46 protein-coding genes, 1 other RNA gene, 2 pseudogenes and 1 riboswitch are annotated in these 55,846 nt (G+C 68.2%); of the genes and pseudogenes, 38 read left to right on the top strand and 11 right to left on the bottom strand.

Annotated elements, in window-relative coordinates; translation table 11 throughout:
- Window positions 1-328, top strand: a 328-nt coding sequence (locus IQ458_RS16285; protein ID WP_235996902.1) for an alanine acetyltransferase, incomplete at its 5' end; no start/stop codon positions are given.
- A gap of 50 nt (window positions 329-378) precedes the next feature.
- Entirely contained in the window at window positions 379-834 is a 456-nt protein-coding gene (gene rimI / locus IQ458_RS16280; RefSeq protein ID WP_183641208.1) for a ribosomal protein S18-alanine N-acetyltransferase, read from the top strand.
- A gap of 26 nt (window positions 835-860) precedes the next feature.
- Here rimI and IQ458_RS16275 read toward each other — a convergent pair whose 3' ends face one another.
- From IQ458_RS16275 to IQ458_RS16265, 3 genes are all read right to left on the bottom strand, one after another.
- Window positions 861-3,776, bottom strand: a complete 2,916-nt coding sequence (locus IQ458_RS16275) for a valine--tRNA ligase (RefSeq protein ID WP_203323477.1) — start codon at window positions 3,774-3,776, stop codon at window positions 861-863.
- 93 nt (window positions 3,777-3,869) lie between these two features.
- Complete coding sequence (locus tag IQ458_RS16270; RefSeq protein ID WP_183639097.1) at window positions 3,870-4,292, bottom strand: DNA polymerase III subunit chi; 423 nt, start codon at window positions 4,290-4,292, stop codon at window positions 3,870-3,872.
- Window positions 4,293-4,382: 90 nt separating this feature from the next.
- On the bottom strand, window positions 4,383-5,855 hold the full coding sequence (locus tag IQ458_RS16265; RefSeq protein ID WP_203323476.1) for a leucyl aminopeptidase: 1,473 nt from the start codon (window positions 5,853-5,855) through the stop codon (window positions 4,383-4,385).
- 127 nt (window positions 5,856-5,982) lie between these two features.
- Between IQ458_RS16265 and lptF the strand changes: the two genes are divergently transcribed.
- On the top strand, window positions 5,983-7,062 hold the full coding sequence (gene lptF, locus IQ458_RS16260) for an LPS export ABC transporter permease LptF (RefSeq protein ID WP_203323475.1): 1,080 nt from the start codon (window positions 5,983-5,985) through the stop codon (window positions 7,060-7,062).
- Entirely contained in the window at window positions 7,059-8,159 is a 1,101-nt protein-coding gene (lptG, locus tag IQ458_RS16255) for an LPS export ABC transporter permease LptG (RefSeq protein WP_183639094.1), read from the top strand. Before lptF ends, lptG begins: the two co-directional genes overlap by 4 nt.
- An 800-nt stretch (window positions 8,160-8,959) precedes the next feature.
- Here lptG and IQ458_RS16250 read toward each other — a convergent pair.
- Complete coding sequence (locus IQ458_RS16250) at window positions 8,960-9,436, bottom strand: RDD family protein (RefSeq protein ID WP_203323474.1); 477 nt, start codon at window positions 9,434-9,436, stop codon at window positions 8,960-8,962.
- Between the two features lie 88 nt (window positions 9,437-9,524).
- Here IQ458_RS16250 and xerD point away from each other — a divergent pair, with 88 nt between their 5' ends.
- From xerD to def, 21 genes and pseudogenes are all read left to right on the top strand, one after another.
- The gene (gene xerD, locus IQ458_RS16245) at window positions 9,525-10,478 is read left to right on the top strand and encodes a site-specific tyrosine recombinase XerD (RefSeq protein ID WP_203323473.1); all 954 of its coding nucleotides are present in this window, start codon (window positions 9,525-9,527) and stop codon (window positions 10,476-10,478) included.
- Window positions 10,479-10,566: 88 nt separating this feature from the next.
- Window positions 10,567-11,385: a thioredoxin fold domain-containing protein gene (locus IQ458_RS16240; RefSeq protein ID WP_141455615.1), complete on the top strand. Its 819-nt coding sequence runs from the start codon at window positions 10,567-10,569 to the stop codon at window positions 11,383-11,385.
- Between the two features lie 194 nt (window positions 11,386-11,579).
- Window positions 11,580-15,491: a phosphoribosylformylglycinamidine synthase gene (gene purL / locus IQ458_RS16235; protein WP_203323472.1), complete on the top strand. Its 3,912-nt coding sequence runs from the start codon at window positions 11,580-11,582 to the stop codon at window positions 15,489-15,491.
- A 318-nt stretch (window positions 15,492-15,809) separates the two neighbouring features.
- Entirely contained in the window at window positions 15,810-17,312 is a 1,503-nt protein-coding gene (locus tag IQ458_RS16230) for a YadA-like family protein (RefSeq protein ID WP_203323471.1), read from the top strand.
- 56 nt (window positions 17,313-17,368) lie between these two features.
- Window positions 17,369-19,205 (top strand): annotated as a pseudogene (locus IQ458_RS19990) (S8 family peptidase).
- A gap of 150 nt (window positions 19,206-19,355) precedes the next feature.
- Window positions 19,356-21,023 carry a type II secretion system ATPase GspE gene (gene gspE / locus IQ458_RS16220; protein WP_203323480.1) on the top strand — a complete coding sequence of 556 codons (1,668 nt, stop codon included), beginning with the start codon at window positions 19,356-19,358 and terminating at the stop codon, window positions 21,021-21,023.
- Window positions 21,024-21,239: 216 nt separating this feature from the next.
- A complete protein-coding gene (locus IQ458_RS16215; RefSeq protein ID WP_203323470.1) occupies window positions 21,240-23,084 on the top strand; it encodes a family 43 glycosylhydrolase in 1,845 nt (614 codons plus the stop codon).
- 57 nt (window positions 23,085-23,141) lie between these two features.
- Complete coding sequence (gene xpsF / locus IQ458_RS16210; RefSeq protein WP_203323469.1) at window positions 23,142-24,359, top strand: type II secretion system protein XpsF; 1,218 nt, start codon at window positions 23,142-23,144, stop codon at window positions 24,357-24,359.
- Window positions 24,360-24,445: 86 nt separating this feature from the next.
- Window positions 24,446-24,889, top strand: a complete 444-nt coding sequence (gspG, locus tag IQ458_RS16205) for a type II secretion system major pseudopilin GspG (RefSeq protein WP_203323468.1) — start codon at window positions 24,446-24,448, stop codon at window positions 24,887-24,889.
- A 15-nt stretch (window positions 24,890-24,904) separates the two neighbouring features.
- A complete protein-coding gene (xpsH, locus tag IQ458_RS16200; protein ID WP_225562311.1) occupies window positions 24,905-25,387 on the top strand; it encodes a type II secretion system protein XpsH in 483 nt (160 codons plus the stop codon).
- Entirely contained in the window at window positions 25,384-25,806 is a 423-nt protein-coding gene (gene xpsI / locus IQ458_RS16195; RefSeq protein ID WP_183639086.1) for a type II secretion system protein XpsI, read from the top strand. Before xpsH ends, xpsI begins: the two co-directional genes overlap by 4 nt.
- Complete coding sequence (locus IQ458_RS16190; protein ID WP_328805209.1) at window positions 25,803-26,447, top strand: prepilin-type N-terminal cleavage/methylation domain-containing protein; 645 nt, start codon at window positions 25,803-25,805, stop codon at window positions 26,445-26,447. The genes xpsI and IQ458_RS16190 overlap by 4 nt, the downstream gene beginning before the upstream one ends.
- On the top strand, window positions 26,447-27,295 hold the full coding sequence (locus IQ458_RS16185; RefSeq protein WP_235996901.1) for a type II secretion system minor pseudopilin: 849 nt from the start codon (window positions 26,447-26,449) through the stop codon (window positions 27,293-27,295). The genes IQ458_RS16190 and IQ458_RS16185 overlap by 1 nt, the downstream gene beginning before the upstream one ends.
- Window positions 27,292-28,431, top strand: coding sequence for a PilN domain-containing protein (locus tag IQ458_RS16180; protein ID WP_203323465.1), 1,140 nt, complete (start codon window positions 27,292-27,294; stop codon window positions 28,429-28,431). The genes IQ458_RS16185 and IQ458_RS16180 overlap by 4 nt, the downstream gene beginning before the upstream one ends.
- A complete protein-coding gene (gene gspM / locus IQ458_RS16175) occupies window positions 28,412-29,065 on the top strand; it encodes a type II secretion system protein GspM (RefSeq protein WP_203323464.1) in 654 nt (217 codons plus the stop codon). The genes IQ458_RS16180 and gspM overlap by 20 nt, the downstream gene beginning before the upstream one ends.
- On the top strand, window positions 29,055-29,846 hold the full coding sequence (locus IQ458_RS16170) for a general secretion pathway protein GspN (protein WP_203323463.1): 792 nt from the start codon (window positions 29,055-29,057) through the stop codon (window positions 29,844-29,846). The genes gspM and IQ458_RS16170 overlap by 11 nt, the downstream gene beginning before the upstream one ends.
- Window positions 29,847-29,855: 9 nt before the next feature.
- Window positions 29,856-32,069: a type II secretion system secretin GspD gene (gspD, locus tag IQ458_RS16165; protein ID WP_203323462.1), complete on the top strand. Its 2,214-nt coding sequence runs from the start codon at window positions 29,856-29,858 to the stop codon at window positions 32,067-32,069.
- Window positions 32,066-32,914: a glycosyltransferase family 2 protein gene (locus tag IQ458_RS16160; RefSeq protein WP_203323461.1), complete on the top strand. Its 849-nt coding sequence runs from the start codon at window positions 32,066-32,068 to the stop codon at window positions 32,912-32,914. The genes gspD and IQ458_RS16160 overlap by 4 nt, the downstream gene beginning before the upstream one ends.
- Window positions 32,915-33,440: 526 nt before the next feature.
- Window positions 33,441-34,298, top strand: a complete 858-nt coding sequence (locus IQ458_RS16155; protein ID WP_203323460.1) for a glycosyltransferase family 2 protein — start codon at window positions 33,441-33,443, stop codon at window positions 34,296-34,298.
- A gap of 93 nt (window positions 34,299-34,391) precedes the next feature.
- A complete protein-coding gene (pncB, locus tag IQ458_RS16150; RefSeq protein WP_203323479.1) occupies window positions 34,392-35,573 on the top strand; it encodes a nicotinate phosphoribosyltransferase in 1,182 nt (393 codons plus the stop codon).
- A complete protein-coding gene (gene def / locus IQ458_RS16145) occupies window positions 35,570-36,097 on the top strand; it encodes a peptide deformylase (protein ID WP_203323459.1) in 528 nt (175 codons plus the stop codon). Before pncB ends, def begins: the two co-directional genes overlap by 4 nt.
- A gap of 134 nt (window positions 36,098-36,231) precedes the next feature.
- Here def and IQ458_RS16140 read toward each other — a convergent pair whose 3' ends face one another.
- The 3 genes from IQ458_RS16140 to lpxO all read right to left on the bottom strand — a co-directional run bounded on the left by IQ458_RS16140 (window position 36,232) and on the right by lpxO (window position 40,511).
- Window positions 36,232-37,545 (bottom strand): NCS2 family permease, encoded by a 1,314-nt coding sequence (locus IQ458_RS16140; RefSeq protein ID WP_203323458.1) that lies wholly within the window; start codon window positions 37,543-37,545, stop codon window positions 36,232-36,234.
- A gap of 201 nt (window positions 37,546-37,746) precedes the next feature.
- Window positions 37,747-39,411, bottom strand: a complete 1,665-nt coding sequence (gene ettA, locus IQ458_RS16135) for an energy-dependent translational throttle protein EttA (protein ID WP_183639071.1) — start codon at window positions 39,409-39,411, stop codon at window positions 37,747-37,749.
- A 185-nt stretch (window positions 39,412-39,596) separates the two neighbouring features.
- Window positions 39,597-40,511, bottom strand: a complete 915-nt coding sequence (lpxO, locus tag IQ458_RS16130) for a lipid A hydroxylase LpxO (RefSeq protein ID WP_203323457.1) — start codon at window positions 40,509-40,511, stop codon at window positions 39,597-39,599.
- 231 nt (window positions 40,512-40,742) lie between these two features.
- Here lpxO and glyA point away from each other — a divergent pair, with 231 nt between their 5' ends.
- From glyA to thiL, 10 genes are all read left to right on the top strand, one after another.
- Complete coding sequence (glyA, locus tag IQ458_RS16125) at window positions 40,743-41,996, top strand: serine hydroxymethyltransferase (protein ID WP_183639067.1); 1,254 nt, start codon at window positions 40,743-40,745, stop codon at window positions 41,994-41,996.
- A 210-nt stretch (window positions 41,997-42,206) separates the two neighbouring features.
- A complete protein-coding gene (nrdR, locus tag IQ458_RS16120; protein ID WP_183639066.1) occupies window positions 42,207-42,743 on the top strand; it encodes a transcriptional regulator NrdR in 537 nt (178 codons plus the stop codon).
- 3 nt (window positions 42,744-42,746) lie between these two features.
- A complete protein-coding gene (locus IQ458_RS16115; protein ID WP_203323456.1) occupies window positions 42,747-43,277 on the top strand; it encodes a GNAT family N-acetyltransferase in 531 nt (176 codons plus the stop codon).
- Window positions 43,274-44,380: a bifunctional diaminohydroxyphosphoribosylaminopyrimidine deaminase/5-amino-6-(5-phosphoribosylamino)uracil reductase RibD gene (gene ribD / locus IQ458_RS16110; RefSeq protein WP_183639061.1), complete on the top strand. Its 1,107-nt coding sequence runs from the start codon at window positions 43,274-43,276 to the stop codon at window positions 44,378-44,380. The genes IQ458_RS16115 and ribD overlap by 4 nt, the downstream gene beginning before the upstream one ends.
- A gap of 14 nt (window positions 44,381-44,394) precedes the next feature.
- Window positions 44,395-45,159 (top strand): class I SAM-dependent methyltransferase, encoded by a 765-nt coding sequence (locus tag IQ458_RS16105; RefSeq protein ID WP_183639059.1) that lies wholly within the window; start codon window positions 44,395-44,397, stop codon window positions 45,157-45,159.
- A 97-nt stretch (window positions 45,160-45,256) separates the two neighbouring features.
- A riboswitch (FMN riboswitch) is annotated at window positions 45,257-45,402 on the top strand.
- A 148-nt stretch (window positions 45,403-45,550) separates the two neighbouring features.
- The gene (locus IQ458_RS16100; protein WP_183639057.1) at window positions 45,551-46,162 is read left to right on the top strand and encodes a riboflavin synthase; all 612 of its coding nucleotides are present in this window, start codon (window positions 45,551-45,553) and stop codon (window positions 46,160-46,162) included.
- Complete coding sequence (gene ribB, locus IQ458_RS16095; protein WP_203323455.1) at window positions 46,159-47,256, top strand: 3,4-dihydroxy-2-butanone-4-phosphate synthase; 1,098 nt, start codon at window positions 46,159-46,161, stop codon at window positions 47,254-47,256. Before IQ458_RS16100 ends, ribB begins: the two co-directional genes overlap by 4 nt.
- Window positions 47,257-47,332: 76 nt before the next feature.
- Window positions 47,333-47,800: a 6,7-dimethyl-8-ribityllumazine synthase gene (ribH, locus tag IQ458_RS16090; RefSeq protein ID WP_183639053.1), complete on the top strand. Its 468-nt coding sequence runs from the start codon at window positions 47,333-47,335 to the stop codon at window positions 47,798-47,800.
- 22 nt (window positions 47,801-47,822) lie between these two features.
- The gene (gene nusB / locus IQ458_RS16085) at window positions 47,823-48,284 is read left to right on the top strand and encodes a transcription antitermination factor NusB (RefSeq protein ID WP_425504710.1); all 462 of its coding nucleotides are present in this window, start codon (window positions 47,823-47,825) and stop codon (window positions 48,282-48,284) included.
- A 46-nt stretch (window positions 48,285-48,330) separates the two neighbouring features.
- Window positions 48,331-49,269 (top strand): thiamine-phosphate kinase, encoded by a 939-nt coding sequence (thiL, locus tag IQ458_RS16080; protein WP_328805206.1) that lies wholly within the window; start codon window positions 48,331-48,333, stop codon window positions 49,267-49,269.
- A 328-nt stretch (window positions 49,270-49,597) separates the two neighbouring features.
- Here thiL and IQ458_RS16075 read toward each other — a convergent pair whose 3' ends face one another.
- The 4 genes and pseudogenes from IQ458_RS16075 to IQ458_RS16060 form a co-directional block, all read right to left on the bottom strand.
- Complete coding sequence (locus IQ458_RS16075) at window positions 49,598-50,428, bottom strand: SGNH/GDSL hydrolase family protein (RefSeq protein ID WP_203323452.1); 831 nt, start codon at window positions 50,426-50,428, stop codon at window positions 49,598-49,600.
- Window positions 50,425-51,807: an FAD-linked oxidase C-terminal domain-containing protein gene (locus IQ458_RS16070; protein ID WP_203323451.1), complete on the bottom strand. Its 1,383-nt coding sequence runs from the start codon at window positions 51,805-51,807 to the stop codon at window positions 50,425-50,427. Before IQ458_RS16070 ends, IQ458_RS16075 begins: the two co-directional genes overlap by 4 nt.
- A 34-nt stretch (window positions 51,808-51,841) precedes the next feature.
- A complete protein-coding gene (locus IQ458_RS16065; RefSeq protein ID WP_183639044.1) occupies window positions 51,842-52,228 on the bottom strand; it encodes a YraN family protein in 387 nt (128 codons plus the stop codon).
- Window positions 52,218-53,465: pseudogene (locus tag IQ458_RS16060) on the bottom strand (penicillin-binding protein activator); the annotation flags it as partial. The pseudogene IQ458_RS16060 and the gene IQ458_RS16065, both read right to left, overlap by 11 nt.
- 193 nt (window positions 53,466-53,658) lie before the next feature.
- Here IQ458_RS16060 and rsmI point away from each other — a divergent pair.
- The 3 genes from rsmI (at window position 53,659) to rnpB (ending at window position 55,799) form a co-directional block, all read left to right on the top strand.
- Window positions 53,659-54,483: a 16S rRNA (cytidine(1402)-2'-O)-methyltransferase gene (gene rsmI, locus IQ458_RS16055; protein WP_203323449.1), complete on the top strand. Its 825-nt coding sequence runs from the start codon at window positions 53,659-53,661 to the stop codon at window positions 54,481-54,483.
- A 77-nt stretch (window positions 54,484-54,560) separates the two neighbouring features.
- Window positions 54,561-55,433, top strand: coding sequence for an alpha/beta hydrolase (locus tag IQ458_RS16050; RefSeq protein ID WP_203323448.1), 873 nt, complete (start codon window positions 54,561-54,563; stop codon window positions 55,431-55,433).
- A 15-nt stretch (window positions 55,434-55,448) separates the two neighbouring features.
- Window positions 55,449-55,799, top strand: an RNA gene (gene rnpB / locus IQ458_RS16045) — RNase P RNA component class A.
- Window positions 55,800-55,846: the final 47 nt, after the last annotated feature.

The following is a 55,846-nucleotide window of genomic DNA, read 5'->3' as shown; positions in this document are numbered from 1 at the left end:
GCCGGCCTCGCCGCCGCGTGCGGAACCGCCGAAACCTCCCGTGGCCCGTGAACCGGCGGCGGCGCGGGTTGCGCCGACCCTCGATCCCGAATCCTCGCCCGCCCCGGAGCGCGTACGCGCCGCGACGCCGCGCTCCCGTCCGGCCTCGCGGTTGCCGGATCGCCTGCATTTCGCCCTGATCCGCGCGTCGGGCTGCAATCCGAACGCGGAAGGCGCCGCGGAGATCTTCGCGCAGTGGCCGGCCTCTTCGGAACTGCGCGGCAATCCGGCCGCCAAGCGTGCCCTGTGGCCGCGGCTGCGGGCATTGCGCAGGCCATCGGCACCGTGAGCGCGGTCAGCGTCGAGCCGGGCATCGTCCCGTCGGCCTCGTTGCGGCCGATGCGCGATGGCGATCTCGACGCGGTGATGGCGATTGAACAGCGCGCCTATCCGTTTCCCTGGACCCGCGGCATTTTCCGCGACTGCCTCAAGGCCGGTTATCCGGCCTGGGTGATGGTCGAGCATGGCCTGGTGATCGGCTATGGCCTGATCAGCATCGCCGCCGACGAAGCCCACATCCTCAATGTCTGCGTGACGCCCGAACGGCAGGGACGCGGCCTGGGCCGGTACTTGCTGCGCGCGCTGGTGAAGCAGGCGGGTGATCTGCGCGCGGGCCGCGTGTTCCTGGAGGTCCGCCCGTCCAACCTGGGCGCGATCCGGCTGTACCACAGCGAAGGCTTCAACGAGATCGGCCGGCGGCCGCGCTACTACCCGGCCCGCGACGGGCGCGAGGACGCGCTGGTGATGGCGATCGAACTGGTCGCCGGCGACATCGAGAAGATGCCGCCGCTGTAGGGCGGGCCTTGGCCCACTCCGTCGGATTACAGCTTGGCGCGCTGTTCGCGCAGGCCGTTGAGCTGGGTGGTCCATTCGGCCAGGCGCTGGCGCTCCTGCTCGACCACCGCCGCCGGCGCGTTCTGCACGAAGGTGGCGTTGCCCAGCTTGCCGTTGCACTTGCCGATCTCGGTTTCCACGCGCTTGATTTCCTTGTCCAGGCGGGTGCGCTCGGCATCCAGGTCGACCAGGCCCTCCAGCGGCACCAGCAGCTTCAGCTCACCGACCATCGCCGCGGCGGAGGCGGGAGCCGCGGCGTCCACCGCCAGCCATTCGATGGCTTCGAGCTTGAGCAGGAACGACAGCGAAGCGGCATGTCGCTCGATCCGCTGGCGATCCTGCGCGGTGCCGGCTTGCAGGAGCAGGCGGACGCTGCGCGAGGGCGCGACGTTCAGTTCGCTGCGCACGCGGCGCAACGCGGTGACCATGGTCTTGAGCCACTCGACGTCCGCCTCGGCGTGGCCGAAATCCTGGCCGGCGAAGTCCCCGCTCGCGGGATACGGGCGCAGCGAAATGGTCTCGCCGGCGATGCCCAGTCGCGGTGCCACCTGCTGCCACAGTTCCTCGGTGACGAAGGGAATCAGCGGGTGCAGCAGGCGCAGCAGCGCTTCCAGCACGTGCAGCAGGGTGTGGCGGGTGCTGTCGGCGGCCGCCGCGTCGCTGCCGTTGAGCGCCGGCTTGGCCAGTTCGACGAACCAGTCGCAGAACTCGTTCCAGGCGAATTCGTACAGGGATTGCGCCAGCAGATCGAAGCGGTAGTTGGCGAAGTGGGTTTCGGCTTCGGCGGTGGCCTTGGCCAGGCGGGCGAGGATCCACTTTTCGGCGTCGGTGACGGGATTGGGGATTGCGGTGCGTCCATCGGCACCGTTGCCTCCACCTGCCGGGCGGCCCCCATCTGCCCTTCGGGCATCTTCCCTCGCTTGCTGGGGAAGAGTAAGGGGAACGGTCCCCGCTTGCGGGGGAAGAGTAGGGGGCACGGTCCCCACTTGCGGGGGAAGGGTGAAGGTGGCGGTGTTCATCAGCACGAAGCGGCTGGCGTTCCACAGCTTGTTGCAGAAGTTCTTGTAGCCTTCGGCGCGGCCGAGATCGAACTTGATGTCGCGGCCATGGGTGGCCAGCGCGGCGATGGTGAAGCGCAGCGCGTCGGCGCCGTGCTGGGCGATGCCGTCCGGGAATTCCTTGCGGGTGGCCTTCTCGATCTTCTCGGCCATCTTCGGCTGCATCAGCCCACGGGTGCGCTTGGCGACCAGATCCTCCAGCGAGATGCCGTCGATGATGTCGAGCGGATCCAGCACGTTGCCCTTGGACTTGGACATCTTCTGGCCGTCCTTGTCGCGGATCAGGCCGGTCATGTAGACGTCCCTGAAGGGCACCTTGCCGGTGAAATGGTCGGTCGCCATGACCATGCGCGCGACCCAGAAGAAGATGATGTCGAAGCCGGTGACCAGCACCGAGGACGGCAGGTAGCGGTCATAGCCGCGTGCCGCCATCGCCTGCGGGTCCGGCCAGCCCAGGGTGCTGAACGGCCACAGCTGCGAGGAGAACCAGGTTTCCAGCACGTCGCTGTCCTGGGTCAGCGCCACGTCGGCGGATAGTCCGGCCCTGGCGCGCGCTTCGGCCTCGTCGCGGCCGACGTAGCAGCGACCCTCGGCGTCGAACCAGGCCGGAATCCGGTGGCCCCACCAGAGCTGGCGGCTGATGCACCAGTCCTGGATGTTCTCCATCCAGTGGCGGTAGGTGTTGATCCAGTTCGGCGGCACGAACTTCACCTCGCCGTTCTCGACCAGTTCCAGGCCGCGACGGGCCAGGCGGTCCATCTTCACGAACCACTGGTCGGTCAGGTACGGCTCGATCACCTGGCCGGTGCGATCGCCGCGCGGCACCTGCAGCTTGTGCGGCTTGGTTTCCACCAGCAGTCCGGCTTCCTCCAGGTCCGCCAGCACCGCCTTGCGCGCGTCGTAGCGATCCAGGCCGCGATATTTCTCCGGCGCGTTGTCATTGATGGTGGCGGTGGGAGTGAACAGGTTGATCAGCGGCAGTTCGTGGCGCACGCCCACCTGGTAGTCGTTGAAATCGTGCGCGGGGGTCACCTTGACCACGCCGGTGCCGAACTCGCGGTCCACGTAGTCGTCGGCGATCACCGGGATCTCGCGATCGGTCAGCGGCAGCTTCACCGCCTTGCCGATCAGGTGCGCATAGCGCTCGTCTTCCGGATGCACCATCACCGCGACGTCGCCGAGCATGGTTTCCGGACGGGTGGTGGCCACGGTCACGCTGCCGCTGCCATCGGCCAGCGGATAGGCGATCGACCACAGGAAGCCGTCTTCCTCGACGTTCTCCACTTCCAGATCGGAAATCGCCGTCTTCAGCACCGGATCCCAGTTGACCAGCCGCTGGCCGCGATAGATCAGGCCTTCCTCGTGCCAGCGCACGAACGCTTCGATCACCGCGCGCGAGGGTTCCGGATCCATGGTGAAAGTGCTGCGCGACCAGTCGCCGGAGGTGCCCAGGCGGCGCATCTGCCGCTCGATGATGTCGCCGGATTCGGCCTTCCACTCCCAGACCTTGCCGATGAAGCCTTCGCGGCCCAGACCGTCGCGGGTCAGGTTTTCCTGGCTCAGGTTGCGCGCCACGACCATCTCGGTGGCGATGCCCGCGTGATCGGTGCCGACTTGCCACAACGTGTCGAAACCGCGCATGCGGTGGTAGCGGATCAGCGCATCCATGATGGTCTGCTGGAACGCATGGCCCATGTGCAGGGTGCCGGTGACGTTCGGCGGCGGCAGCAGGATCGTGTACGGCTCGCCTTCGCCGCGCGGCTTGAAATGGCCGGCGCTTTCCCACTCGGCGTACAGGCGGGATTCGAAGGTTTTCGGGTCGTAGCTGGAGGCGAGATCGGTCATTGGGGACGGGATTCGGGATTGGGGATTTGGGATTCGTGATGGAGCGGGATGCGGCGAGCGACATCTCCAATCCCCAATCCCGAATCCCGGGCATCACATGTCGTACTTGTTCACGTCGAAGCCGCGCGCCTTGTACTGCTTCCAGCGTTCGCGCAGCGGGTCGCGCGCGGCCGGATCGGCGGGCACCACTTCCAGCACCCGCTCGCAGGTGCCGGCATAGGCATCGTCGCGCAGGTTGATCACCAGCGTGCGCGAGGGCGCGTCGAAGTCGGGCGTGGCGATCAGGACCGGGGTCAGATCGTCTTCCTCGTCGGTGCCGGCAATCTGGTGCGGGATGTAGGCATCGTCGTCGAACGACCACAACAGCTCGTCCAACGCTTCGGCCTGCTCGGCGTCACGCGCCAGGATCAGCGTCCAGTGGTTGCCGTCATAGGCCTTGCGCGCAAGCTCACACACCAGCCGCAGCGGCTCCTCGAGGAACCGGGGCTTGGCGATGAGGTAGAAATCGGCGCGCATGTGGGGGCTGGGATTCGTGATTGGGGATTGGGGATTTGCGGAAGCGTCTTCAGTGGATTCGGGATTCATGCCTGGCACGAATCCCGAATCTCAAATCCCGGCCCTGTCGAGCAACCACTGCGCCAGCAGGCCGACCGGGCGGCCGGTGGCCATGCCGCGCTTGCCTTCGTCGTTGGCGACGCCGGCGATGTCCAGGTGGGCCCAGCGCTGGCCTTCGGTGAAGCGGGCCAGGAAGCAGCCGGCGGTGATCGCGCCGGCCCAGCGGCCGCCGATGTTGTAGACGTCGGCGAAGGTGGAATCGAGCTGGGTCTGGTACTCGTCCCACAGCGGCAGGCGCCAGGCGCGGTCGAAGACGTGTTCGCCGGCGGCCAGCAGTTCGTTGGACAGATCGTCGTGCTTGCTCATAAGACCGGTGGCGTAGCGGCCGAGGGCGACGATGCACGCGCCGGTCAGGGTGGCGGCGTCGACCAGCGCCTGCGGTTCGAAACGCTGCGCGTAGGTCAGCGCGTCGCACAGGATCAGGCGGCCCTCGGCGTCGGTGTTGCCGACTTCGATGGTCTTGCCCGACATGCTGGTGATGACGTCGGACGGGCGGTAGGCGTTGCCGTCGATGGCGTTCTCGACCGCCGGCACGATCACCACCAGGTTCAGCGGCAGCTGCATCTTCACCGCCGCCACGAAGGCGCCGAGGACGCTGCCGGCGCCCAGCATGTCGTACTTCATCTCCTCGATGCCGCCCTGGGTCTTCAGGTTGACGCCGCCGGTGTCGAAGGTGATGCCCTTGCCGACCAGCACGAAGGGCTTGGCGTCGCCGCCGTTGTTCCACTTCAGCACGATCAGGCGCGGCCGGTTGGCCGAGCCGCGGGCCACCGCCAGCAGCGAACCCATGCCGAGGGTTTCCATCTGCGCCTCGTCCAGCACCTCGCATTCGGCGCCGTTGTCGGCGGCGAACTTCTGCGACTGCTCGGCCAGGTAGGCGGGATTGCAGATGTTCGGCGGCAGGTTGCCCAGCTCGCGGGTGAACTGCACGCCGGCCGCGATCGCCGCGCCCTGCGCCAGCGCCTGCGCGTCTTCGCCGGAAATGGCGAAACGGGCCAGGCCGGGTTCGTCGTTCTTCTTCTTGCCCAGGGTGGCGGTGTAGCGGTAGCAGGCGTGGTCGGCGGCGATCACCGCCTGGCGGATCTTCCAGGCCGCGTCGCGGTCCTTGACCTCGACTTCGGCCAGGGTGAACAGCGCGCTGGCCGAGGGGCCGGCCTTCAGCGTGCGGGCGGCGTCGCCGACCGCCTTCAGGTACTGCGGCACCCCGAACTTCGCCGCCTCGCCCAGTCCCACCACCAGCACGCGCGGCGCGGCCACGCCCGGCAGGTCGTGCAGGAGCGCGGTCTTGCCGGTCTTGCCGCTGATGTCGCCGCGCGCGACCAGGGCCGCCAGACGGCCGCCGCTGGCGGCGTCGATGGCCTGGGCGGCCGGGGTCAGGGTCTTGTCGCCATAGGCGCCAACCACCACGCAATCGACGCCGGCGCTGGCCGGGGCGTCATGGTTCAGGGTGAATTCCAGGGTCATTGAGCAGATTCCATGGCCAGTTCCGTACAATCGCGGGTCCTGTCGAAGGGCGGGCTTCCCGTGCGGAAGCGCAAGACCGCCGTCTGCCGACGCCAGCGAACGAACCCCGGATTGTAAAACAAGCACGATGCCGAAGCTGGACCGCTACCTGTTCCGAGAATTCACCCAGAGCTTCCTGGCCACCCTGATCATCCTGCTGATGGTCAGCGTGGGCGGGGTGATGGCCGACATCCTGGGCAAGGTGGCCGACGGCAAGGTGCCGGCCCGGCTGCTGCTGTCCCAGCTGGGGCTGCAGTTCCTGGGCTATCTGCCCTACATCCTGCCGCTGGCGCTGATGCTGGGGCTGCTGCTGGCCTTTTCCCGCCTTTATCGCGACTCGGAGATGGCCGTGTTCACCGGTACCGGGGTGGGCCCGCGCCGCCTGCTGAGGCCGCTGTTGCTGCTGGTCGTGCCGGTGGTGGCCGCGGTGGCGTTGTGCTCGCTGTGGCTCGGCCCCTGGGCCAAGCGGACCGCCGAGAACATGCTGGACCAGGCCAATCGCAGCCTGGTCGTGTCCGGGCTGGAGGCGGGCAAGTTCACCGTGCTGTCGAACGGCACCGTGGTCTACGTCAGCGGCATCTCCGCCGACGGCACCACCCTGAACCGCGTGTTCATGCACCGGCAGAAGGAGGATCGCCTGGACGTGGTCACCGCCCAGCACGGGCAGATGTTCTTCGAGGGCCTGCGCAAGCGCTATCTGCGCCTGACCGACGGATTCCGGGTCGAGGGCCCGGCCGGGGAGGGCCTGGACTACCGGCTGATGCGCTATGCCAGCAACGAATCGGCGCTGCCGGATCGCACCGACACCCTGGACCAGAACGATCCCGAGGTGCTGTCCACGCCGGCCCTGCTGGGTGACGACCGGCCGGGCGCCAATGCCCAGCTGCACGCCCGCCTGACCCCGCCGCTGCTGGCGCTGGCGTTCGCGCTGCTGACCCTGCCGCTGTCGCGCAGTTCGCCGAGGCAGGCGCGCTATGGGCGGGTCATGCTGGGGTTCCTGGCCTACCTGGTCGGCGTCAGCCTGATGTTCAACGGCACCCAGTTGCTCACCGACGGCAAGCTGCCGGGCTTCGTCGGCCTGTGGTGGCTGACCCTGCCGCTGCTGGCCGCGGCCATCTGGTTCTATCTGCGTGACGGCAAGCTGGGCCGTCCGAGGGCGCGCGCATGAGGCTGCGTCCGAATCTGCACGATCTGTATGTCGGCCGGGTGGTGCTGGCCACGGTGTTGCTGACCTGGGCGGTGCTGGTCGGCCTGGACCTGGTGATGGCGCTGTCCAACGAGGTCAGCGACATCGGCAAGGGCAACTACACCTTCGGCCACGCGGTGGCCTGGCTGGCCTACACGGTGCCGCGCCGCGCCTACACGATGTTCCCGACCGCGGCGGTGATCGGTTCGCTGATGGGCCTGGGCCAGTTGGCGGCCAGCTCCGAGCTGACCGCGCTGCGCGCGCTGGGCCTGTCGCGGCGACGCCTGAGCATCTCGGTGGCGGCCGCGCTCGGCATCCTGACCGCGCTGATGGTGTTCAGCGGCGAGACCCTGGGCCCGTGGGGCCAGCGCCAGGCCGACGTGCTGAAGAACAGCGCCCGCAGCGGCGACGTGGCGGTGGATCGCTTCTCCGGCCTGTGGGCGCGCGAGGGCAATACCTTCATGTACGCGCAGAGCGGCGAGGAGCGCAAGGAAGACGGCCGCAACTGGCTGCAGCTGCGCGATGTTCGCCTGTACGAACTGGCTCCCGACGGCCGCCTGGCCTCGATCGCCCACGCGGCGACCGCCGAGCATCTGGAAGGCCACTGGCTGTTGAAGAACGTGCGCCGGACCACCTTCCACGCGCGTTCGGTGACCCAGCAGCAGGTGCTGGGCGAGCGCTGGGAATCCAAGCTCGACGCGGCGGTGCTGTCGTCTGGCCTGACCAAGGCGCGCAACCTGCCGACCCGCGAGCTCGGCCAGAACATCGACTACCGCAAGCGCAACGGGCTGGATGCGCGCGAGTACGAGGATCTGTACTGGAGCCGCTGGTTCTATCCGCTCAACGTGCTGGCGCTGTGCCTGGCCGCGATCCCGTTCGCGTTCGGAAGCCTGCGCAGCGGCGGCATGGGCAAGCGCCTGTTCCTGGGCATCATCTTCGCGGTCAGTTTCTGGGCGCTGCAATTGCAGTTCGTGCGCCTGGCCAGCGCGTTCCACATGGACTTCCGCATCGCCTACGCGATGCCACCGATCCTGCTGCTGGCGGTGTCGGCCTGGATGTTCCGACGGCGCAGCGCATAGCGTCGCGCCGCGCCGCGACCCACTTCCGGTGACGGGGTATCGAACGCGCCGCAGCGCGCCGGGAAAACAATGCGTCAGCGCTTCTGCTTCGGCAATCGGATCATCCGCGTGCCGCTGAAGCGGTCATGCCGCGCCCCGACCCACTTCCGGTGACGGGGTATCGAACGCGCCGCAGCGCGCCGGGAAAACAATGCGTCAGCGCTTCTGCTTCGGCAATCGGATCATCCGCGTGCCGCTGAAGCGGTCATGCCGCGCCCCGACCCACTTCCGGTGACGGGGTATCGAACGCGCCGCAGCGCGCCGGGAAAACAATGCGTCAGCGCTTCTGCTTCGGCAATCGGATCATCCGCGTGCCGCTGAAGCGGTCATGCCGCGCCCCGACCCACTTCCGGTGACGGGGTATCGAACGCGCCGCAGCGCGCCGGGAAAACAATGCGTCAGCGCTTCTGCTTCGGCAATCGGATCATCCGCGTGCCGCTGAAGCGGTCATGCCGCGCCCCGACCCACTTCCGGTGACGGGGTATCGAACGCGCCGCAGCGCGCCGGGAAAACAATGCGTCAGCGCTTCTGCTTCGGCAATCGGATCATCCGCGTGCCGCTGAAGCGGTCATGCCGCGCCCCGACCCACTTCCGGTGACGGGGTATCGAACGCGCCGCAGCGCGCCGGGAAAACAATGCGTCAGCGCTTCTGCTTCGGCAATCGGATCATCCGCGTGCCGCTGAAGCGGTCATGCCGCGCCCCGACCCACTTTCGGTGGCGGGGTATCGAACGCGCCGCAGCGCGCCGGGAAAACAATGCGTCAGCGCTTCTGCCTGGGCAGCCGGATCAGCCGCGTGCCGCTGATGCGGTCATGCCACGTCAACCGTTCCCGGTCCACCCACGCCCACCAGAACCCCAGTCCCGCCAACCCCAGCGACAGCGTGGCGACACCAAACCGCACCCACAGGGCGCGCTTCGAGGGCGCGCCGTCCCGCGCGTCCACCACCTTCAGTCGCCACGGACGCATGCCCAGGGTCTGCCCGCCACGGGCCCAGCTGAGCGTCGCGTACAGTCCGGCCACGCTCCAGCAGCACAGCCAGAGCAGGATCTGCAGCGGACTGTAGGGAGCGATGTTCTCGCGCGCGGCGTGGTGGCCCAGGAAGGTGTAGCCCACGGTGAAGGCCAGTGAAATCAGCATCCACAGCGCCAGCACCGGCCACACGTCATAAAGCAGTGCCAGCAGGCGCCAGCCGATCAGGGCACGGGGTTTTTCGACGGATGCGGCGGTCGCGGTCATCGTGAAAGGATAGCGTGCCGCGGGTGGGCGCGTATCCGCATGCAGGCACGGAGTCGGCGTTTCCGCCGAACTGGCCTAAGCTTGCGCGATGACTTCCCGCACGCCCGCCGAGCGCCGCCAGCAAGTACAGGCGCTGCCCCCCGTTCCCGACGCCGACGCCGCGGTCATCGCGGCGTTCCTGGATGCCACCTGGGCCGAGAGCGGCCTGGCGCGCCCTTCGCTGGACAGCTACCGGCGGGATCTGGAGGGCTTCGCGCGCTGGCGCAATGGCGCGCACGGCGGCTTGGCGCAGGCCGATCGCGCCGCCCTGTTCGACTACTTCGCCTGGCGTACCCGCGAAGGCTACTCGCCGCGCAGCAACGCGCGGCTGCTGTCGTCGCTGCGGGCCTTCTTCGCCCATCGTCTGCGTCGCGGCGATCGCGGCGACGACCCGACCGCCTTGCTGGATCCGCCGAAGCTGCCGCGCTCGCTGCCCAAGGCGCTGGCCGAGTCGGAGATCGACGCGCTGCTGGCGGCGCCGCTGACCGATACGCCCGAGGGCCTGCGCGATCGCGCGATGCTGGAGCTGATGTACGCGGCGGGACTGCGCGTCAGCGAACTGGTCAATCTGCCGGCGACCGCGGTCAATCTGCGGCAGGGCGTGATCCGGGTGACCGGAAAGGGCAGCAAGGAGCGGCTGGTGCCGCTGGGCGAGGAATCGCAGCACTGGCTGGAAACCTATCTGGCGCAGGCGCGGCCGGCGCTCGCCAACAAGCGCAGCCTGGCGGCGCTGTTCCTCACGCCGCGAGGCGAAGCGCCAAGCCGGCAGCAATTCTGGACCCTGGTCAAACGTTACGCCGCCGTGGCCGGCATCGATCCGGTACGGATCAGCCCGCACGGTCTGCGCCACAGTTTCGCCACCCATCTGCTCAACCGCGGCGCGGATCTGCGCGCGCTGCAACTGCTGCTGGGCCACAGTTCGCTGTCCACCACCCAGATCTACACCCTGGTCGCGCGCGAGCATCTGAAGCAACTGCACGGCAAGCACCATCCGCGCGCCTGAGACCCGGTTAATCGAACTGACTCGGGGCTGTGCGAGAATTGCCCGCATCCTGACTGGCCGCCCCCGGCGGAATTGAAACGAGATGCCGATGACCCGCCTTCTTTCCATCGCGCTGCTGGGCGCTTTCAGCCTCACCGCATGCGCGCAGGCACCGCAGGCGCCGGGCGCCGACAACAAGTCCGCGCCGGCTTCCGCCAATGCGGCTTCCAGCGGCGGTCCTGCCGATGCCAAGGTGCGCGAGGCGATCAAGCGACTCAATCCGCAGATCAGCGTCGAATATGTCGGCGTGGCGCCGCTGCCCGGCTTCCGCGAAGTGATCGCCGGCGGCCAGCTGGTCTACATCAGCGACGATGGCCGCTACCTGGTGCAGGGCGCGGTGGTCGACCTGCAGGGTGGCAACCGCGAACTGATGAAGGGCAGCCCGGCGATGGCGCGCTATCGCGCCGATCTGCTCAAGTCGGTGCCGCACGCCGATCGCATCGTGTTCTCGCCGCCGAACGCCAAGTACACGGTCAGCGTGTTCACCGACATCGAATGCGGCTACTGCCGCAAGCTGCACAGCGAGATCGCCGAGATCAACCGGCAGGGCATCGCGGTGGAGTACCTGGCGTTCCCGCGCATGGGCCTGGGCAGCCAGGACCACAAGGACATGATCTCGGTCTGGTGCTCGACCGATCGCAAGAAGGCGCTGACGGAAGCCAAGTCCGGCCGCCCGGTGCAGTCGCGCGACTGCACCAACCCGGTCACCATGGAATACAACATCGGCCAGCGGGTCGGCGTGGACGGCACCCCGGCGATCTTCGCCGCCGACGGCACCCAGCTGGGCGGCTACCTGCCGCCGGCCGCCCTGCGCAAGGCGCTGGACGACCTGGCCGCCGAGCAAGCCAAGGCCGGCGGCGCGCCCTGACCGAAGCTCCCGTCTTTTGGGATGCCCGAAGGCCGGTCCCCTTGCAGGGGCCGGCCTTTTTCATGCCCGGGCGCCGGCCCGCGGGCGCCAGAGGTCCGGCCAGGAGCCGGATCCGGGCTGGGTCGGGTCCGGGAACCCGGCCTCCGTTACAATAGCGGGCCCCGTCCTGACGGCACGCTCCCACGGTTCCGGACATGATCGTCCTCGAAGGCCAGCCGGCCTTGTCGCAATTCCGCCGCGCGCGGCTCGAAAGCAAGCTCCAGTCCCTGGTCCCCCACGTCCGCATTCGCGGTGCCTGGCATGTCTATTTCATCGATGCCGATGCCTCGGCAAGCCTCGACGAAGCGACCCTGCGCCGCATCCTGCAGGCGCATGAACAGCCAGAGCCGCTGGCCGCGGGCGGGGTCTCCCGCTTCGTCGTGCCGCGCCTGGGCACCCTGTCGCCGTGGGCCAGCAAGGCCACCGAACTGCTGCGCGGCGCCGGCCTGGAACTGCACCGGGTCGAACGCGGCATGCGCATCGATCTGGAAGGTTGGACCGACGACATGCCCGCGCTGGCCAAGGCGCTGCATGACCCGATGACGCAATCCCTGCTGGCCGCCCGCGAACAGGCGGCGGCGCTGTTCACCACGCCGGCGCGCGGCGAGCTGGAACGCATCCCCCTGGACCAGTTGGAAACCGCCAACACCCGCCTGGGCCTGGCGCTGGCCGATGACGAGATCGCTTACCTGCGCGATCGCTACCGCGAGCTGGGCCGGGATCCGTCCGACGTCGAACTGATGATGTTCGCGCAGGCCAATTCCGAGCACTGCCGGCACAAGATCTTCAATGCGTCCTGGACCATCGACGGCAAGGAAATGCTGGTCAATGGCGGTCCGCAGTCCTTGTTCCGGATGATCAAGCACACCCACGCGCAGACGCCGCAGTACACGCTGTCGGCCTACCGCGACAACGCGGCGGTGGTGGAAGGCTATCCGGCCGCGCGCTTCCGCCCGGACGGGCAGGGCCGTTACCGGGTCGAGGCGACCCTGGACTCGGCGTTCTGCATCAAGGTCGAGACCCACAACCATCCCACCGCGATTGCGCCGTTCCCCGGCGCCAGCACCGGCGCCGGCGGCGAGATCCGCGACGAGGGCGCGACCGGTCGCGGCGGCAAGCCCAAGGCCGGCCTGAACGGCTTCAGTGTTTCCCATCTGCGCATTCCCACGCTGCCGCAGCCGTGGGAAGCCGGGCGCGCGCTCAATCCGCGCATGGCGCCCGCGCTGGAAATCATGCTGGACGGCCCGCTGGGCGGCGCCGCGTTCAACAACGAATTCGGCCGTCCCAACCTGCTGGGTTATTTCCGCAGCTTCGAACTGGCGCAGGGCGATGCGCTGGCGCGTGCCTACGACAAGCCGATCATGCTGGCTGGCGGCCTGGGCGCGATCGATCGCATCCAGGTGCAGAAGAAGACGCTGTCCGCCGGCGACGCGGTGATCGTGCTCGGCGGTCCGGCGATGCTGATCGGCCTGGGCGGCGGCGCGGCCAGTTCGGTGGCCTCCGGCGAGAGCGCCGAGGAACTGGATTTCGCCAGCGTGCAGCGCGACAACCCGGAAATGGAGCGGCGCTGCCAGGAAGTCATCGATCGCTGCGTGGCGATGGGCGAGGACAATCCGATCCTGTGGTTCCATGACGTCGGCGCGGGCGGCCTGTCCAACGCCATTCCGGAACTGCTGCATGATTCAGGCGTCGGCGGCGTGATCGATCTGGGCAAGGTGCCCACCGACGATCCCTCGCTGTCGCCGATGCAGTTGTGGTGCAACGAATCCCAGGAACGCTACGTGCTCGGTGTGCCGCAGGCGCGGCTGGCCGAGTTCGCCGCGTTGTGCGAGCGCGAGCGCTGTCCGTTCGCGGCGGTCGGCGTGGCGACGACGGAGGAGCGCCTGGTGGTGGCCTACGGCGCGACTGTCGACGCGATTCCCGCCGATGCGCCGATCGATCTGCCGATGGACGTGCTGTTCGGCAAGGCGCCGAAGATGCATCGCGAAGCCCGCCATCCCGCGCCCGCACCGTGGCCTGCGCTGGAAACGGCGAAGCTCGACCTGCATGAGGCCGGCCTGCGCGTGCTCGCGCATCCCACCGTGGCGGCCAAGCAGTTCCTGATCACGATCGGCGATCGCAGTGTCGGCGGCCTGACCGCGCGCGATCAGCTGATCGGTCCATGGCAGATGCCGGTCGCCGACTGCGCGATCACCCTGTCGGACTACAGCCGCTTCAGCGGCGAGGCGATGGCGATCGGCGAACGCACGCCGCTGGCGCTGCTGGACGCCGCCGCCGCCGCCCGCATGGCGGTGGGCGAGGCGATCACCAACCTGTGCGCCGCGCCGATCGAGTCGCTGGACCGAATCAAGCTGTCGGCCAACTGGATGGCCGCCGCCGGCCACGACGGTGAAGACGCGCTTCTGTTCGACGCGGTCCGCGCCGTGGGCATGGAACTGTGTCCGGACATCGACCTGAGCATTCCGGTCGGCAAGGACTCGCTGTCGATGCAGGCGCAATGGCAGGGCGCGGACGGCCCGCAGAAATCGGTGTCGCCGGTGTCGCTGGTGATCAGTGCGTTCGCGCCGGTGACCGACGTGCGCCGGCAGCTCACTCCGCTGCTGCAGCGCGAGGAAGCCAGCGATCTGTGGCTGATCGGCCTGGGCGCGGGCAAGAAGCGGCTGGGTGGTTCGATCCTGGCGCAGGTCCATCCGGAAGCTGGCCATCGCCACGGCCTGCCGGCGTTCGCCGGCGACGAAGCCGATGACGGCGTGCCGGATCTGGACGACCCGCAGCGGCTGCGTGATTTCTTCGCGCTGATCCGCGACGCGCGCGAGGCCGGCCTGCTGCTGGCCTATCACGATCGCAGCGATGGTGGCGCATTCGCGACCCTGTGCGAAATGGCGTTCGCCTCGCACCTGGGACTGGACATCAACCTCGATGGCTGGGGTGATGATCCGTTCCGCACCCTGTTCGCCGAGGAACTGGGCGCGGTGGTGCAGGTGGCCGACGAGGATCGCGCGGCGTTCGCCGATCTGGTCGAACGCCATGCGCTCACCGAATGCGCGCAGCGCATCGCCCGCCCGAGCACGGCCCCGGTGATCCGCGTGCAGCAGGATGGCGAGACCCTGAGCGAATGGCGTTGGGAAGCGCTGTTCGATGCCTGGTGGTCGGTGACCCATGCGATGCAGAAGCTGCGCGACAACCCGGAAGCGGCCGATCAGGAGCGCGACGTGGCGCGCCAGTTCACCGCCGCCGGACTCAAGCCGAAGCTCGCCTTCGATCCGTCCGAGGATGTGGCCGCGCCGTTCATCGCCACCGGCGCGCGCCCGAAGGTCGCGATCCTGCGCGAGCAGGGCGTCAACGGGCAGATCGAGATGGCGTCGGTGTTCGATCGCGCCGGATTCGACGCCTACGACGTGCACATGAGCGACCTGGTCGCCGGCCGTGTGTCGTTGGCCGATTTCAAGGGTTTCGCCGCCTGCGGCGGCTTCAGCTACGGCGACGTGCTTGGCGCGGGGCGCGGCTGGGCCACCTCGGTGCTGGAGCGGGCCGCGCTGCGCGAGGCGTTCGCCACGTTCTTCGCGCGCGGCGACACCTTCTCGCTGGGCGTGTGCAACGGCTGCCAGATGCTGAGCCAGCTCAAGGACATCATCCCCGGTGCGACGCACTGGCCGCGCTTCCTGCGCAACCGCAGCGAACAGTTCGAAGCCCGCACCTCGCTGCTGGAAGTGCTGGAGTCGCCTTCGATCCTGCTGCGCGGCATGGCCGGCTCGCGCATCCCGGTCGCGGTCGCGCACGGCGAGGGACGCGCCGAGTTCGACAGCGCGGTGGACCAGGCCGCGGTGCGGGTCGCGCTGCGCTACATCGACGGCGAAGGCAACGCGGCCACGCAGTATCCGCTCAACCCCAACGGCTCGCCCGACGGCATCACCGGCCTGACCAGCGACGACGGCCGCTCCACCATCCTGATGCCGCACCCGGAGCGTACCCCGCGCAGCGTCAACCTGAGCTGGGCGCCGTCCGACTGGCACGAGGACTCGCCGTGGCTGCGGATGTTCCGCAACGCGCGGGTGTGGGTGGGCTGAGCGAAGGCCTTATCGGGATGACGGAAAAAGCGGCGCTTCGGCGCCGCTTTTTTTTTCGGTACCGCACGATCCCAATGCCACTGCGGTGGCGGGATGGCGTTCGCGATACCGACGGAATGTCAATGTTAGTTGACGGCGCCATCCCGTCTGCAGACTATCCGACGGCACAGGTTTGAGGGTTCCGTTCCCGAGCCTGCAACGGAAGCCTCATCGACGGGTGTTTCCGTCCACCCGGGGGTCATCTCCAACCAAGACACCGACAACCGGCACATCCGGTGGTCGCGGGTTTTTTTTGCTCAGGAAAAGGGAGTCTCAAAGATGCGCCATTCCATGCCTGCCATCCGCAGGAACCGCACCACGGGCAATGACAGCCCGGTTTCCACGGCAAGGGCCCGCCGGTCGTCATCATGCCGAACGTGCAGGACCTCGACGTTCGCCATCGCGATCAACATCGCGGTCGCGTCGCTGTTGATGGCGGGGAACGCTTTGGCGACCGAAACTGAGGGCCGGACTCCGGAGTCGTCGCCGGTGCAGGGGAGCAACTCCCGGACAACCATGTTCGGTGCCGGCCCGATGGCGGTCGCGATTCAACATCACGTCCAGTCCAATGGGCCCGGCCTGGCCTATGCGGAAGGCGAGGATGCGGTGGCGTTGGGTTCCGACGCCGCGGCGCTGGGCGATTATGCGGTCGCACTGGGCGCAACCAGTTCCGCCTATGGCCAGCGCGCGTCCGCCTCCGGCAACGGTGCCAGCGCGCTTGCGGACGATGCCACCGCCACGGGTTACAGCGCCCTCGCGGATGGACAGGGTTCGATGGCGGCCGGCAGCCATGCCCATGCTTCCGGTATCGGCGCCGCTGCGATGGGAAGCGCCAGCCAGGCCAGCGGACACGGAAGCATCGCCATCGGCAATGGCGCGTGGAGCCTGGCGGAGAACAGCGTGGCCCTGGGAGCCGGTGCCGTCAGCGAGCGCGGCAACAGCGTGTCGGTGGGACGCACCGGCCAGGAACGCCAGATTGTCCACGTGGCGGCGGGCGTCGTGGAAACCGATGCCGTCAACAAGGGCCAGATGGACGCCGGCCTGGCGGACACGCGGGCGCACGCCGACGCGACGGGAGCGCGGGTGGAGGCGAATGCGAACAGCTACACCGATGCGCGCGCGGCGCGGACGCTGGCCGATGCGAACGCGCATGCCGAAGCGACGGGAGCGCGAGCAGAGACGAATGCGAACGCCTACACCGATGCGCGCGCGGCGCGGACGCTGGCCGATGCGAACGCGCATGCCGAAGCGACGGGAGCGCGGGCGGAGACGAATGCGAACGCCTACACCGATGCGCGCGCGGCGCGGACGCTGGTCGATGCGACCACGCATGCCGACGCGGTGGGCGCGAAGGCGGAGACGAATGCCAACGCCTATACCGACGCGAGTACGACGAAGGCGCTGGCCAATGCAAACGCCCATGCCGATGCCACCGCCGCGAAGACGCTGGCCCACGCCAATGCCTACACGGACACCCGGTTCGCGGCGTGGAACGACGACTTCACCCGGTTCAAGGGCGATCTGGAACGCCGCCTCCATGCCCAGGACCGCCGCATCGACCGGCAAGGCGCGATGGGCGCGGCCATGCTCAACATGGCGATCAGCGCCGCGGGCATTCGCACCGACAACCGCGTCGGCGTGGGCGTGGGTTTCCAGGGTGGCGAACGCGCGCTGTCCGTGGGCTACCAGCGCGCCTTCGGCGAGCGGGCCACATTCAGTCTGGGCGGCGCGCTCAGCGGGGACGAACGCTCGGTCGGCATGGGTGCCGGTTTCGGCTGGTGACGGTGATGGATGCACGACACCGCGTCGGGCGATTAATCAAAGAAGGAACCACGAACATGAAATGCAACGGAAAGGGGATGATGACCGCCATGGCGCTGCTGGTCTGGGCGATCGCGGTGGAGTCGAGCCTGGCGGCGATTCCGCTGGCGCGGACGGCGGAAGTCGAGTCGACGCCGCCAAGGCGCATCGAGGGAGACCGCATCATCGTGCGCCAGCGTATCGCCGGCACGCGCAGCCACGACAAGGCTGCGGTCGTGCGCGCGGCCGTGGCGCGCGCGCGCTTGTTGGATACGCCGCCACGGCAGCGCGGGAATGGCGGCATGCTTGGCGTCAGGATGCTGCATCCATTGGCCAGCGGCGGCGACGCGTTCTCGCTCTCGCGTGCGCTTTCCCAGGCGGAAATGGCGCGGTTGCTGGCTGAACTCAGATCCGATCCCGGCGTGCTGCTCGCGGAGGCGGACGAACGCATGTACCCGCTGTACGCGCCGAATGACCTGCTGTTCGACCTCCAGTGGCATTTCCATCATCCGGTGGGAGGCATCGGCGCGCCGAGGGCCTGGGACATCGCGCAGGGTGAGGGCGTGGTGGTCGCGGTGCTCGATACCGGGGTGCTGACCGATCATCCGGATTTGTCCGCGAACCTGTTGCCCGGCTACGACTTCATCAGCAATGCCTGGATATCGCGCAGACCCACCGACGCCCGGGTGGCGGGAGCGCTGGATCTGGGGGACTGGAGTCCGGTGGCGGGCGAGTGCTACGGCGGCTCGCCGGTGCGCAACAGCACCTGGCATGGCAGCCACGTGGCCGGCACCATCGCCGAAGTCACCCACAACGGGCTGGGGGGGGCGGGCGTCGCGTACCGGGCCAAGGTGCTTCCGGTCCGGGTGCTGGGTCGTTGCGGCGGCCTGACCTCGGACATCGCGGATGCGATTGTCTGGGCCTCTGGTGGGCGGGTTCCGGGTGTGCCCGCCAATCCCCATCCCGCCGAGGTCATCAACCTGAGCCTGGGCGGCAATCGCTCGTGTCCGCGCATTACCCAGGACGCCATCGACATCGCGACCGCCAACGGCAGCGTGGTGGTGGTGGCGGCGGGCAACAGCAACGTGGATGCGGCGGATGTCAGCCCGGCCAGCTGTCGTGGCGTGATCACCGTCGGCGCCTCGCGCATCACCGGCGGCAAGGCCTATTACTCAAACTTCGGCGCGGCGGTCGATATCGCGGCGCCGGGTGGTGGCGGGGGGGGAGGACACTGGCAATTCCGGCTGGGACGGTTATGTGCTCCAGGCCGGTTCCTCGAGCAAGACGGACCCGGCCTCGGGCGAGTTCGGTTATTTCGGCAAGATCGGAACCTCCATGGCCACGCCGCACGTCTCCGCAGTGGCGGCCCTGGTCCAGGGCGCGCGCGCGCAGGCGGGTCGGGTTCCGTTGACACCCTCGGAAATGGAGAGCCTGCTGCTCAGGACCGCGCGCCCGTTTCCCGCGCGGATACCGGCGACAACGCCCATCGGGATCGGTCTGCTGGATGCGCGTGCCGCGCTGGATGAGGCGCTGAAGCCTGCGTGCGTGGACTGCGGACCGCAGGCCAGCCCGGTGCGGAACCGGGTGCCGGTGACCGGCATGAATGGCGGTGCCGGCAGTCAGTGGCTGTACCGCTTCGAGGCGGCGCCCGGGCGGTTGATCAGCATCATGAGTTACGGTGGGCAGGGCGATGTTTCGGTGTACGCGGGCTTCGACCGGGTGCCGACCGCTAGCGCGCACCAGTACGGTTCGCGGCGTCCCGGCACGGTCGAAACCATCCGTATCGCGCCCGCCGAAGCCCGCGCGGGGACCTACTACGTCCTCGTGGTGGGTGAAACCCCTTTCAGCGGAGTCAACCTGCAGGTCCGCCAGTAACCCGCCCCGAAGGATTGCCGTCGTCGGTTCCCGGTCACGCGGGCGACTCCGGTCGATGGTAGACATTGGTAAAGTGGACGCCTGCAACGGGAGTGCGACGTGAACGCCCTGATTGAATCCCAGACCACCGAAGTCGGCGCCGAGGAGCGGATGGTCGACGCGCTGCTGTCGCGTGGAAAGCTCAAGGAGCCCGATCTGGCGCGGGCGCGGCGGGTGCAGGAGGAAACCGGCGGCAGCCTGTTGTCGCTGCTGTCGCGGCTGGGGCTGGTGTCCGAGCGCGATCATGCCGAGACGGCCGCCGACGTACTGGGCCTGTCGCTGGTCAGCGTCAAGGAATTGCCCGAACTGCCGCCCGAGGCGACGCCGTTGTCGGTGCGCTTCCTCAAGCAGTTCCATGTCTGCCCGGTGGGCGAGGACGAGGCCGGCGTGGATCTGCTGGTGGCCGATCCGCAGGACGGTTACCCGGTCGAAGCCGTGCAACTGGCGACCGGCAAGGCGGTACGCCAGCGGGTGGCGTTGCGTTCGGAGATCGATGACCTGATCGAGCGTTACTTCGGCCAGGGACGCAGCGCGATGGGCGCCATCGTGGAGAACGCCGACGGCGAGACCGCCGGCGACCTGGACGACGTCGAACACCTGCGCGACCTGGCGTCCGAGGCGCCGGTGATCCGCCTGGTCAACCTGATCATCCAGCGTGCGGTGGAACTGCGCGCTTCGGACGTGCACATCGAGCCGTTCGAGAACCGGCTGAAGGTCCGCTATCGCGTGGACGGCGTGCTGGAGGAGGCCGAGAGTCCGCCCGCCAACCTCACCGCCGCCGTGATCAGCCGCATCAAGATCATGGCCAAGCTCAACATCGCCGAACGCCGGCTGCCGCAGGACGGCCGCATCATGCTGCGCGTGCAGGGCAAGGAGCTGGATCTGCGCGTCAGCACCGTGCCCACGGCGCACGGCGAGAGCGTGGTCATGCGTTTGCTGGATCGCGAGACCGTGGTGTTCGATTTCAAGCGCCTGGGCTTCACCGACGCGTTCCTGCCGCAGTTCCAGAAGGTGCTGGAGCAGCCGCATGGCATCCTGCTGGTGACCGGGCCGACGGGTTCGGGCAAGACCACCACGCTGTACACCGCGCTGAGCAAACTCAACACCAGCGACGTCAAGATCATCACCGTCGAGGATCCGGTCGAATACCAGATCGAGGGCATCAACCAGATCCAGGCCAAGCCGCAGATCGGGCTGGATTTCTCGCATGCGCTGCGCAGCATCGTCCGCCAGGATCCGGACATCATCATGATCGGCGAAATGCGCGATCTGGAAACCGCGCGCATCGCCATCCAGTCCGCGCTGACCGGCCACCTGGTGCTGTCCACGCTGCACACCAACAACGCCGCCGGCGGCATCACCCGCATGCTCGACATGGGGGTGGAGGATTATCTGCTCACTTCCACGATCAACGGCATCCTCGCCCAGCGCCTGGTGCGCCGGCTGGAGCCGACCCACGCCGAGCCGTACCGCGCCTCGCCCGAGGAGATCGAGAAGTTCGGCCTGCGCCGCTTCCAGCCGGAAGGCGACATCGTCCTGTACCGCCCGCGTCCGTCGGCCGTCGCGCCGACCGGCTACCTGGGCCGGACCACGATCATCGAATTCCTGGTGATGAACGACGAACTGCGGCGTGCGGTGATGCGCCACGCCGGCATGGGCGAGATCGAGGAGATCGCGCGGGCGGGCGGCATGCAGACCATGTACGAGGACGGCATCGCCAAGGCGCTGGCCGGGCAGACCACGATCGAGGAAGTCCTGCGGGTCACCGAGGAAGCCTGATCGCCGACGACGGGCAGGGTGTCCGCGGCGCCCGGCGATGGAATGGCCGCATGGGGCAGGGACGCCATGCCGCGCGTTCCGGGACGAATCCTGGGCGCCTGACATCCGAGCTTCAAGCAAACGACGTTTCGCTGCACTGCGGCTTTCCCGCGGGCGGACGGGAGGCAATACTCCGGGGACTGAAAACGTTTTCAGTGGACCGTTCCTGGAGGAGTCGTGGCGCGCACCGTTTCCCGCCGGCTGGCCGGCGCCCTGCTGTTTTCACTGGCCGCGGCGGCCCAGGCGACCGGGTCGTCCCCGGCGCCCGAGGGGAGGAAGACCTATGCCAATCCGATCGACATCGATTACCGCTACAACTTCGAACAGTTGAACCAGGAGATCTCCTATCGCACCGGCGCCGATCCGGTGGTGGTCCGGCATGGCGATGCCTACTACCTGTTCCAGACCCTGGCCGACGGCTACTGGCGCTCGACCGATCTGGTGGATTGGCGTTTCATCGAACCCAGTCGTTGGCCCTTCGACAGCATGGTCGCGCCGGCGGCGATTTCCGATGGCGACCGCCTGCTACTGATGCGCTCGATGTTCGGTCCCGGCGCGGTGCTGGTCAGCCGTGACCCGGAACATGGCGTTTTCGATTTCTTCACCCGCCGGACGCCGGAGCTTCCCAACGCGGTGCGTCCCGGCATGGATCAGTTCATGCAACCCTGGCGCGTCGGTGACCCGCAACCCACCGAGGTTCCGCCTGGACCGTGGGATCCGTCGTTCTTCAAGGACGACGATGGCCGCTGGTACCTGTACTGGGGATCTTCCGATACGTTTCCGCTCTACGGCATCGAGCTCGACATGGATCGCGGCATGCGCTACATCGGCAAGCCACGCGCGCTGATCCTGCTGGATCCGAAGCGGCATGGCTGGGAGCGTTTCGGCCAGGACCATCGCGAGGAGAACAGCCCCACCTACATCGAGGGCGCGTGGATGAACAAGGTCGGCGGCCGCTACTACCTGCAATACGGCGCGCCCGGCACCGAATACAACGCCTACGCGACCGGCGTCTACGTCGGCGACGGTCCGCTGGGGCCGTTCGAGTACGCGTCCTACAACCCGGTGGGCTACAAGCCCGGCGGGTTCGTGCATGGCGCCGGACACGGCTCCACCTTCCAGGATGCGCATGGCAACTGGTGGAACACCGGGACGCCCTGGATTGGCTACAACTGGACCTTCGAGCGGCGGATCGCGATGTTCCCGGCGGCGTTCGGCGCGGACGGGCAGATGTCCGTGTCCACGCGCTTCGGCGACTTCCCCCACTATGTGCCGGATGCCGCCAACGCCGATCCGGAAAGCCTGTTCACCGGCTGGATGCTGTTGTCCTACCGCAAGCGCGCCAGCGCGTCGTCGGTGCACAAGGATTTCGCCGCGGCCAACGCCACCGACGAGAATCCGCGCACGTTCTGGGTTGCCGCGGACAATGCGGCCGGACAGACGCTGAGCGTGGATCTGGGCGGCGAGCGCAGCGTGCGCGCGGTGCAGGTCAACTTCGCCGACTACCAGTCCGGACTCTATGGCGATTCGGATGACATCTATACCGAGTTCCGCCTGGAGTACTCGCTCGACGGCCGCCACTGGCAGCCGCTGGCCGCCACCGACGGACCGCGCCGGGATCGGCCCAACGCCTACCTGCCCCTGGCCGCGCCGGTGCGCGCGCGGCACGTGCGCTACGTGCATGGCCACGTCGGCGCCGCGCACCTGGCGATCAGCGATTTGCGGGTGTTCGGCAATGCAGACGGAAAATCCCCCGCGACCCCGCAACGCGTGCAGGCCAGGCGCGACGCCGATCCGCGCCAGGTGACCGTGCAATGGCATCCGGTGACCGGCGCGGTGGGCTACAACGTGCGCTGGGGAATCGCGCCGGATCGCCTGCATTCCACCTACCAGGTGTTCGCGGATCAGCCGACACGGCTGGAGGTCCGGGCACTGAACGCGGGCGTTTCCTATCACGTCGCGGTCGAGGCATTCGATGAGAACGGGGTCTCTTCCCTGAGCGAAACGGTTCCGATCCCGTAGCGCGGAAATCCTGCGCGCGTATGCTTAGGGGCTCGGACGCCAAGGAAGCCCCTGCCGATGCCCCTGTACCGCTACAAGGCCCTGAACCCGCGCGGCGAATTGCTGGAAGGCCAGATGGAGGCCAGCAGCGACGCCGAAGTGGCGACGCGCCTGCAGGAGCAGGGGCATCTGCCGGTCGAGGCGCGCCTGGCGGCCGACGTCCGCGGGGGCACCTCGCTGCGCGGACTGCTGCGCCAGCAGCCACTGGCCGGGGATCGCCTGGTCCAGTTCACTCAACAGCTGGCGACCCTGCTGGGCGCCGGGCAGCCGCTGGATCGGGCATTGTCGATCCTGCTGGACATGCCGGAAGAAGGGCGCGCGCGCGACATCATCGCCGACGTGCGCGACGCGGTCCGCGGCGGTGCGCCGTTGTCGGTGGCGCTGGAACGCCAGCATGGCGTGTTCAGCCGGCTCTACATCAACATGGTTCGCGCCGGCGAAGCCGGTGGCAGCCTGCAGGACACCCTGGCCCGGCTGGCTGACTACCTGGAACGCAGCCGCAACCTGCGCGGTCGCGTGATCAACGCGTTGATCTATCCGGCCATCCTGGTGGTGGTGGTCGGGTTCGCGCTGCTGTTCCTGCTGGGCTACGTGGTGCCGCAGTTCTCGCAGATGTACGAGAGCCTGGACGTCGAGCTGTCCTGGTTCACCCGCGGGGTGATGGCGACGGGTGCGTTCGTGCAGCAGGCCTGGTTCGTGCTGATTGCCGTGCCCGCCGTGCTGCTGCTCTGGTTCGACCGCAAGCGCCGGGATCCGGCGTTCCGTGATCGTTTCGATCGCTGGATCCTTGAACGGAGACTGGTCGGCCCGCTGGTGGCACGGCTGGAGACCGCCCGCCTGGCGCGCACCCTCGGCACCCTGCTGCGCAACGGCGTGCCGCTGCTGGCCGCGCTGGGCATCTCCCGCAACGTGCTGTTCAACCGGGCGCTGTGGGCGGACGTGGACGCCGCCGCCGACCAGGTCAAGAACGGCCACGGGCTCGCCGCCTCGCTGGGCAAGGGCAAGCGGTTCCCGCGCCTGGCGCTGCAGATGATCCAGGTGGGCGAGGAATCCGGCGCGCTGGACAGCATGCTGCTCAAGACCGCCGATACCTTCGAGCAGGAAACCGGGCAGGCCATGGAACGACTGCTGGCGCTGCTGGTCCCAGTCATCACCCTGGTGCTGGCGCTGGTCGTGGGCCTGGTCATATTGGCGGTGCTGTTGCCGTTGTATGGTCTGACCAACGCCATCGGCTGAGCCCGGTTGGCCGAACAACCGGTTCAGGCACCATCCACCAGACTTTTTCCCCTCACTTCATCAACGCATACGACAGGAATACACCGATGCGCCAGCCCTTCCGAACCCGTTCCGGCCCCCGCTTCCGTTCGCCGGCCTCGCAGTCCGGCTTCAGCCTGCTGGAAATCATCATCGTGCTGATCCTGATCGGCGGGATCATGGCGCTGGTCGGCAGCCGCCTGCTGGGCGGCGCCGATCGCGGCAAGGCCAATCTCGCCAAGACCCAGATCCAGACCCTGGCCGGCAAGGTCGAGAACTACCAGCTCGACACCGGCAGCCTGCCGTCGCGGCTGGACGATCTGGTAACGGCGCCGACCAATGCGGCGGGCTGGCTGGGACCCTACGCCAAGCCGGCGGAACTGAAGGACCCGTGGGGCCATGTGATCGAATATCGGACGCCGGGCGAATCCCAGCCGTTCGATCTGATGAGTTACGGCAAGGACGGCAAACCCGGCGGCGAGAGCTACGACGCCGACATCCGGTTCCAGTAAGCCGGATACGGCGCGATGCGCGGCCTTCGCACTTCCTTCCGAGCGCCGCGCGATGCCCGCGGCGTTTCGCTGTTGGAAATGCTGCTGGTGGTGATGCTGATCGCCATCGCCGGCACGCTGGCGGCGATGGTGCTGACCGGTGGACTGGATGGCATGCGCCTGCGTTCGGAGGCGCGCGAAATCGCCGCGCAGTTGCGCTACACGCGGGCGCAGGCGATGGCGACCGGCAAACCGCAGCGTTTCGTCATCGATCCGGAAAATCGCCGCTGGCAGGCCCCCAACCGGCATCGCGGCACGGTGCCGGCGTCGCTGGGCATCGCCTTTGTCGGCGCGCGCCAGGTCCAGCCCAAGCCGGGCGTGGGCGCGATCATGTTCTTCCATGACGGCGGTTCCAGCGGTGGCCAGATCCGGCTGAGCAGCGGCCAGGCCGTTTGGCGCATCGACGTGGCCTGGCTGACCGGCGAAGTGCAGGTGGTCCGCGGGGGCGGCGGCACATGAGGCGTCCGCACGGTTTCACCCTGCTGGAGGTGATCGTGGCGTTCGCGCTGATGGCGCTCGCGCTGACGCTGCTGCTGGGTTCCCTGTCCGGCGCCACCCGCCAGATCCGCGCGGCCGACGACGCGACCCGCGCCTCGCTGCACACCCAGTCGCTGCTGGCGCAGATCGGCGTGGGCGAGTTCCTGCAGCCGGGCCGCCGCGAGGGCGAGTTCGAGAACGGCCGCTACCGCTGGGAACTGGAGATCGCGCCGTATGACGATCCGATCAAGGCACTGACGCCGATTCGGGATCCTTCGGCGCCGGAACTGCTGCGCCTGCGCCTGATCACCCGCTGGGGCGACGAGCCACGGCAACGGATCGTATGGGACACGCTGCGGCTGGTGCCGCCGGATCCCAATCGCAGCCGGAGCGTGCCGTGAGCCGCCGCGCGCATGGATTCACCCTGCTGGAGATGCTGCTGGCGCTGGTGCTGCTGGCGGCGGGACTCGCGCTGGCCTTCGCCACGGTGCGCGCATCGACCACGATGGTCGAGCGCGGCGAGATTCGCGCGCAGCAGAACGAACGCGCGCGTGCGGTGGAAGGTTTCCTGCGCCAGCGCATCGGCACCGCGTTGCCGGTGGTGTTCGCCACCGATCCGGCCACGTTCCGGCAGTCGCGTTTCCTTGGCGAGCCGAGGCGCATCCGCTTCGTCGCGGATCTGCCCAACTATCTCGGTCGGGGCGGACCGCACCTGTACGACCTGACCTTCGACGAACGGGGACGCCTGATGGCACGGTTCGCGGTCGTGCAGGCCGGCCAGACGGTGGAGACGCCGGACCCCATCGCCCCCGAGCTGATGGCCGACGGCCTGCGCACCGCGCGTTTCCGCTATCGCGGCCTGGACGAGAAGGGGCAGCCCGGCCCGTGGCAGGAAGCCTGGCGCACCGCGGAAATCCTGCCCTTGCAGGTGGCGGTGGAGGTGGAAACCGAGGCCGGCGCGCGCTGGCCGGAACTGATCGTCACCCTGGTGCACAGCGAGGGCGGCGCAGGGGGCGGCGCGCAGCCGCCGGGAGGCCTGTGATGCGCGAACGCGGCGCGGCGCTGTTGCTGGTGCTGTGGCTGACCGCCTTGCTGGCGGCGCTGATCGGCGCGTTCGCGGTGACCGCGCGGATGGAATCGCTGCAGGGCCAGGTTGCGCGGGATGGCACCGTCGCCCGCGAACTGGCCCGCGCCGGCATCGACTACGCATTGGTGCGGATTGCCGATCAGCAGCCGCAGACCCGCTGGATGCCGGATGGACGTGGCTACGACTGGATGTTTTCCGGCAGCCGCCTGCGGATCAATGCGATCGACGAAAGCGGCAAGGTCGATCTGAACCAGGCCGACGTCCGCCTGCTGGAACAACTGCTGCGGGTGCGCGGCGTGCCGGAGGAAACCGCACCGCAGCTGGCCGCCGCGATCCTCGACTGGCGCGATGCCGATTCGCTCGGACAGCCGCGCGGTGGCGCCGAGGATCCGGATTACGCCGCGGCCGGCCTGGAATACGGCGCCAAGGACGCGCCGTTCGAGAGCGTGGCCGAACTGCAGCAGGTCCTGGGCATGACATCCGAGTACTACGAGCAGCTGGCGCCCTACCTGACCCTGTACTCCGGCCGCACCTTGCCGGATGCCAATTACGCGCCCGGACCGGTGCTGGTCGCGATGGGCCTGGATGCCGAACGGATCCTCGCCCAGCGTGCTTTGCCTCCCGATCAGGCCGGGGCCCAACTCGTCGGCGGCGGAAGCGGCACGTATAGTATCGAGAGCCACGCGACGCTTCGCGATGGACGGGAAGCGACGTTGCGCGCGGTGATACGGGCCGGCGGCGGTCCCGTGCCGGGGATGGCGTACACCGTTTTGCGCTGGGAAGAGGGAACTGCACCGCCATGAGCACGATCCGCGACAGCATGGACAGCCTGCGCGCGCGCCTGTTGCCGGGAGCCGGTGGGCTGCTCGGATGGTGGGGCAGGGCGCTGGCCAGTTGGCTGCCGCACCGCTGGCGCTCGCTGCTGGGCCTGACCCAGGATCGCCTGCTGCTGAGCCAGCAGGAGGATCAGGGGGTACTGGCGTGGCAGAGCACGGAAGGCGTGCGCGAGCTGGCCCGCCTGCCGTTGCCGCTGGAGGCCGGCGATCTCGACGGCCTGCTCGGCAAGCGCATGGCCGGCCTGCCGCGCTGGCTGCTGCTGCCGGCCGACGCGGTGTTGCGACGGCCGTTGGTGTTGCCCGCGGCGGCGGCGGACAGACTGCGCGACGTGGTGCGATTCGAGATCGATCGGCAGACGCCTTTCGGCGCGGACGATGTCTGCTACGACGCCAGCCTGCGCCAGCGGCGCGAGGATGGCCAGCTCGAAGTCGATCTGATCGTCATCCCGAGGGCGCGCTTCGACGCCGCGCTGGCGCCGCTGGGTGGCCTGGCCAGTGAACTGGCCGGCGTGGACGTCGCTGCCCTGCAGGGAACACCGCTGGGCGTGAACCTGCTGGCGCCCGCCGAACGCCGGATACGGCAGGCGCCGATGCGCGGCTGGCACCTGATCCTGGCTTCGCTTGCGTTGGTGGCGGTGGTGTTCGCCGCCTGGACGATACTGGACAACCGGCGCAACGCGGCCGACGAATTCGAAACCGCGTTGCGCACCCGCACCGAACAGGCGCGCCGGGTCGCCGCGCAGCGACAGCAACTGGTGGACCTGGTCGAGGGTATGAACGCGCTGGAGCGTACGCGCGCGCAGCGCCCGACCGCGGTCGAGGTACTGGATGAACTCAGTCGCCGGCTGCCGGACGGTACCCATCTGGAAAAGATGTCCATCGAAGGTGATCGGCTGGTCGTGATCGGCCTGAGCCAGGAAGCTTCCTCGCTGGTCGCCAAGCTGCAGGGGTCTCCGCTGTGGCGCTCGCCCGCGCTGAGTGGCGCCCTGCAGCCGGACCAGACCCGCCGCCGTGATCGCTTCACCCTCACCGCACAGCTGGTCGGTACCACGGCCCCTCCCACCCCCGGCACCGGAGATCAGAATGGCAAGCGCGCTGACTGATCGCGAGCGCTGGCTTGCATTGGGCCTGCTGGCCGCCGTGCTGCTGCTCGGCTACCTGATCCTGGTGCATCCCTGGTGGACCCAGCCGATGCTGGAAGTGAACGAACGCATCCAGGCGCTGCGCGAGCGCGAATTGCGCGTGCGTACGCAATTGCAGCAGGCGCCCGCGGTGGAGAAGCAGTTGGCGGCGGCGCTGGCCCTGCAGGCGCAGCGTCCCGGTTTCCTCGGCGAAGCCAGCACCGAACTGGCCACCGCCGGCCTGGTCCAGCGCCTGGAAGCCGTGGTCAAGGAAGCCAGTCCCGGCAACCGCAGCTGCGGCATCGCCAACCAGTCGCCGTTGCCACAGGCCACCGGCGAGCGCTTCGCGCGGGTGGCGGTGCAGGTACGCCTGCGCTGCGGCACCCCGGAACTGGCCGCGGTGCTGCATGCCCTCGAATCCGGCAGCCCGCGCCTGTTCGTGGACAATCTCAACATCCTCTCCAGCAACTACGCCTACATGGCGCCGGAAGGCGGCACGGGCGGGCTGGACGTCACCTTCGATCTGTACGGCTACCTGAAGCCCGGCGTGGTCGCGCCGACCGCCCCCGCCGCGCCCGCGGCGATGACGATGCCGGAGGGCGGCGATGCGCCTTGATTCGCTCGGTCCGCGCACCTTGTTGCTGGGCACGGTCGCCGGCTGGGCCGTGCTGGTGGCGATCCTGGCCCTGGCCGGCCTGGGCGGCCGCATCACGCCGCTGGCCGACGATCCGGGCAGCGCCCCGCGCCTGCCCACCTTGCCCAAGGCGGCGCCGGAGCGCCTGGGACCGTTGGCGCAGTACTCGGAACTGGTCGCGCGTCCACCGTTCTACGAGGCCCGGCGGCCGCAGCCGTTCTACCTGACCAACGACGCCGAAGCGCAGGCGCCGAGCTTCGACTATGTCCTGACCAGCGTGCTGATCACGCCCGGCTTCCGGATGGCGATCCTGCAGCCCAGCCAGGGTGGCGAAGGCGTTCGGATCAAGCAGGGCGAAGCGGCCAGCGCCGCGCCGCAATGGACGCTGGTGGACCTGCAGCCGCGTACCGCGGTGTTCGAAGGCCCGGAAGGGCGGCGCACCCTGGAACTGCGGGTGTTCGACGGCACGGGCGGCCAGCCGCCCAGCGTATCGGGGACACCGCCGCCGATCGCCGCGCCGGTTCCCGTGCCGCCGCAGACCGGTGGCAACGCGCCGCCAAAACCCGCTCCGGGCAATGCGCCGGCCACGGGCCAGGTGGTGCCGGTCCAACCGGCGCAGGAACCGGCCGAGCAGCCGGCGATGACCACCGAGCAACAGATGGAAGCGATCCGCAAACGCATCGAGGCGCGCCGCGCGCAGATGCGCCAGCAACAGGGCCAGGCGGTTCCGCCGCCCGCGCCACCACCCAATCCGAATCAGTAGAGTGCCGGCATGAAGTCACGCCTATTCCTGTTCTCCGTTTGCCTGGGCCTGCTGGCGGGTTGCGCCACCGCGCCCACGCCGGACGTCCGGCGCGCCGGAGAAACCCCGGCCACCCCGGGTACCGCCCAGACCTCGCCGCTGTCAGAAACCGAGGAACCCGAAAGCGGTCCCCGGCCGGTGATCCGCCGCGGCAGCGGCCAGATGATCAACCGTGGCGCGGCGGCGGCGCCGATGCCGTCGCTGGGCGGTGCCAGCTCGGGTTCGGCCAGTTTCAACTTCGAAGGCGAATCCGTGCACGCGGTGGTCAAGGCCATCCTCGGCGACATGCTCGGCCAGAACTACGTGATCGCGCCCGGCGTGCAGGGCACGGTCACCCTGGGCACGCCCAAGCCGGTGTCGCCCGCGCAGGCGATGACCCTGCTGGAACAGGTGCTGGCGCAGAACAACGCGCGCATGGTCTACAGCGACGGCCGCTACAACATCATGCCGGCCGACCAGGCGATGGTCGGCACGGTCGCCCCGCGCACCGGCGGCGCCGCCAACGCGCGCGGCTACGAGGTGCGGGTGGTGCCGCTGCGCTTCATCGGCGCCACCGAGATGAAGAAGGTGCTGGAGCCGTACGCGCGCCCCAACGCCATCGTCAACATCGACACCACCCGCAACCTGATCACCCTGGCCGGTACCCGTTCGGAACTGGAGAACTACCTGCGCACGGTCGAGGTGTTCGATGTCGACTGGCTCTCGGGCATGTCGGTGGGCGTGTTCCCGCTGGAAACCGGGCAGGCCACCAAGGTGGTCGCGGATCTGGAAAAGGTGTTCGGCGAAACCAGCAAGACCCCGAGCGCCGGCATGTTCCGCTTCATGCCGCTGGAGGGCGCCAACGCCGTGCTGGTGATCACCCCGCAGCCAGCCTACCTGGATCAGATCCAGCAGTGGCTGGAACGCATCGACAGCGCGGGCGAGGGCGCGCGACTGTATTCGTACGAACTGAAGTACATCAAGGCCAAGGACTTGGCGCAGCGGCTGGCGGAGGTGTTCGGTTCCGGCAGCGGAAACCGCGGCGATACCACCGGCGGCAACGGCAATGCCTCGCTGATGCCTGGCGCGGATCCGACGCAACTGGGTGACAGTAGCTTGCTGGGCCAACAGAGCGACGGTTTTGATACTGGCAGCGTGACCGGTGGCAATAGTGGCGTTGGAGGCGGTTCGGGAAGTGGGCTGGGTAATGGTGGCTTCAGTCTGAATCCGCGTCGCGACGGCAATGGTTCGGTCACGCTGCAGGTCGAGGGCGACCGGGTGGGCGTGGCTGCGGTGGATGAGACTAATACGCTGCTGGTGCGATCCAGCGCCAGTGCATGGAAGTCGATCAAGGATGTTATCGAAAAGCTCGACATCATGCCGATGCAGGTCCATATCGAAGCACAGGTGGCCGAGGTCAAACTGACGGGGAAACTCAGTTACGGCGTGAACTGGTTTTTCGAGAATGCGGTGGTGAACGAGGCTCGCCTAGCCAGTGCAGCTGGTCGGCGCATCTGGGGTGATATCAGCGGCAGCATCCGGGGCGATGCAAACGCGCCGGGTCTGGGCTGGACCTTCCTGGGCAAGAATGCGGCCGCCATCATCGAAGCACTGGAGGACGTTACGGACGTTCAATTGCTGCAGACTCCGTCTGTCCTGGTGCGCAACAACGCAGAAGCCACATTGAATGTCGGCACCAAAATTCCGATCAATTCGGTCAGCATTACTCCGGACCAAACTTCCAACACATACAGCCAGGTTCAATACCTGGATACGGGTGTGATCCTGAAGGTGCGTCCTCGCATCACCAAGGACGGGATGGTGTTCCTGGACCTAGTCCAGGAAGTCAGTTCACCTGGTGCGCGACCGGCTAGCTGTGACGACACCACCACCGGATGCAATGTGCCCATCGATACCCGACGCCTGAAGACCGAAGCTGCTGTCCGCACCGGAGATACCATCATGCTCGCGGGCCTGATCGGTGACTCGGTCGACAATGGATCGCGAGGGCTTCCTGGTCTTACCAAGCTGCCAATTATCGGTGGTCTGTTCGGCAACAAGCGCCAGAACACGGATCGACAGGAGGTGATCATTCTATTGACGCCGACCATCGTCAGGGATCCCCAGGATGCGCGGAATCTCACCGATGAATATGGCCGCCGATTCCGTTCCATGAAGCCCTTGTACGCACCTGAAAAAAAATGACCGGCGCCAGCGCGTTGCAGTTGCCCATCATCCTGCTGCCAATCGGCGTGGACGATGATGCACTGGACGCATGTCTGGGGTCGCTAGACGCGGGCACACCTGATGGGACGCGTATCTGGCTAGCCGATGACGCACAGGCAAGCCCACGTGGGCTTGCCATCGTCGAACGTTGGCTGCAGCGCACGCGACTGCAGGCGGACTACACCCGACGTCCGCGCCCGGTCGGCGAAGTCGCGCATCTAGACGAAATGCTCCGTGCCTGCGGCGATGCCGATGTGGTGATCCTCGCGCCGGATGCACAACCGCTACCGGGCTGGCTTCAGCAAATGGTTGCCTGTCTCGCCCGTGATGCATCCATCGCTACTGCCACGCCGTGGTGCAATGCAGGCGAAGCTGCATCCTGGCCACGTCTAGGAGAAATATCACCTCCGCCCGCTGACTTCGAGCGCACGGCGCGTGCGTGTGCGGGGATGCCGCCGGCACATCCTGAACTACCCGCTGCGGTAGCACATGCCGTCGCTCTTCGAGGCAGTGCCCGCAAGCGTGCTGGGGGTTTGGATGCCAGCAGCTATATGTCTTGGTATGCAGCGCTGATCGATTTATCGCTGCGTCTCGCCGGTCTGGGCTGGCGAAATGCCTTGTGTGAAACTGCTTTCGTCGCGCGTGGCGGCGAAGGCCTACCCGCCGATGGCGATATGGACACTATCAATGCGCGTTGGCCTGCTTGGCACGCGAGACTCGCGGGTTGCTTGATGGAAGATCCACTACGGCCTTATCGGGAGAACTTGACAAGGATCTACATGGACATTGGCTCGCCAGAGCCACAGCGCCAATTGTTCCAGTGATTCTCGGCACAAAAAGACCCATATTTCAATGTTAGTTGAACTCGCTGTTGTCTAGGCATAGAAGCAAGATGCTGCGCTATTGCAGCAATGCCGTTAAACACAGGGAGTTCAACTCATGAAGGTGAAGTCAATTTGTCTCGGTGTGCTGATGTTGGGATATGTTCTTCCCGGAATCCGGGATGCACGGGCTACGGAAATAACGGCTAGTTTCACGGCCACTGCGGAATGGGGCTCAGTCGAATCAGCCCTTTCAAAGGCCATGTGGACAGCGAGAACCATGGCGTCAAGGCAAGGCTACAGAGATTGTGTGCTTGCGCGGTATGTGTACTGGCGGCCAAGAGGCGGTTTTTGGCAGGTCACTGCGATAATGACCTGCAAGAAGACACTCAGGTAGCCTTATCCGCGTACGAGCCCATGGCTCGTGTCATGGGCTCGTCAGAAAAGGAAGAAGATTTCGAGCTTTGCAGGAAGGCTGTCTCGGAAATTGTGCCGCCAAATGCTGGGTGATGATATTGATATACAGAATATGAAAATCCCGGAGCACGAAACGGCCATCGCCGCGATCGTCGTCACCCACGAAAGCGCCAGCACCATCGACGACTGCCTGCAGCGCCTTCGCGATGCGGTGGACGTGGCGGAAATCCGGGTGGTGGACAATGCATCCAGCGACGACACCGTGAGCGTGGTCCAGCGCCATGCGCTGGCGGATCCGCGCGTACGCTTCGTCGCCAATCCGGACAATCCGGGCTTCTCGGTCGGCTGCAACCAGGGCGCGGACGATTCGGCATCGCCCTGGCTGGCGTTCGTGAATCCGGATCTGCAGGTGTTGCCGGATACCCTGGCCCGATTGCGCGATCTGGCGGCCGCCACCGGTGGGGAAGCGTTGCTGGGTGCGGATCTGGTGGACGAAGCCGGGATTCGAGACACCGCCGCGCGTCGCCGCGATCCGGATTTCGCCGCGATGTTGACCGCGCCGGGCGCCGCCTCGCGATTGGGCGTGGAGGTGGACGATGCGCAGGCGCTGCAACCGCTGGAAGCACTCTCCGGCGCGCTGATGGTGATGCCGCGTTCGCTGTTCCGCCGGCTTGGCGGGTTCGACGAGGGCTATCGGTTGCACGCGGAGGATCTCGATCTGTGCCGGCGTGCGCGTATGGCCGGCGCATTGGTGGCCGTGGCCAACCGCGTGCGCGTGGTGCATATCCGCGGCGTCTCCAGTCGCGCGCGGCCGTTCTTCGTGGAATGGCACAAGCATCGGGGCCTGTGGCGGTATTTCGGCAAGTTCGAGGCCAGCCAGCGTGGCGTGGGAGTGCGCATCGGAGTATTCGGTGCGATCTGGGCGCATTTCGCGACGGTGGCGCTGCGGTTGCTGTTCCGTCGTCGCTGACCCCGCCGGGGCCTGTCGTCGCGGCGGCGGACACGGCGCATGCGCCTGGAACGCGTGGAGTATGCTGACGGCGCTCCCGCACGGCCCGGCCCGATGATCATCACCTCGCTGCTCGATACCGATCTCTACAAGTTCACGATGATGCAGGCGGTCCTGCATCACTATCCAGCCGCGCAGGTGCAGTACCGCTTCAAGTGCCGCACGCCGGGCGTCCCGCTGGCGGACCATCTCGATGAGATTTCCGCGGAAATCGATGCGTTGTGCACGCTGCGCTTCCGGACCGATGAACTCGATTATCTGCGCGGGCTGCGTTTCATCAAGTCGGATTTCGCCGATTTCCTCGGCCTGTTCCACCTGGATCGCAAATACATCCGGTTGCGGGCCTCACCGACGATTCCCGGGGAAATCGAACTCGACATCGTCGGTCCCTGGCTTCACACCATCCTGTTCGAGGTGCCGCTGCTGGCGATCATCAACGAGGTCTGGTTCCGCCATGCGGGCGTTGCCGACGTCGCGGAAGGCGAACGCCGGCTGGATGCCAAGATCGCGCGTCTGCGCGAAGGCGGCGAGGATTGCGTCATTGCCGACTACGGCACCCGGCGCCGTTACTCGCGGGATTGGCATGCGCGCGTGCTGCCGATTCTCAAGGCTGGGCTGGGGGCGCAATTCGTCGGCACCAGCAATGTGTACTTCGCGCGCGAATACGGCATGACCCCGCTGGGCACGATGGCGCACGAATGGCTGCAGGCATTCCAGGCACTGGGTCCGCGCCTGCGCGATTCGCAGGCGGTGGCTTTCGATATCTGGGCCAAGGAATATCGCGGCGATCTGGGGATCGCGTTGTCGAACGTGGTGGGCCTGAGGGCGTTCCTGCGCGATTTCGATCTGTACTTCTGCAAGCTGTTCGACGGCATGCGCCACAATTCGGGAGAGCCGCTCCAATGGGGTGAGGAAATCCTCGCGCACCTGGAAAGAATGCGCATAGATCCGCGCACCAAGACGCTGGTGTTCAGCGATGGCCTGGACGTCGAGAAAGTGCTGCGGCTTTACGAACGCTTTCGTGGCCGCTGTCGGCTGGCGTTCGGCATCGGCACCAACCTGACCAACGATCTGGGGCCAACCCCGTTGCAGATTGTCATCAAGATGATCCGCTGCAACGGTCAGCCGGTCGCCAAGCTGAGCGATTCGCCCGGCAAGAGCATGTGCGAGGACGAGGGCTACGTGCGTTATCTGCGGCAGGTGTTTGAACTACCGAACGTGGAGGAAACGGCATGATTCATCCCATCCTGAAAATGGGTGACCCGCGGCTGTTGAAGGTTGCCAACCCGGTGGAACGATTCGATACCCCGGAACTGCAAGCACTGATCGCCGACATGTTCCAGACCATGGCCGCGGCTGGCGGCGTCGGCCTGGCGGCGCCGCAGATCGGCGTGGACCTGCAACTGGTCATCTTCGGCTTTGACAACAGCGATCGCTATCCGGATGCGCCGCCGGTGCCGCGCACCATCCTGCTCAATCCGGTGATCGAGCCGCTGTCCGACGAGATGGAGGATGGCTGGGAAGGTTGCCTGTCGGTGCCGGGCCTGCGCAGCGTGGTGCCGCGCCATCGCGCGATCCGCTATCGCGGTTTTGATCCACAGGGCCATCCCATTGATCGCGAGGCCGAAGGCTTCCACGCGCGGGTGGTGCAGCACGAGTGCGACCACCTGATTGGCCGGTTATATCCCTCGCGCATCCGCGACTTCAGCCAGTTCGGCTATACCGAGATCCTGTTCCCCGGTTTGCAGGGTGACGACTGAAGCAAGGGGGCCGGGATATCCGCCAAAGGCTCGCGCCGGGACGGCGCTCCTACACCGCGAAGGTAAAACCCAGGGTAGGAGCGGCCTCCGGCCGCGAGCTCTTCCGCCGGTTTCCGCAAAACAACATCGTCACCCTACGCCAACGCGTAGCGCAGGATGAACAACCCGGCCACCAGCCACACCGCCGGATGCACTTCGCGCCAGCGGCCGGTGCCGAGCTTGAGCGCTGCGTAGGCGATGAAGCCGAACGCCAGGCCGTTGGCGATGGAGTAGGTGAACGGCATCGCCAGCGCGCACAGCGCGGCCGGCACCGATTCGGTCAGATCGCTCCAGTCCACGTCGACCAGTTCGCGCAGCATCAGGCCGGCCACGTAGAGCAGCGCGGGCGCGGTTGCGTAGCCTGGGACCATCGCCGCCAGCGGCGAGAACAGCAGGGCTACCAGGAACAGCAGCGCCACCACCAACGCGGTCAGGCCGGTGCGTCCGCCGACCTGCACGCCGGATGCGCTTTCGGCATAGGCGGTGGTGCTGCTGGTGCCCAGCAGCGAACCGGCGATGATGGCGCCGCTGTCGGCGAGCAGTGCGCGGCCAAAGCGCTTCTGCCCATCCGGCAGTTTCAGCAAGCCGGCGCGTCCGGCCACGCCGTAGAGCGTGCCGGTCGCGTCGAACACTTCCACCAGCACGAACACCAGCACCACCTGCAACAGCACGGCGATCGGCGTGCCGTCGTCGCGATGCAGCAGGCCGGGCAGATCCAGTTGCAGCCAGGTCGGCGCCAGGCTGGGCGGTGCCGCGACGATGCCCTGGTAATCGACATAGCCGAACAGTCCGGCGAACGCCGTCACCACCAGGATGCCGATCAGGATCGCGCCGCGCACGCCACGTGCTTCCAGCACCGCGATCAGCAGGAAGCCGCCCAGCGCCAGCAGCGGTTCGTGCGAATGCAGCGTTCCCAATGCGACCAGCGTGTCCGGATTGCCAACGATGACCTGCGATTTCTGCAGCGCGATGATCGCCAGGAACAGGCCGATGCCGGCGACGATCGCCGCGCGCAGCGACGGCGGGATGCCGGCGACCAGCCAGGCGCGTACGCCGGTGAGGCTGAGCAGCAGGAACACCAGGCCGGAGATGAACACCGCCGCCAGCGCCTGCTCCCAGGGCAGGCCGGCCGTACCGACCACCGTGAACGCGAAGAACGCGTTCAGGCCCATGCCCGGCGCCATGCCGACCGGGAAGTTCGCGGCGAACGCCATGATCAGCGATCCGAGCGCGGCCGCCAGGCAGGTGGCGACGAACACCGCGCCCGCATCCATGCCGGTGGTCGAGAGGATCTCCGGATTGACGAAGACGATGTAGGACATCGTCAGGAACGTGGTGGCGCCGGCCAGCAGTTCGGTGCGGACGCTGGTGCCGTGCTCGCTCAGGCGGAACAGGCGATCAATGGACATGGGGCTACCTCTTCATCCGGGGGCAGGGTACCGCAGCGCGTGCCGCGACGGATGCCCGGCGAGCCGGGATGAAAAAAGAATGGGCCGGATTCGGGGGAATCCGGCCCTTCGGGATTTATTGCCGGTGGACGATGGATCCCCGCTTTCGCGGGGATGGCGGTTCGGCAAAACCGTGGCCGTTGCCGGCCACGGGCCGAATCGTCACTTCAGTGCCTTGAAGCGCAGGCGATGCGGCTGCGCGCCTTCGGCGCCGAGGCGGCGCTTCTTGTCTTCCTCGTACTCGCGGTAGTTGCCCTGGAAGAACTCCACGTGCGAGTCGCCCTCGAAAGCAAGGATGTGGGTAGCGATGCGATCCAGGAACCAGCGATCGTGCGAGATCACGAAGGTGTTGCCGGGGAATTCCAGCAACGCGTCTTCCAGTGCGCGCAGGGTTTCGATGTCCAGGTCGTTGGACGGTTCGTCGAGCAGCAGCACGTTGCCGCCCTGCAGCAGGGTCTTGGCCATGTGCAGGCGGCCGCGCTCACCACCGGACAGCGAACCGACCAGCTTCTGCTGGTCCTGGCCCTTGAAGTTGAAGCGGCCGATGTAGGCGCGCGACTGGATTTCCACGCCGTTGATGTTGAGGATGTCCAGGCCGCCGGAGACCTCCTGGAAAACGTTGTGGTTGCCTTCCAGCTTGTCGCGGCTCTGGTCGACGTAGGCCAGCTTGACGGTCGGACCGATGTTGATGGTGCCGGAGTCGGGCTTCTCCTGTCCGGTGATCATCTTGAACAGGGTCGACTTGCCGGCGCCGTTCGGGCCGATGATGCCGACGATGGCGCCGGCCGGGACCAGGAAGCTCAGGTCGTCGATCAGCAGGCGGTCGCCGAACTTCTTGGAGACGTTCTTGAACTCGATGACGCTGTTGCCCAGGCGTTCGCCCGGCGGGATGAAGATTTCGTTGGTCTCGTTGCGCTTCTGGTAGTCGACCGACTGCAGTTCATCCAGGCGGGCCAGGCGCGCCTTGCCCTTGGAGCGGCCGCCCTTGGCGTTCTGGCGCGACCATTCCAGTTCCTTGGCGATCGCCTTCTGGCGCGCCTTTTCCTGGTTCTCTTCCTGCTTCAGGCGCTCTTCCTTTTGCACCAGCCAGTCGGTGTAGTTGCCCTTCCACGGAATGCCGCGGCCACGATCGAGTTCCAGGATCCACTCGGCCGCGTTGTCGAGGAAGTAGCGATCATGGGTGACCGCCACCACGGTGCCGGTGTAGCGGGCCAGGAACTGTTCCAGCCATTCCACCGACTCGGCGTCCAGGTGGTTGGTCGGCTCGTCGAGCAGCAGCATGTCCGGCTTCTGCAGCAACAGACGGCACAGCGCGACGCGGCGCTTTTCGCCGCCGGACAGCTTGCCGACGATGGCGTCCCACGGCGGCAGGCGCAGCGCGTCGGCGGCCACTTCCAGCTGCTGTTCCAGCATGTGCGCGTCACCGGCGGCGAGAATCGCTTCCAGGCGCTGCTGCTCGGCGGCCAGCTTGTCGAAGTCGGCGCCTTCCTCGGCGTAGGCGGCATACACCGCGTCCAGCGCGGCCTGCGCCTGCAGCACTTCGCCGACGCCTTCCTCGACCGCTTCGCGCACGGTCTTGTTCGGATCCAGTTCCGGTTCCTGCGCCAGGTAGCCGACCTTGATGCCCGGTTGCGGACGCGCTTCGCCCTGGAAGTCGGTGTCCACGCCGGCCATGATCTTCAGCACGGTGGACTTGCCGGCACCGTTGAGGCCCAGCAGGCCGATCTTGGCGCCTGGGAAGAACGACAGCGAGATGTCCTTGATGATCTGGCGCTTGGGAGGAACGATCTTGCTTACACCGTTCATGGTGTAGATGTATTGCGACATGGGGCTCTCCGGAACCGGGACGCGCCGAGCCCGGCCGGATGGCCTGGGACAGGGCGGGAAGACAGGGATTATCCCGCAGGGTGGGGGCGCGTTGCCAGCGCGGAAGGGGCCGGCCGGGCTTTCCCCGCCGGCCGTTCAGGCCGGGAACGGCTGGAGCCGGCGGCGCGGAAACGGCCGGGGCCGGCTCAGATCCAGATGATCAGGGCCACCACCAGCGCCACGCCCAGGTACTTGAGCGTGTAGTACAGGCCCTTGCTGCGCTCGCGCAGGGCCTTGCTCTTCAGGCGCAGGGCGTAGAAGTACTTGAAGGCCCGGTTGAAGCCGCCGGTCTTGTCGCCTTCCTGGTTGGGCGAGGCGCCCGCGGCAATCAGGTTGCGGGCGACGAAGCGGTTCAGCGCCGCCGCCCAGCGGTACTTCATCGGCCGCTCGATGTCGCAGAACAGGATGATCCGGTTGCCGGCGCTGTCGTTGCGGGCGCTGTGGATGTAGGTCTCGTCGAACATGGTCCATTCGCCGTCGCGCCAGCTGTAGCGCTGGCCATCCACGTCGATGAAGCAGGCATCGTCGTTGGGGGTTTCCAGGCCCAGGTGCAGGCGCAGCGAGCCGGCGTAGGGGTCGCGATGCGGCCGCAGCTCGCTGCCCGGCGGCAGCTCGGTGAACATGGCGGCCTTCACCCCCGGCAGCTCGCGCAGCAGGGCGGTGGTGACCGGGCACAGCTCGGCGGCGGACGGATGGGCGTCGTCGTACCACTTCAGGTAGAAGCGCTTCCAGCCGCGCCGGAAGAACGAGTTGAAGCCGACGTCGGTATAGCCGTCGGCGGCCTTGATCTGCTGCATTTCACGCAGGTGCCGGGCCTCGGCGCGGATTTCCTGCCAGCGGGCGCGCAGCGGTGCCAACTCGGGAAAATGCTTGTCCGGGTCCAGGAACGGGGTGGTCGGCACCCGCGAGCAGGCGTACATCAGCACGTTGATGGGCGCCATGAAGGTCGAGTGGTCCAGCAGCTGCCGGCCCAGGCGATGGCGCACGCGTCCGCGGAAGTGCACGTAGACGGCGCAAGCGACGAACAGGAAGACGAGAACCCATTTCACGGTCGGGGGCATCCAGTGGGGAGGGGACCGGCTGGCGGAGGGGCTGGCGGGTCGGGCGGCGGGGTCGCGGTCGGGCGAATCCGCCCATTGTCGGGCAGAACGGGCCTGGTGGCACCTGTCCGAGTTGGCCGCCATACGCCCGTGGGCTAATATTTCAAGTCTTATCCCGACCGCCTGAACGCCGGTCCGCCGGTTCGGCCTGGTCTCATCTTTCCTTCAGCTTCCCCTTGCGAGGCCCCGCGAATGTTCCCCAGCACCACCCGTATTGCCGGATTCGATGACGAACTCGCCCAGGCCATCGCCGCCGAGGCCCGTCGCCAGGAGGACCACGTCGAGCTGATCGCCAGCGAGAACTACGCCAGCCCGCGGGTGATGGAAGCCCAGGGCAGCGTGCTGACCAACAAGTACGCCGAAGGCTACCCGGGCAAGCGCTACTACGGCGGCTGCGAGTACGTCGACATCGCCGAACAGCTGGCGATCGACCGGGTCAAGCAACTGTTCGGCGCCGACTATGCCAACGTGCAGCCGCACTCCGGCTCGCAGGCCAACCAGGCAGTCTATTTCGCGCTGCTGCAGCCGGGCGACACCATCCTGGGCATGTCGCTGGCGCATGGCGGCCACCTGACCCACGGCGCCAAGGTCAATGCCTCGGGCAAGCTGTTCAACGCGGTGCAGTACGGCGTCAACGACCAGGGCCTGATCGACTACGACGAAGTCGAGAAGCTGGCGCTGGAGCACAAGCCGAAGATGGTGGTGGCCGGTTTCTCCGCCTATTCGCAGGTGATCGACTGGGCGCGCTTCCGCGCCATCGCCGACAAGATCGGCGCCTACCTGTTCGTGGACATGGCGCACGTGGCCGGCCTGGTCGCCGCCGGCGTGTATCCGAACCCGCTGCCGCACGCCCACGTGGTCACCTCGACCACCCACAAGACCCTGCGCGGTCCGCGCGGCGGCATCATCCTGGCCAAGGGCGCCGGCGAGGACATCGAGAAGAAGCTGCAGAGCATCGTGTTCCCGGGTATCCAGGGCGGTCCGCTGATGCACGTCATCGCCGCCAAGGCGGTGGCGTTCAAGGAAGCGCTGGAGCCGGAATTCACCACCTACCAGCAGCAGGTGGTGAAGAACGCGCAGGCGATGGCCGCGACCATCATCCAGCGCGGCTACAAGATCGTCTCCGGCGGCACCCAGAACCACCTGATGCTGGTCGACATGATCGGCAAGGGCATCACCGGCAAGGCCGCCGAGGAAGCGCTGGGCAAGGCGCACATCACCGTCAACAAGAACGCGGTGCCCAACGACCCGCAGAAACCCTTCGTCACCTCGGGCCTGCGCATCGGCACTCCGGCGGTGACCACCCGCGGCTACAAGGAAGCCGACTGCGTGGCCCTGGCCAACTGGATCTGCGACGTGCTGGACGCGCCCGGCGACGACAAGGTCATCGCCGGCGTGCGCGAGAACGTCACCCTGCAGTGCCGTCAGTTCCCGGTCTACGGCTGATCGGCTGACCATCGCCGCCATCGCCACGATGGCGGCGCTGCTGGTCCGGCGGCGCCGTGGCGGCACGGCTTTTTCCGCCATCCCGTCGGGCTCGCCGCCCGCGGGCCCGGGCGGATCGTGACCGGGAGCGGCAGCGGCAGTACACTCAGGCGTTCGGGTGGAGTTCCCGCCCATTGCCGCCGCTCCCCGCGGCGGAAAGCCCCAGAGCCGATGCACTGCCCCTTCTGCCAGCACACCGACACCCGCGTCATCGATTCGCGCGTCTCCGAAGACGGCGCGACGATTCGCCGTCGGCGCGAATGCGAGGCCTGCGGCGAGCGCTTCAGCACGCTGGAGAACATCGAAATCAAACTGCCCGCGGTCATCAAGAGCGATGGCCGCCGGGATGCGTTCGACGCGCGCAAGCTGCGCGCCGGCTTCGATCGCGCGCTGCAGAAGCGCCCGGTCTCGGAAGAACAGATCGAGGCGGCGGTGCGCGCGGTGGTGCACAGCATCCGCATGAGCGGCGAGCGCGAGATTCCCTCGCGGCGGATCGGCGAGTTCGTGATGAACGAACTGCGCAAGCTGGACCACGTGGGTTATGTCCGCTTCGCCTCGGTCTACCGCAGCTTCGAGGACGTGGCCGACTTCCGTGAGGAAATCGAGAAGCTCGAGCGCGATCTGCCGGCCGGTGCCGGCCAGCTTTCGCTGCTGGGCGGTGAAGTCGTGCCCTTCGACAAGAACCTCGACAAGCACAAGAAGCGCTGAGCCATGCGCATCGAATGGATTGGGTGCCACCCGCAGCACGTGGCCGTGCTGGCGCGCTGGCATCACGCCGAGTGGGGGGCGCTGTACGACGATTGGACCCTGCCGGTGGCGACCGCCGAACTGGAAGACCACACCCGTCGCGCATCCCTGCCGACCACGCTGGTGCTGCTGGATGGCGACACCCTGCTGGGTTCGGTCAGCCTGCTGATGGAAGACGCGCCGGAACTGCAGGATCGCGGCAGCCCCTGGCTGGCCAGCCTGTTCGTGTCGCCGGAAGCGCGCGGACGCGGGGGCGGCAGGCACCTGGTGGAGGCGGCCGTGGCGCATGCGGCGGCGCAGGGGGTGGAACGGTTGCGCCTGTTCACGCTCTGGCACGAGGACTTCTATTCCGGGCTCGGCTGGGAACTGGAGGAACGTGCGCAACTGCACGGCGTGCCGATCAGCATCATGGGCATCGTCCCGGCGCGCCACGTGGCGGAGTCGCCGCCGCCTTCCCTGCCGTATCCATTCCAAACCACGGGAACCCGGGCATGACCGATACCGCCGCCTTCACCGCCACCGATCACGCGCTGATGGCGCAGGCCCTGCGCCTGGCCGAGCGCGGCGCCTACACCACGAGACCCAATCCGATGGTGGGCTGCGTGCTCGCGAAGGACGGCGAAGTGGTGGGCGAGGGCTGGCACCAGCGCGCCGGCGAGCCGCATGCCGAAGTGCTCGCCCTGCAGGTGGCCGGCGAGCGCGCCAGGGACGCGACCGCCTACGTGACCCTGGAACCGTGTGCGCACACCGGTCGCACCGGTCCCTGCGCGGATGCGCTGATCGCGGCGGGCGTCACCCGCGTCGTCGCGGCGATGCGGGATCCGTTCCCGCAGGTCGACGGAGCGGGCTTCGACAAGCTGCGCGCCGCCGGCATCACCGTGCAGTCCGGTTTGCTGGAGGCGCAGGCGCGCCAGCTCAATCGCGGCTTCCTGTCGCGCGTCGAGCGCGGCCGGCCGTTCGTGCGGGTCAAGCTGGCGACCAGCCTGGACGGACGCACCGCGATGGCCAACGGCGATTCCAAATGGATCAGCGGTGATGCCTCGCGCCTGGACGTGCAGCGCTGGCGCGCGCGCGCCGGCGCCATCCTGACCGGCGCCGGCACCGTGCTGGCCGACGATCCCTCGCTGACCGTGCGGCTGGAGGACGACACCCCGTTCGTGCCGCCGCTGCGGGTGGTGCTGGATCCGGGACTGGCGACCATCGCGCGCGGGCGGGTGCGCGAAGGCGACGCGCCCACCCTGTACATCCACACCGCCGACGCCAAGCCGCCGCGCGAAATCGCCGCGCAGCGCGCGGTGGCGCCGGCCGATGGCAGCAACTTCGATCTGCGCGCGGTGCTGGAGCTGCTGGCCGCGCGTGGCGTCAATGAGGTCCAGGTCGAAGCGGGCGCGACCCTGGCCGGGGCGTTCATCGCCGCCGGCCTGGCCGACGAAGTCCTGCTCTACGTCGCGCCGGTGCTGCTGGGCGACCAGGCCCGGCCGCTGTTCGCCGGCCTGGGCATCCAGAGCATGGCCGAGCGCGCGCGACTTAAGATTGTCGACGCGCGCGCGATTGGCGAGGATCAGCGCCTCCTCCTGCAACCCGTGCCCGCCACCTGAGCCAGCCCCCGACCATGGCCGCCTTCAAGGATCATTTCTCGGCGCTCGCCGACACCTACGCCAGTTCGCGGCCGACCTACCCCGACACGCTGTACGACGCGATCGGCGCGGTGGTGCCGGCCAGCGCGCGGGTATGGGAGCCGGGCTGCGGCAGCGGCCAGGCGACCCGAGGCCTGGCCGCGCACTTCGCCCACGTCCACGCCACCGATCCCAGCGCGGCCCAGATCGCGCGCCACTGGGCGCAGCGTGAGCCGATCGGCAACGTGACCGTCGCCGTCGAACTGGCCGAAACGCCCTCGCTGGCTGATGCCAGCGTCGAGCTGATCGCGGTGGCGCAGGCGCTGCACTGGTTCGACCGGCGGGCGTTCTTCGCCAGTTGCGAGCGGGTGCTGGCGCCGGGCGGCGTGCTGGCCGCCTGGACGTACCAGGACATCGTGTTCTCCGACGATCTCGCCGACGTGGCCGAGGCGGTGCGCGACGACATCGATCCGTACTGGCCGCCGGAGCGCAACGACGTGGACGTCGGCTATACCGGCTACGACTGGCCGTTCGAGGCGATGCCGGCACCGGCCGACCTCTGGCTTACCGCGGACTGGACCCTGCCGCAACTGCTGGGCTACTTCGCCAGCCTGTCCGCGACGGCGTGCTTCCAGGCCGCCACCGGCCGCGACGCCATCGAAATCCACGGCCCCGAACTGGCCGCCGCCTGGGGCGATCCTCAGCGCGTGCGGCGGATGCGCTGGCCGCTGGTCCTGCACCTGCGACGCAAGCCCGCCTGAATCCGGCCTCGCGTCGTTGCGGCCGGCGCGACACAGCGTCCGGCCGGGCGCGACGGACGGCGGTGCTACAATGCGCGCGCCGGTTTGCCGGCAACCAAGACGTCTTCAGGGCGGGGCGAAACTCCCCACCGGCGGTAGGTGCGCAAGCACGAGCCCGCGAGCGCCTCCGGCCACGCCGGAGGGTCAGCAGACCCGGTCCAATGCCGGGGCCGACGGTCACAGTCCGGATGAAAGAAGACGGCAACGCGGGCACCGCGAGGTGTGCGATGGCCTGCGCCTGCCTCAATGCCTTGGGGCGTTTTTCGCTTTTTTCATTTCCGCGAGAAACGTTCATGCTCCCAGTATTCCCTGTTGTTGTTCCCGTCCCGGCCGCGCGCGCGGAGGTGCCCTGATGTTCACTGGCATCATCGAGGGCGTGGGCGCGCTGGCCGCGTCCGAAATCCGTGGCGGTGACGTCCGCCTGACCATCCAGGCCGGAACCCTGCCGTTCGACCACGTGCAGCCCGGCGAAAGCATCGCGGTCAACGGCGTCTGCCTGACCGTGATCGATTTCGACGCCGGCTCGTTCCAGGCCGATGCCTCCAACGAGACCCTGGCGTTGACCACCCTGGGCCGGCTCAAGCCCGGCGCGCCGGTCAACCTTGAGCGGGCGATGCGGCCGACCGATCGCCTCGGCGGCCACCTGGTCAGCGGCCACGTCGACGGCATGGGCCAGGTGCTCGACATCCGCGAGGACGCGCGCGCGCAGCGCTGGCGCTTCGCCGCGCCGTCCGCGCTGCTGCGCTACATCGCCAAGAAGGGATCGATCTGCGTCGATGGCGTCAGCCTGACCGTCAACGAGGTCGACGACGCCGGTTTCGAAGTCGCGCTGATCCCGCACACCGTCTCGCACACCGCCTTCGCGCAGACGCGGGTGGGCGATGCGGTGAACCTGGAAATCGATCTGGTCGCGCGTTACGTCGAGCGCCTGCTCGGTGCGCGCGACATGGAGGCGCAGGCATGAGCTTCGCCACCGTCCCCGAACTGCTGGAAGAAATCCGCAACGGCCGCATGGTCGTCATCGTCGATGACGAGGATCGCGAGAACGAAGGCGACCTGATCATGGCGGCCGAACTGGTCAAGCCGTCGGACATCAATTTCATGGTCACCCACGCGCGTGGCCTGGTCTGCCTGTCGCTGACCCGCGAGCGCTGCCGGCAACTGGGCCTGCCACCGATGGTCCAGGACAACACCTCGCCGCACCACACCAACTTCACCGTCAGCATCGAGGCGGCCGAAGGTGTCACCACCGGCATTTCCGCCTACGATCGCGCGCATACCGTGCGCACCGCCGTGCGTCCGGATGCCAAGCCGCAGGATCTGGCCCAGCCGGGCCACATCTTTCCGCTGGCATCGCAACCCGGCGGCGTGCTCAATCGCGCCGGCCATACCGAAGCGGCCAGCGATCTCGCGCTGATGGCCGGGCTGGAACCGGCCGGCGTGCTGGTGGAGGTCCTCAATCCCGACGGCAGCATGGCGCGGCGCCCGGAACTGGAAGCCTTCGCACGCGAGCACGGCCTGAAGATGGGCTCGATCGAGGAGCTGATCCGCTACCGGCTCAGCACCGAGCACACGGTCGAGCGCGTGGACGAGCGCGACATCCAGACCGAGCACGGTCCTTTCCGCCTGTTCACCTATCGGGATCGGTTGAGCCACGGCCTGCACTTCGCGCTGCTGCGCGGCGCTGCCGTGGCTGACGTGCCCACGCTGGTGCGCGTGCACATGCAGAACCCGCTCGCCGACGCCCTGCATTGGCGCCGCGCCGATTTCGGCCCGGCCATCGGCGACGTGCTGCGCCGGATCGCCGCCGAGGAGCGCGGCGCGCTGGTGCTGCTGGGCGACGCGGCGACCCCGGACGCGTTGCTGGATCGCATCCGGGAGTGCCCGGAGGCTCCGGCCAGCCGGGCCGGCGCGCTGGCCGAATGGCGCCGCAACGGCGCCGGCAGCCAGATCCTGGCCGATCTGGGGCTGGGTCGCCTGCGCGTGCTCGGCACGCCGCGCCGCCAGGTCGGCCTGGCCGGTTTCGGCCTGGACGTGGTCGAGTACGTCGAACCCTGATGCCCGTGACCCGGCCGGCCCCCGGCGCGCGGGGCCGGCCCTGCTAAACTTCCCAACCCCCAAGGAAACCCTGCCCATGGCCCACTACGAAGGCGATCTGCGCGCCCCCGAAGGCGCCCGCTTCGCGATCATCGCCAGCCGCTGGAACGCGCGCATCACCGACGTGCTGGTGGCCGGCGCGCGCGAAAGCCTGGCTGGCAACGGCGTGGGCGAGGAAGCCATCGACGTCATCCGCGTGCCCGGCGCCTGGGAAATCCCGGTGGCCGCCGCGCGCGTGGCCGCGGGCAGCGGGCATGCCGCGATCATCGCGCTGGGCTGCGTGATCCGCGGCGATACCCGCCATTACGAGCATGTCGCCGACAGCTGCGCCGAGGGCCTGATGCGGGTGCAGCTGGATTTCGGCGTGCCGGTGCTCAACGGCGTGCTGGCGGTCGAGCGCATCGAGGACGCCGAGGCGCGCGCCGGCGGCAGCCATGGCAACAAGGGCGAGGAGGTCGCGCTCGCGGCCGTCGAGATGGCGCAACTGCTGGAACAGTTGCCGTAACCACATTCAGGCTGGAGAACCCGTGAGCCGACAGTACCGAAAAGATGGCGTCGATCCCGTGACCCGCGCGCGTGCGCGCCGTCGCGCCCTGCAGGCGCTGTACGCGTGGCAGCTGTCCGGTGGCGAGGTCGGGCAGGTGATCGCCCAGTTCGCGCACGAGCAGGCGCACGAGATCGCCGATCTCGGATATTTCGAGGACCTGGTGCGCGGCGTGGTGAAGCATCGCGCGCAGCTGGACGAGGCGCTGGCGCCGTACCTGGACCGCACGGTGGAGGAGGTCGACCCGATCGAGCGCGCGGTGCTGCGCATCGCCGCCTACGAACTGCTGCACCGCCTCGACGTGCCGTACCGGGTGGTCCTGAACGAGGCCATCGAAACGGCCAAGCGTTTCGGCGCCGAGCACGGCCATACCTACGTCAACGGCGTGCTGGATCACGCCGCGGTCGCATGGCGTCCGGCCGAGACTTCGGCGAAGGCGCGCTGAGTCCGACGCGATGCGGAGCGGATCCGCATCCCGAAATCCCCGCCCCGTGGACACCGGCGAATTCGATCTGATTGCCCACATCCGCGCGCGCGCCGGCCAGCGCGCGGACGTGGTGCTGGGCATCGGCGACGACGCCGCGTTGCTGCAAGCGCCCGCCGGCCGGCAACTGGCCGTCACCGCCGACACGCTCAACGCGGGCGTGCACTTTCCCGAAGCCACCGCGCCGCGGGACATCGGCTGGAAATCGCTGGCGGTGAACCTGTCGGATCTGGCCGCGATGGGCGCGGAACCGGCCTGGTGCACGCTTTCGCTGTCGCTGCCGGCAAGCGATCCGGCATGGCTGGACGCGTTTCTCGATGGCTTCCTGGCGCTGGCACGGCGGCATGGCGTCGCGCTGATCGGCGGCGATACCACCCGCGGTCCGCTGGCGATCGCGGTGACCGCGATCGGCACGGTCGAAGCCGGTCGCGCGCTGCGGCGCGATGGCGCCAGGGTCGGCGATGACGTCTGGGTCAGCGGCACGCTCGGCGAGGCGGCGGCCGCGCTGCATCTGTTGCCCACGCCGCCCGCCGACCTGCGCGAGCGCCTGGATCGTCCGGAGCCGCGAGTGGAACTGGGCCGCCGCCTCGCCGGTCTCGCGCACGCCGCACTGGATGTCTCCGATGGCCTGCTCGCCGATCTGGGCCATATCTGTCGCGCCAGCGGCGTGGGCGCGGAGGTGGACCTGGATCGCCTGCCGGCCTCCGCCGCGTTGGGTGCGCATCCGGCATCGGAGCGCTTCGCGTGGCAGGCGACCGGCGGCGACGACTACGAACTCTGCTTCACCGCCCCGGCCTCCGCCCGGAACGCATTGGCCGAACTCGGCGTGTCGCTCGCCCTGCCGTTGACGCGCATCGGCCGCGTCGTGGACGGCGCGGGCGTGCTGGCCCTCGACGCCGAAGGCCGCCCCTGGCAACCGCCACGCGCCGGCTATACCCACTTCTGAACCAACACGCGTAGAGCGGAGCTCGCTCCGCTGCTTTTCCAACACCGCACACCGCAGAGCAATCCCGGCGCGACAGGAAACCCACCCGGCGCCCGCGTAGAGCGGAGCTCGCTCCGCTGCTTTTCCGACACCGCACACCGCAGAGCAAGCCCGGCGCGACAGGAAACCCACCCGGCGCCCGCGTAGAGCGGAGCTCGCTCCGCTGCTTTTTCCAACACCGCACACCGCCGAGCAAGCCCGACGCGATAGGAAACCCACCCGGCGCCCGCGTAGAGCGAAGCTCGCTCCGCTGCTTTTCCGACACGCACACCGCCGAGCAAGCTCGGCGCTACAGATCCGGTTCCGCAGCCTCCAGCAAGGCAGGCAATTCGGCGGCGCCGAGGGTCACCGGACGCACCTGCGCGTTGAGCGCTTCATTGCGCTCAAGCGGCAGGTTGTCGTCCATGCGACTGCCGGGCGGCAGCAGTGGGAAATCCAGGCGCAGGTCCGCCGCGCGTGCGCCGTGGCCGGCCATCTCGCGATACAGCGCCGCCGTCACGATCAACGATGCGCGCAACGAAGGATGCAGACTGTCGTCGGTGAACAGGACGACGTCGCGATGTTCCTGCTGGTAGGCGCGCAGGCGATGGCCGGCGAACACCGGCACGGCCTGCGTCACGCGCGCGGCCTGGCGCAATCCGCCATCCAGATTGTCCTGCCAGGTCGCATCCGGTCCCCAGGTTCCCAGCAGCAGCACCCGCGCGCCGGCCTTTTCCGCCAGATCGGCGAACTGCCGGTGCGCGCGCAGGCTGTTGCGGCAGACATCCTCCTCCTTCTGCGCGGGACTGGCGGCGCAGGCCAGCACACCGCCGCGTTCCTGCAGCACGACCACGTCCCAATGGCTCCCTTGCAACGCTTTCGCCGCGGCGCCGCGCTTCCAGTGCTGCGCCAGCTCGGCCCCGGGCATCACGTAGGTTTCGGTTTCGATCAGCGGGCCATCAGCCTGCGCGCGCGCCAGGCTGCGCAATAGGCCGGGCAGGTTGTTGACGTAGATCAGGCTGTTGCCGACCAGAAGGACCCGCAGGGTGGGGCGTTCTGTCGGCGCGTTGGCGGGAGACTGCGCGGCGGCGTGGGCGATGCTCGCGCCCGCCAGCACAAGCAGCAGCCCCAGGCGCTTCACGGCGGCAGCACCTTGCCCGGGTTGAGGATGCCGTCCGGATCCAGCGCGCGCTTGACCGCGTGCATCGCCGCCAGCGTCGCCGGCGTGAAGGCCTGCGGCATGAAATCTCGCTTGGCCACGCCGATGCCGTGTTCGCCGGACAGGGTGCCGCCGAGCGACAGGGTCAGTTTGAACAGGCGCGGAAGCGCCAGGCGCGCGCGCGCGGTCTGGGCCGGGTCCTGCGGGTCATAGAGGATGTTGACGTGCAGGTTGCCGTTGCCGGCATGGCCGAACGCAACGATGGGCAGGTCGAATTCCGCCGCCATCCTCTCGACTCCACCGACCAGATCCGGGATGCGGGAAACAGGCACGACGACGTCTTCGTTGATCTTGCCGTCGGCGATCGTGCGCAATGCCGGAGAGAGCGATTTGCGCGCCGCCCACAGGCGTTCGCGCGCGATTTCATCCGGCGCTTCGTCAAGCGCGATCAGTCCGTCGCCCGCGGCCGCGGTGGCAACGGCCTCGAGTGCGTGCGGGAGGGTTTCGCGTTCGCCATCGACCTCGATCATCAGCAGTGCGCCAGCGTCGGGAATGTCGGCGCCGCCGACCTCGCGCGCCAGCCGGATACAGGCCCGGTCCATGAACTCCAGCATCGCCGGCGCGACCGGCTGCGCCATCACCCGCGATACCGCCGCCGCGGCCTGGGTGACGTCGTGATAGAGCGCGCGCAGGCTGGCGCGGCGCGGCGGCCTGGGCAACAGGCGCAGGGTGGCCTCCACGATCAGCCCCAGCGTGCCCTCGCTGCCGACCAGCAGATGGGTGAGGTCGTACCCGGTCGCGTCCTTGGTGGTGACGCTGCCGCAGGCGATCAGATCGCCGGTGCCGGTCACCGCCTGCAGGCCCAGCACGTTGTCGCGGCTGGTGCCGTACTTCACCGCGTGCGGGCCACCGGCGTTGCAGGCGAGGTTGCCGCCGATGGTGGAAACGTCGGCGCTGGCCGGATCCGGGGCCCAGAACAGGCCATGCGGCGCCAGCGCGGCTTGCAGTTCGCCGTTCAGCACGCCGGGCTCCACCACCGCATAGCGATCGCCGGCCTCGATGCGCAGGATCCGGTTCATCCGTTCGAACGACACCGCCACGCCACCGGCATATGGAATCGCCGCGCCGGTACTGCTGGTGCCACTGCCGCGGGCCACGATCGGTACGCCGTGTTCGCGGCACGCCCGCACGATCGCCTGGACCTGTTCACGGGTGCGCGGCAGGGCGACCGCGTCGGCGAGGGCGAAACGGCGCGAATTGTCTTCGCCGTAGCGGCGGCGGGCGTCGGCGTCGGTCAGCCAGCCATCGCCGAGCAATTCGCCCAGCGCGGCATCCAGTGAGGCGGGAAGGGAGGGATTCACCCGCCCATTCTAAGGGAGCGGGCCGGCCTGGGATTCAGGCATCGTCGGCGCGGAAGGCGTCCGCGATCCAGTCCAGCCGCGGGGAATCCGGATCGCCGCGGGCATCGACCACGTCAAAACGGCAGGGCAGGTCGGCATAGCGGGGATGGGCGGCGAGAAACCGCGAGGCGGCATGGATCAACCGGCGACGCTTGCCGGCATCGATCGAGCCGGCGCCGCCGCCGAATGCATCTGAACGGCGATGGCGCACCTCGACGAACACCAGCACCGCCTCGCCGCGGCGTTCATCGCACATCACCAGATCCAGTTCACCGCCGCGGTAGTTCACGTTCGCAGCCAGCGGACGCAGGCCGGCGCGGATCAGGAACCCGCGTGCGGCCAGCTCGATCCGCGCACCCTGTGCGCGGCGATCAACCGCCATCGGCGATGGGAACCACCGCGCCGCTGCGGAAGGTCGACCAGGCCGGCGAGCGCAGCACGTTGCCGAAGCCGTCCAGGCGCAGGACGCCGGTGGCGCCACGCAGGCCCTCGTTGGTGTCGTTGGTCAGCTTCTCCAGATACGCGGTCAGCAGCCAGGCGTCGTAGCCGAACGCGAACAGGCGCGCGGCCGGACCGCGCGCGGTCGCCAGGCGTTCGCCGGTCACGCTGGCCGGCGGCAGGCCGGGCACGCCGCGGGTGGTCCAGGCTTCGGTCGGGAACACGATGCCGTCCAGCGCCACGTCATCCAGTACCTTGCCGGTGCCGGACAGCAGCTGCGAGGTGGCCACCCGGCTCTTGCCGCCGAGGCCGGCAAGCGCCAGTTGCGGCGCCAGCACGCGCGCGGTCGCGCCCTTCACCGCCAGGAACACCGCATCCACATTGGCCTGCGCGGCCGAGGCCAGCGCCGCCGACAGATCGCCGGGCGTGTCGCCGACACTGAGGTTGGCCGCGACCTTGCCGCCGCGCTCGCTGAAGCGTTCGGCGAACGCCTGCGCCGCGCGCCGGCCGTTGTCGTCGGCGCCACCGATCACCAGCACGTTGCGGCGCTCGCGCTCGAGCAGGTACTCGGCGGCCATGATGCCGTCGTCTTCCGGGGTCAGCGAGAAGCCGGCCATGCCATTCGGCGGCGGCACGTTGCCGCGGTTGAGCACCAGCGTGGGCACCTTGAGCGCGGGCTCGCGGAACAGCGCGCTGACCTCGTCGCGGCCGAGCGGGCCGATCACGAAATCGGCGCCGGCGGCGACCGCGCGGCCGTAGGCGGCAATCGCGCCACCGGCGGTGCCGCTGGTGTCGAAGAACTCCACTTCCGGCCGGCGCCGGCTCTCGCCGTAATAGCCGGCCATCAGGCCGTCGCGGACCGGCTGCGCGGCGGTGGCCAGATCGCCGGACAGCGGCAGCAGCACGGCCAGCTTCACCGGCGGACGGTAGCCGTCGCGCTCGGCCGGCGGACGGTTGCCGAATTGCCATTGGTCGCGATCGAACGGACGGGGCAGCGGCAGGCCGCGCCGCAGCAGGGCGCGACCGGCGAACTTGTACAGCGGATCGCCGGCCGGCAGGGCGGCGGCGTCGCGCGCCAGGGTGGTGTCGTCCAGGCCGGACAGCAGCCGATCGATCTCGCGCGCGTTGTCGGCGCGGGCCTGGCCGGTGAGGACCGCATCCTGCCGCGCCAGCTCCGCGGCACGGGCGATGGCGGCGGAGGCCTGTCCCTTCGGCGTGGTCGGGCCGCTGACCTGGGTGGTGGCGCAACCGGCGAACAGCACGGCCAGCAGCAGCGGGGCGAGAATCCTTGCGAAGCGCATTTCCATAGGCATCGGCGGCGACAGGACGGAGGAACCGGCTACGATTCTACCCCTGCCGAAGGATCCCCACTGAATGCCCGTCGGAACCCTGTTCATCGTCGCCACGCCCATCGGCAACCTGGCCGATCTGTCGCCCCGGGCGCTGGAGACCCTCCGCCAGGTCGCCGCCATCTGCGCCGAGGACACCCGCCGCAGCGGCCAGCTGCTGGCGCATTTCGGCATCGAGCGGCCGCTGGTTGCCCTGCACGAACACAACGAGGACGCACTGGCCCAGCGCATCGTGGCGCGCCTGCAGGCAGGTGAATCGCTGGCGCTGGTCAGCGACGCCGGCACGCCGCTGGTCAGTGATCCCGGCTATCGCGTGGTGCGCGCGGCGCGCGCGGCCGGAATCCCGGTCAGTCCAGTGCCCGGCGCCTGCGCGGCGATCGCCGCGCTGAGCGTGGCCGGATTGCCGAGCGATCGCTTCGTGTTCGAGGGATTCCTGCCCGCCAAGGCGTCGGCGCGCCGGGATCATCTCGCGCAACTGGCCGGCGAAACCCGCACGCTGGTGTTCTACGAGTCCTCCCATCGCATCGCCGAGTCGTTGGCAGACATGCGCGCGGCGTTCGGCGACGAGCGCCCGGCGGTATTGGCCCGCGAGCTGACCAAACTGTTCGAGACCGTGCTGGACGGCAACCTGGCCGATCTGCAGCGGAAGGTCGACACCGACGACAACCAGCGCAAGGGCGAGTTCGTGGTCATCGTGCAGGGCGCCGGCGAGGACGCCGATGCGCAGATCGCCGAGGGACGCCGCGTCTATGCGCTGCTCAACGCGCACCTGCCGCCGTCGGCGGCCGCCAAGCTGGCGGCGGAAATCACCGGCGCGCCGCGCAAGGCGCTGTACGGACAGAAGGACTGAGGAGACTCCGGCGGGGAGCGTCGTCCTGTGGTCGCCGGGAAACTGCTAACGTGCGTGCGACTTCCGGGGAAGCCGCCATGATCAGGATCCGATCCGCGTTCGCGACGCTGGTGTTCTGCCTTGCCCCATGGACGGCGCACGCGGCCGAGCCGGCTCCCCCGAAGCAACACTTCGTCGACATGGAACAGGGCCAGCGCCTGCGGCTGGATATGTTCGAACCGCAGACCGGATCCGCGCCACGCCCGGCCATCGTGCTGTTCCATGGCGGGGGCTGGTCCGTGGGCGAGGCGTCCTGGATCCATCCCACCGCGCGCCTGCTGGCGGAGCAGGGCATGGTCGCCATCTCGGTGGAGTACCGGCTCTCGGATCAGAAGACGGTCACGCCATTCGACGCGGTGGCGGATGCGCGCGCGGCCATCCGCTGGGTCCGCGCCAACGCCGCGGAGCTGGGGGTGGATCCGGCACGGGTGGCGGCGGGCGGCATTTCAGCGGGCGGCCATCTGGCGGCATCGACGGCCGTGTTCGACGAGCCGGGAGGCGCATCGATGTCCGCGCGCCCGGATCTGCTGGTGCTGTGGTCACCCGCCGTGGCGGTGGCAAACGATGGTTGGTTCACCCGGCTCAGCGGCGGCCCCGCGCAGGCGGCGGCGCTGTCGCCGGATCGGCATGTCCGCGCCGGGCTGCCACCGGCGATCCTGCTGCAGGGGGCGGAGGACAGCGTAACGCCGGCCGCGGGCGCGGCCCGCTTCTGCGATCGCATGCGGCAGGCGGGAAACGTCTGCGAGCTGGTGATCTACCCGGCTGTGGGGCACTTGTTCACCCGCAACCTGCAGCAGCAGGAGGAGCCCGACTACAAGGCGATCGACATGGCGATCGACGCCGACGCCGACCGCAAGGCGATCGCGTTCCTGCAACAGCACGGGTTCATCACCAAACCGCGCGCGCCATGAGACAATGCGCGCGGCGGAGCCGGCCAGACAGTCGCGTCATGCGCAAGCATGCCGAGGAAAGTCCGGGCTCCACAGGGCACGGTGCCAGGTAACGCCTGGGCGGCGCGAGCTGACGGAAAGTGCAACAGAAAGATACCGCCGAACGGCTCTCCGGAGTGCGTGGCAAGGGTGAAATGGTGCGGTAAGAGCGCACCGCGAGTCCGGCAACGGACCGGCACGGCAAACCCCACCGGGAGCAAGACCAAATAGGGAGGCTATGCCGCGGCCCGCGGTGCCTCCGGGTAGGTTGCTTGAGCGTAGCGGTGACGCTGCGCCTAGAGGAATGACTGTCCAAGACAGAACCCGGCTTATCGGCCGGCTCCGCCTCATGTTTACTGGGCTTGTGCCCAGTAAACCCCAAAGTTCGCTGCGCG

The sequence above is a fragment of the Pseudoxanthomonas beigongshangi genome (assembly GCF_016820515.1).
In the GTDB taxonomy this organism is placed as follows: domain Bacteria; phylum Pseudomonadota; class Gammaproteobacteria; order Xanthomonadales; family Xanthomonadaceae; genus Pseudoxanthomonas_A; species Pseudoxanthomonas_A beigongshangi.
Note: the sequence above shows the minus strand (reverse complement) of the source record. Positions and strands in the feature narration are given on the sequence as shown.

What these genes read in the sequence shown, in the direction of transcription:
- rimI (WP_183641208.1), top strand. Translation starts at nt 379, where the DNA reads ATGCGCGATGGCGATCTCGACGCGGTGATGGCGATTGAACAGCGCGCC.
- IQ458_RS16275 (WP_203323477.1), bottom strand. Translation starts at nt 3,776, where the DNA reads ATGACCGATCTCGCCTCCAGCTACGACCCGAAAACCTTCGAATCCCGC.
- IQ458_RS16270 (WP_183639097.1), bottom strand. Translation starts at nt 4,292, where the DNA reads ATGCGCGCCGATTTCTACCTCATCGCCAAGCCCCGGTTCCTCGAGGAG.
- IQ458_RS16265 (WP_203323476.1), bottom strand. Translation starts at nt 5,855, where the DNA reads ATGACCCTGGAATTCACCCTGAACCATGACGCCCCGGCCAGCGCCGGC.
- lptF (WP_203323475.1), top strand. Translation starts at nt 5,983, where the DNA reads ATGCCGAAGCTGGACCGCTACCTGTTCCGAGAATTCACCCAGAGCTTC.
- lptG (WP_183639094.1), top strand. Translation starts at nt 7,059, where the DNA reads ATGAGGCTGCGTCCGAATCTGCACGATCTGTATGTCGGCCGGGTGGTG.
- IQ458_RS16250 (WP_203323474.1), bottom strand. Translation starts at nt 9,436, where the DNA reads ATGACCGCGACCGCCGCATCCGTCGAAAAACCCCGTGCCCTGATCGGC.
- xerD (WP_203323473.1), top strand. Translation starts at nt 9,525, where the DNA reads ATGACTTCCCGCACGCCCGCCGAGCGCCGCCAGCAAGTACAGGCGCTG.
- IQ458_RS16240 (WP_141455615.1), top strand. Translation starts at nt 10,567, where the DNA reads ATGACCCGCCTTCTTTCCATCGCGCTGCTGGGCGCTTTCAGCCTCACC.
- purL (WP_203323472.1), top strand. Translation starts at nt 11,580, where the DNA reads ATGATCGTCCTCGAAGGCCAGCCGGCCTTGTCGCAATTCCGCCGCGCG.
- IQ458_RS16230 (WP_203323471.1), top strand. Translation starts at nt 15,810, where the DNA reads ATGCGCCATTCCATGCCTGCCATCCGCAGGAACCGCACCACGGGCAAT.
- gspE (WP_203323480.1), top strand. Translation starts at nt 19,356, where the DNA reads ATGGTCGACGCGCTGCTGTCGCGTGGAAAGCTCAAGGAGCCCGATCTG.
- xpsF (WP_203323469.1), top strand. Translation starts at nt 23,142, where the DNA reads ATGCCCCTGTACCGCTACAAGGCCCTGAACCCGCGCGGCGAATTGCTG.
- gspG (WP_203323468.1), top strand. Translation starts at nt 24,446, where the DNA reads ATGCGCCAGCCCTTCCGAACCCGTTCCGGCCCCCGCTTCCGTTCGCCG.
- xpsH (WP_225562311.1), top strand. Translation starts at nt 24,905, where the DNA reads ATGCGCGGCCTTCGCACTTCCTTCCGAGCGCCGCGCGATGCCCGCGGC.
- xpsI (WP_183639086.1), top strand. Translation starts at nt 25,384, where the DNA reads ATGAGGCGTCCGCACGGTTTCACCCTGCTGGAGGTGATCGTGGCGTTC.
- IQ458_RS16185 (WP_235996901.1), top strand. Translation starts at nt 26,447, where the DNA reads ATGCGCGAACGCGGCGCGGCGCTGTTGCTGGTGCTGTGGCTGACCGCC.
- IQ458_RS16180 (WP_203323465.1), top strand. Translation starts at nt 27,292, where the DNA reads ATGAGCACGATCCGCGACAGCATGGACAGCCTGCGCGCGCGCCTGTTG.
- gspM (WP_203323464.1), top strand. Translation starts at nt 28,412, where the DNA reads ATGGCAAGCGCGCTGACTGATCGCGAGCGCTGGCTTGCATTGGGCCTG.
- IQ458_RS16170 (WP_203323463.1), top strand. Translation starts at nt 29,055, where the DNA reads ATGCGCCTTGATTCGCTCGGTCCGCGCACCTTGTTGCTGGGCACGGTC.
- gspD (WP_203323462.1), top strand. Translation starts at nt 29,856, where the DNA reads ATGAAGTCACGCCTATTCCTGTTCTCCGTTTGCCTGGGCCTGCTGGCG.
- IQ458_RS16160 (WP_203323461.1), top strand. Translation starts at nt 32,066, where the DNA reads ATGACCGGCGCCAGCGCGTTGCAGTTGCCCATCATCCTGCTGCCAATC.
- IQ458_RS16155 (WP_203323460.1), top strand. Translation starts at nt 33,441, where the DNA reads ATGAAAATCCCGGAGCACGAAACGGCCATCGCCGCGATCGTCGTCACC.
- pncB (WP_203323479.1), top strand. Translation starts at nt 34,392, where the DNA reads ATGATCATCACCTCGCTGCTCGATACCGATCTCTACAAGTTCACGATG.
- def (WP_203323459.1), top strand. Translation starts at nt 35,570, where the DNA reads ATGATTCATCCCATCCTGAAAATGGGTGACCCGCGGCTGTTGAAGGTT.
- IQ458_RS16140 (WP_203323458.1), bottom strand. Translation starts at nt 37,545, where the DNA reads ATGTCCATTGATCGCCTGTTCCGCCTGAGCGAGCACGGCACCAGCGTC.
- ettA (WP_183639071.1), bottom strand. Translation starts at nt 39,411, where the DNA reads ATGTCGCAATACATCTACACCATGAACGGTGTAAGCAAGATCGTTCCT.
- lpxO (WP_203323457.1), bottom strand. Translation starts at nt 40,511, where the DNA reads ATGCCCCCGACCGTGAAATGGGTTCTCGTCTTCCTGTTCGTCGCTTGC.
- glyA (WP_183639067.1), top strand. Translation starts at nt 40,743, where the DNA reads ATGTTCCCCAGCACCACCCGTATTGCCGGATTCGATGACGAACTCGCC.
- nrdR (WP_183639066.1), top strand. Translation starts at nt 42,207, where the DNA reads ATGCACTGCCCCTTCTGCCAGCACACCGACACCCGCGTCATCGATTCG.
- IQ458_RS16115 (WP_203323456.1), top strand. Translation starts at nt 42,747, where the DNA reads ATGCGCATCGAATGGATTGGGTGCCACCCGCAGCACGTGGCCGTGCTG.
- ribD (WP_183639061.1), top strand. Translation starts at nt 43,274, where the DNA reads ATGACCGATACCGCCGCCTTCACCGCCACCGATCACGCGCTGATGGCG.
- IQ458_RS16105 (WP_183639059.1), top strand. Translation starts at nt 44,395, where the DNA reads ATGGCCGCCTTCAAGGATCATTTCTCGGCGCTCGCCGACACCTACGCC.
- IQ458_RS16100 (WP_183639057.1), top strand. Translation starts at nt 45,551, where the DNA reads ATGTTCACTGGCATCATCGAGGGCGTGGGCGCGCTGGCCGCGTCCGAA.
- ribB (WP_203323455.1), top strand. Translation starts at nt 46,159, where the DNA reads ATGAGCTTCGCCACCGTCCCCGAACTGCTGGAAGAAATCCGCAACGGC.
- ribH (WP_183639053.1), top strand. Translation starts at nt 47,333, where the DNA reads ATGGCCCACTACGAAGGCGATCTGCGCGCCCCCGAAGGCGCCCGCTTC.
- IQ458_RS16065 (WP_183639044.1), bottom strand. Translation starts at nt 52,228, where the DNA reads ATGGCGGTTGATCGCCGCGCACAGGGTGCGCGGATCGAGCTGGCCGCA.
- rsmI (WP_203323449.1), top strand. Translation starts at nt 53,659, where the DNA reads ATGCCCGTCGGAACCCTGTTCATCGTCGCCACGCCCATCGGCAACCTG.
- IQ458_RS16050 (WP_203323448.1), top strand. Translation starts at nt 54,561, where the DNA reads ATGATCAGGATCCGATCCGCGTTCGCGACGCTGGTGTTCTGCCTTGCC.